This window comes from Gemmobacter caeni, assembly GCF_003054195.1.
Taxonomy (GTDB): domain Bacteria; phylum Pseudomonadota; class Alphaproteobacteria; order Rhodobacterales; family Rhodobacteraceae; genus Gemmobacter; species Gemmobacter caeni.
On record NZ_QBKP01000014.1, the window covers coordinates 1 to 54610 of the forward strand.

Below are 54610 nucleotides of genomic sequence, written 5' to 3' on the forward strand. Positions count from 1 at the left end.
CTGGAAAGCTACGCCGCCACGGGCCTGCTCAACCGCGAGCCAAAGGGGTCACTTTTGGGCGCCGATCGGGGGGCCCGTTTGGATGCCGATTGACACCGCGATGATGAACACCCAGAACCCGGACGTCGGGGCGGGGGCGTCGTCTGGCGAGGAGAGCGACGTTCTTGCCGCTTACCGTGCGGCGCAGGTCTAACAGGAGCACCGAGATGGCCAACTACACCCCCGGAATCGCGTCCGTCATCCTCGGTGATACCGAGATCAATGAGCCGCTGTTTTTGAACTACGATATCCGCCCCGGCGCGTATGAGGGCCACGCTCTCGCCTCCGGGCAGACCATCGCGCTGCAAGCGCCGGTTACTCTGAATGAGGACGGCGAAGTCATCGAGGCAGAGGCCGGAACGCCTGCCATCGGCTTGTGCATGTCGCCGATCAACGCCGAGACGACCAGCGTCCAGGTGCTGAAAACCGGAGTCCTGAACTCCCGGGCTATCGCTTGGCCCGCGTCCTACGACACCGCCGAAAAGCGCGCCGCCGCCTTCCGTGGCGCACCCGCGCCGACCAACATCATCGTCAAAACCGCCGTCTAAGCGTCTGAACGGGAGAAAATAAAATGAACATGAGACCCATGAACTTCCAGGAGATGCGCTTCGCGGTCGAGGACACGAAGCCGCAGGTCCGGCTGTTCTCCGACAGGATCTTCAAGCACTCTTATCAGGCGGACAACGACCTGATCCACATCGAGAAGATCCCGATGGCGAGCAACATCGTCGCACCGACGGTGAACCCGCGTCTTTCCGGCCCGGCGGTCGGGAATCAAGGCACGAAAACGATGGTCCTGACGCCCAGCTACTTCCGCCTGACCTCGCCGGTCGAGCCGTCCGGAATCTATACCGGGACGGACAAGAACAAGCTGTCCTACATGTATGACGCCAACCCCATGAACCGTCTCGCCAAGGAACGGAAGCGCGTCAACAACGAGCACATCAGCCGCATCGAGGAGGGCTGGGAGCTGCAAGCCGCTCAGGCCGCCATCACCGGCAAGGTGAACGTCTATTACGAGGGGTCCACGGTCAGTGAGGTGGATTATCATCGTGACCCGGCCCTCACTGTCGTGAAGACGTCCGGCACGTTCTGGGACGAGGACGAAGATCTGATTCTGGAAGACATCCAAAGCATGATCGACCGGATCTACGACCTGACCGGAGAGACCGCCGTGCACGCCCTGATGGGACGGAACGTTGCGAGCCGCGTCCGCAAATCCGCGCGCAAGGGTGCGCTAAAAGACCTCTTGGACAAGCGCTATCAGCCGGACGGGACCAGCTTGGTCACCGGGCTGACGAAACCGGGCGAACTGGTGGAAATCGGGAATATCGGCGGGCTGATCGACGCCTACGAATACAAGGTGAAGTTCCGCGTCCCGCGTGACGGCGGGCTGGAAGTGGTTCAGCCGCTCGGGGACAACCAGATCTGTCTTCTGACGGACGACATCCTGGGCATCAACGCTCACGGTGCCATCAAGAACCGCGCCGCGAACTATGTGGCGGCGAAGATTTTCGCCCAGAACTACGTTGAGGGCAATGCTCCTCAATACGAGTTCATGTCACACGAAAGCGCGCCTCTCGCGATTGTCGCGGACGCAAACCGCACCGCCCTCATGACGGTGCTGGGTGCCTGATAAGCGAACTCGGGCGGCCCACGGGCCGCCCATCAACTTTTTGGAGAATGTGATGGTTGAACTGATTGCGATCCACACCGTGCAATACCTGCGCAATGGGAAACAGGCGGTGGCGTTCCCAGGTTCTCGCTTCGAGATGCTGGATGCTGATGCGGAGTCGGTTATCCGTCAGAAGGCGGCGTTTTATGCAAACCCGCACGACGTGGTGCCCGTTCAGGCACCTGTTGCTACACCGGCCACTGACGCCCCAGCGGTGACCGAATCCGACTCTGAACCGGCCCCCGTCGAGCCTGAGACGCCGACCGAGCCTGAGACGGACGCGGACGCCAAGCCGAAGCGGGCCCGGAAGGCCAAGACCGAAGCCGCGGAGTGATCGCATGGACTGGAGGGAACGCGCCCAGGCCATGGCCGAGGCCCGCGCCCAGGTCCATGAGATCTACAAGATACCCGTCATGCTGACGACCGACAACGGCGTCAGCTGGCGGGTCGTTTTTTGTCGTTTGCACGAGTCGGTGAACCCGGACGGTCAGACGGTTGGGAGCCAGAATTCCCGCATCACGGTCGATACGGACACCCCGGTGGCGATCTTCAGACACGCCGAGGCCCCCGACCTGAAAGCAAATGACATCGTGTCGGTGTCGGAAGGCGTCGCCTACAAGGTGGCGTCCGCCGCCCCGCCTGACCGTTACGGGTATCGGAACGTCCGCTTAAAGCACGACCATTCCGGCGTGGCGCGGCCCGTCCCCGATTGGGAGACCCTGTGATGGCCGTCGCATACGTCGCCTTGGAGAACGTCGTGGACGTCGCGCAGCTGCGCGAGGTCTTGGAGAACCACGGCCCCGTCCTGCTGAGGGCGGTGAACGACGCGGGCAGGTTCGCGCACAACGAGGCGCGGAAGCGTATCACGGAAGGCGGCACGAACTGGCCCGCCGGATACATCAACAATAAGACATTGAGTCTGCGGCCCGCGACGTCCCTGATGCGCGGAAACACCGGTTCCGCCGTCATCACCGCCCGGTCCAGACCGTCCACCCTGACCAGGTTCAACGCGACGGTCGTGAATGACGATAAACGCAAGGGCGTCCGGGTTGAGGTGAACCGGGGGCGGCCGAAGATCCTGTGGAAGGCGTTCATGACGAACATGGGCGGGAACGCATTGGTCATGATGCGCGAGGGTGATTACCGGCAGCTCCCGAACATAAACGCACACAAATACGCCTGGAACGGTCTGGTGTCCCTGTATGGCCCGTCCGTCGACCAGGTTTTCAAGACGCACCGGGACGGACCCGACGGCATCGCCACGATGGCGCTGGACCGCTTGGAGGACGTGTTCGCGGAACTGATGGGGTTTAAGCATGCCTGAGCCGATCCGACTGACCGTGATGAAAAAGCTGTGCTCCGAGATCGAGCAGCGCGCTGGCTTGGCCGGTGCGGTATTCCGTGGCCGCTCCTACTTTGGGCCCGCGACGGGAGGGCCGTTGAAGATGGTCTCGGTTTTTGAGGACGGGGCCCACGCCGAGGATTACCCCCAGCAGACCGGGGACGGTCGCGCGAACGTGGTCCGACTCCCGCTAATCCTGATGGGGTATGACGTCGAGGGGGTCGAGCACCCCACGGACCCCGCGATGGTCATGATGCACGACGTTCTGGCGGCCCTGAGGGGCGTCAAGCGCGACGGAGCGCCGGACGGGAACCGGAGCCGCAACTATCTGGGGATGGGCCGCATCGTGGACGACATCCAGATCGGGAACGGCCACGTCTATCCGGCCTTCGCGAACGAGAACACCTCCGTGGCGTTCTTCCTGGTGCCGGTGACCGTCACCTACGTGGACTTGGCCGCCTGATCCGCCTGAGACGCCTGAACCGTATTTGCCCTGTGTGACACTGGCCCGTCGCGGCCGAAACCAACATACAGGAGCGCCACGATGGCACAAACCCAGAACTACACCGTGGGCCGCGGTAAGGTCTTTTATGCACCGTTCCGCCCGGGCACCACGCGCCCCGCCGGATGGGAATACATCGGACACACCACGGAGCTGGGGATCTCCGCCACGACCGAGAAGCTGGACCACTGGAACATGGACAGCAAGCGCAAGCGCAAGGACAAGACCGTCACTCTTAGCGCCGAGTTCGCCATGACGTTCAGCACGGACCACATCAGCCCCAACAACGTCGCCCGCTTCTTCCTGAGCGACGGCGCGCAGACCGTCAGCCAAGCCGCTGCGGCCAGCGTGAACCAGACCATCACCGGCATCGAGATCGACCGCTATTACACGCTGGGCGATTCCGACGGCGCGCCGATGGGCGTCAAGGAGCTGGAATCCGTGACCGTGACGGTCGGCGGGACGGCTCTGGAAGAGGAGATCGACTATATTGCGGACCTGGTGAACGGCACCGTTTACTTCGTCGAGGGCGGTGCGGCTACCGCGGGTGCGGACGCCGTGATCACCTACGGGGTTCGCGCGTCCACGTTCGACCGCGTGCTGTCCGGGGACGCAGAGGTTCGCGGCGCTCTGAAGTTCGTGTCCGACAACGCCACCGGTGATAACGTCACGATACTGGCACCCTGCGTCGAGATCTCCCCGAACGGGGACTATGCGCTGAAGGGCGACGAGTGGCAGGTCCTGTCGTTCAACGTCTCGGTTCTGGAACTCGATGACCGGGCCGCGCTGTATCGCGACGGACGCCCGGAGACGGTCTGACATCCACAACTACCCGGCCGCCGAGTTTCGGCGGCCGTTAACGATTGGAGCCACGCATGGCGTTCGCCGATTTCCGCCCTCACTATTTGAAGGTCACCGACCGCGCCGGCAACGAGCTGGGACAGGTCCGTGCGCTGAACGAGTCCGACCTGAGCTTGCTGTGGCAGAAGCACGAGGACGCGATGGAGCTGGTTTTCCAGTCCGTCACGTCCGAGGGCGTCTCACCCGACCTGATGGTGGGTGCCGCGGCCGTCGCCGCCATCAAGGTGGCTCCGGACATGGTCACGGACCTGATTTGTCTGGCGTCCGGGGAGCCGGACTGGGACGCGACGTTCCGGGCGGTGTCCACGATGCCGGTCGGGATGCGCCTTGAGATCTTGGGCGCGGTCCTCAGGTTGACGGCGGAGTCCGAGGGCGGGCTGGAAAAACTGTTGGGTCTGTTCAGGCTGCTGCGTCCAAGAACCGACCCGTAAAGGACGCCCGGACACAGCCCGGAACGCCCGTCTCGCGGTTCATGATGACCGTCAGGCGGACGGTCTCGTTTCTATTGGCGAACGGCCACCACAACGCCGCCCTATACCCCGTCGCCCGTATTTTCCTCGAAGCGGAGCTGGTTCGCGAGCGGCTCGACGCGGAGCGCGCCGACGCCGCCGTCCTGATGCAGCTGACGGTCGGAAGTCTCATGGACAAGCAGACTGCCAAGGACTTCACGAAGCGTATCGGGGAGATGACGGGGAATGGCCGTTAACCAGCACGAAACCAGTCTAAGGATCACCGCCAATAACGACGCGTCTAAGCCCCTGAAGCAGGCGGCGGACGACCTGGGTCGGTTCGAGGACGCCGTCAAGGCGGGCGGGACCGCGCTGGACAACCACACCGGCAACATCCGCGACTTCGGCAAGGCCGCGCAGAACGTGTTCAAGCCCTTGGGGGACTTGGGCAAGCAGGCGGTGGGCAAGCTGACGGCTGCGGTGGAACAGCTGGACGCTGCGCTGGAAGACACCAACGCCAACATCGGCGTCACCAAGAACCAGATACAGTCATACAAGGACGCGGCAGCGGCGGTGGACGCCCAGATCGACGCGGTCCAGAAGCTGCGGGACGCCGAGGACGCACGCCGGACGTCCGAATCCTCGAACCTTGCTCACCTGAAAGACGCGGAGGCGGAACATCTGGCCGCAGTCCGCAAGTCGGCCGATGCCCAGATCGCGGGCATCAACGAGGCCACCCAGGCCCGCCGCGACGAGCTCGCGGCCATCGACGCCCAGATCTCCGCCGAGCAGAAGCTGGCGAACGCCCGCGACAAGAAGCTGGCTAAGGCATCCAAGGACATCGACGAGAGCGTCGCCAAACAGCGTGAGCTGGAAGAGGCCCGTTCCAAGGCGGCTCCGGACCTGGCTCCGTTCGACGCCCAGATCGCGAAGCAGCGTCAGCTCAAAGAGGCGGCGGACGCCGAGCTGAAAGCGCGGCAGTCGGCTCACTCCCAGTCTGTCGCAGAACGCCGAGAGATATTGGCCCAGCGAAAAGTCCTGTTGGACAACGCGAGGGTTGAGAAGACGAGTTATGAGCAGCGTAAACAGCGTTTCGCTGATACCAGGGCCAGCATAAGGGCCGCAATGAAGGCCCCGGGTGCTAACCTTATGACTCTGGTCACGCAGGATGCCGCGAACACCCGTGGATCCGGAGCGAACGAAGCTGCGTTCAAGGCGTTCTCCGCCGAGAATCTCGGACAACGCAAAGCTCTCACCGCACATTTGGCGGACCTCGGTAAGCGCATCGAGGCCGAGAAAGCCGCTGCGGACGCCGTCAAGACCACGGTCGATGCACACGCCTCAGAGATCGCGAGGCTGAACGAACTCCGGAAACCCACGGCGGACCGCGTCGCTGACATCGACAAGCAGATCGCCGCCGAGGAGAAGGCCCAGGCACGCCGCCGGACCATAATTGACGAGCAGATCGCGGCTCAGGCCCAGTCCGCTAAGGTTGTCAAAGATCTCGCCAAGGCCCGCGACGCCATTGTGCCGGACGTCACCAAGTCGGATGCTGACATCGAAACCGTCAATAAGACTGTCGCCGCAGAGAAAGCCGCGTCCGACGCTCGCATCAAGGCCCAGAAGGACCTGACGGACTGCGTAACGACGGAGTCCAAAGAGCGTATCGCGGCCGCCAACAAGGAGCTGGCGGAGCTGCGCAAGGCCCGCACCGCGGAGAACGCCCGCGTCAGGGCGGGCATCAAGGCCCAAGGCACGCTGGACGAGCGTCGCGAGCGCATCACCTCCGAGCGCGACCAAGCCGCCGCGATGCGTGACCGCGCCATCTTCCTAAACAGACAGATCACGGACCCCACCGCCCTGAGGCGCGTGGCCCGGACCATCGGGAGCGGCCCGGAGACCCAGTCCCGCGGCATGGCCGCCCTGACGGAGCAGACCCGCAAGGCGGCGGACGCCCAGCGCCTGCTGAACGGCGAGGTGAAGCGCGGGAACTCCGGTTTCAACTCCGCAAGGTCCTATATTATGGGCTTGGTGTCCGCATACGCCCTGTATGCGACGACCGTGACCCAAGCGTCCCAGGCGATCGAGGCGTTCAAGACCAAGCAGGCCTTCGAGATCACCGTGTCCAACACGCTGGGCGGGGACATGGCCAAGGCACGCGGAGAGTTCGAATATCTGACGGACGCCGCGAACGAGTTCGGGTTCTCCGTCGCGACGATCAGCCAGGAATACGCGAAGCTGGCGGCGACGGCCCGCGGTATCGGCCGTTCCGACAAGGACATCCGGTCCATGTTCGAGGGCGTGCTTTCTGTCGGCCGGGTGAACAATCTGAGCGACGAGAAGATGCAGGACGCGTTCCGGGCGGTCACGCAGATCCTGTCCAAGAACCAGGTCATGTCCGAGGAGCTCAAAGGTCAGCTGGCCGAGGCGCTGCCGGGCGCCGTCGTCCGATTCGCCCAGTCCCAGGGGTATGACCCTGACCAGATGAAGCAGTTCTCCAAGGACCTGGAGGACGGCAAGTTCGCCGCCCGCGACATCATCGAATACGCCCAGCGTGAGCTGGAGGACAACGCGGCCGCGGTCCTTCGCGCCCAGAACACGTTCCAAGCCACGATGGCCCGGTTCCAGAACACCCTGTTCAAGAGCCGCACGGACTTCGCGGAGAACGGGTTCATGGACGGCCTGACCGAGACGATCCGGGAGCTGGACGAGTTCTTCAAGTCCGAGGACGGCAAGGCCTATCTGATACGGCTGGGTGAGGGCGCCAAGGTCGCGGTTGACGCGCTGGCTCTGCTGGCCAGGAACCTGGACACAATCATCGCTCTGGCCGGGACGCTGGGGGCGGTCTGGGGCGCTAAAAAGATCGGCGGCGCGGCCACCGGCATCGCGTCGTTCTTCGCGGACGCCAAGGTCTCGGCGGCCGCGGCCAGCGGGGCCATCGGCACGGCGGGCAAGTCGGCGGCTGGCGCGGCCCGGTCCTTCGGGATGCTGGCGGCTGTCGGTCGGGGTCTGCTGGGGGTGTTCGGGGGGCCGGTCGGTCTGGTGGCCATGCTGGCGTCTCTGGGTGCCGGGGCCCTGTGGTCATGGACCTCGTCCCAGAACGCCGAGCAGGCCGCGCAGGCGCAGTCCCGCATGGAGCGGATCCGGGACGTCATCGGGGAAATCCGGTCCGCAGCGGTGGACGCGGACGGGGACGTCTCGAAGTTCGTGAAGAACCTGGGCGCGATCCGGGGGATGACCGACACCCAGCAGATGGAACTTCGGCGTGACGTCGTCCAAGCCAAGGCCGACGTTCGGGACGCCGTGTCCGAGGTTATAAGCGGCGCGTTCGCCAAGGAGAACGGATCGCGTGAACGGGGCAGGCAACTGCTGAGGGACGGCGTCATCACGGTGAACTCCGGAGACACCTTGAAGCTGGCCCGCATCGGGTCCCAGATCCAGAAGGGCGGGTTCGACCCGAAGGTCCTGAACGCGGAACTTGACGCCATCGCTAAGGCTAACCCCGCGATGACGGGGTATGTCGTCACCATGCAGCGTCTGGTGGAGCAGATGGTCGAGCTGGAAGCGGCCCAGACCGACGTCACCCAAGCGATCGAAAACGCCAACAACGCGGGCGAGACTGCCGAAGAGCAGATGAAGCGGCACACGACCGAGAACCGGAACTCCGCGGAGGCGGCGTCTCTGGCGGCGTCCGCCCAGCAGGACTTCGAGGACGCACTGACCAAGGCGTCGGACGCCGCGGGCGACACCGAGGGTTATGACGCATACGCCAAGGCCATGAAGGAGGCCGAGGACCTTAGAGAGTCCGCCACCAAGGCCTTGGACAAGTGGATCGAGCAGCAGAAGCTTGCGGGCAAGGCCCTGAGCGCCGACGACGTAGCCCGGCAGACCGCGCGCATCAGCGAGGCGGTCGGGAAGATGACGTCCCAAGCGGTCCGTGATCTGAACCAGTTCCAGATGGCCGCACGCGGCCTGAGCGTGGAGCTTGACGCGGTGTCCTCCGGGATGCTGGACGCCTACCGTCAGCGCGAGCAGTTTGGTCAGACACAACTCGATCCTTTGGGGACCGTAACGGGTGCGGCAACGGGACCCGGCCGGAAATACGGGGCCGACAAGAGGTCCATCGCCCAAGGCATTGTTGAATCGGCGAATGCCTTGGGCATATCTCCGGAAGACCTCGCGACGGCGATCTCTTACGAGACGGTCGGGACTTTTGATCCTTTGAAAAAAGGACCCACAACCGATGCTTGGGGACTGCATCGCGGGCTGATTCAGTTTGGCACGCCGCAAGCCCGTGAGAACGGTGTTGACTTTAGCAGTGCCGACGCTGCCGCAGCGTCCCAGCTTGGTGCCAACGGGGCAATCGTCAAATATCTCCGAGGTCGAGGCGTCAAGCCAGGCATGGGATTGCTCCAAATCTATTCCGCCATCAATGCCGGTGGTATCGGCGAGAAATACTACAACCGGAAGGACGCACATAACGGCGGTGCTCCCGGAACAGTCCGCGACAAGGTGAACTACCAGATGGGAGGACACCGTGCTAACGCGCGTTCTCTGCTGGGTGATTACGCGTCAGGGTCATCCGTATCGGTCGAAGAGAGAGAGCTGGCGGCTCACGTCACCCAGAACATCAGCACCGCGCTCTCGGACCAGGCCAAGCTGGCGGTCCAGCACGCGGCGATCGACAATCCGTCCCTGTGGAAGAACCCGGAGTTTGTAGCCGCATACCGCAGCGGCGACGCGCGCGGCGTTGCCGATCAGCTGCGGGCCTCGGGGGACGCGTCCAGGGCCGACGAGGTCATCAGGACGTCCGCCGGAACGGAGATGGTCCGCCAGATCGAGGCGAACGCGGACGCGGTCAAAACGTTCGCGACCGCCGTCGAGAAGATATCCTTCGACAAGGACGACATGAAGGCCGGGAATCGGGCCGCGGCCGTGGACCGCGAGACGGCGGCCCTCATCAAGGACCTGACGGCTGACGGCGCGGATCTGGCTGCGGCGACCAAGACCGCCACGGAGGACGAGGCCCGCGCACTGGTTCGCAGCCGCGTCGAGCGGCAGATGCAGCTGGACATCGACAAGCAGCGCAAGGACCTCATGACGGACCGTGCGGAGTCCGACGCACAGGCCAACAGGGACGCACAACAGCGGATCCGGTTTCAGGAGATCGAGAACGCACAGGGAGAGCGTGCGGCTGAGCTTGCAAGAATCGAGGCGGAGCTCAGGAACCAAGAGCAGGACGAGGGCCTGTCCAGGACCGACTCCCAACGCAGCGAGATCATAGCTCTTCGCATCAAGGCGTGGGACGCGGAGAACGCGGAGCGCCTGGCAAAGGAGGCCAAGGACAATGCGGACAAGGCCAAGGACGACGCCGAGAAGGTCCACACCGACAAGATAGCGACCCTGCAATCGAAGCTGGCATACCTGAATGACCAGCTGGCGGTGGCGATCGAGAACCGGGACGCGACGACCCAGAACCGATTGAAGGACGAGATCCGGGGCGTGTCCGACGAGCTGATCACCGCGACCCAGGCGGCCGAGCAGTTCTACGGGACGCTGTCTGGGCCGGAGAGCGAGCAGGGCGTCCTGGCCATGCAGCGCCTTCGTCTTGAGGCGCAGCGCGGCAAGCAGGATCTCGGGAAGATGTCTCCCGAGGTCGAGGAGCTGTCCGGCGTCATCCAGAACAGCCTGAACGGGGCCGTGGACACGTTCGCCCAGCGCATCGCCAAGGGCGACAACGCGTGGGACGCCCTGAAAGCCAGTGTGGGACAGGCCGTCGGGCAGATACTGATCGACATCGGAAAGATGATCACGCAGGCGGTGATCGCGGACGCCACCATGAAGATGCTGGGCCAGTCCACGCAGAACATCCAGATGGGGGGAGGAAACGGCGTTCCGACGGGTCAGTCCGGCGGCAGCAAGGCTGGCGGGATCATCAGCAGCATCCTGAACATCGGCATGTCCCTGTTCTCGGGCGGGATGGGCGGAGGAACGGCCGGCATGGGGGGCGGTGCCGGAGGCATGACCGGCGGGATATTCCACGACGGCGGCATCATCGGGGACCCGTCCAAGAACATCGACTTTCTGGCGAGTCTGATCAACCTGAAACCGGGTGAGCGTCCGATCATCGCGATGGACGGCGAGGAGATGCTGACGCGCCGTGACCCGCGACACCGGGATAATCTGGGCGCGGCCTTCGACAGAATGAACAGATTCCACATCGGCGGGATCATTGGTCGTCAGCCGAAAGCGATCCAAGACCGTATCGGCGGTTCGGGAGGGTTGCTGGGCGGGCTGATATCGCAGGTCATGGGCGACAAGGGCGTGGCTGGTGCCACCCTGAACCCGATCCAGATCATCAACGCGATCGACGACGGCGACCTAAGGGACCGGTTCTTCTCGGGGCCGGACTCGGATCGGGCTTTCGTCAACATGTTCACGCGTAACGCGTCCAAACTGAGGCACGTGCTCAAATGATTGACCTGAACAACCCCGTGGCCACCCCGTTCCGCGTCAACTGGGGAACGGACCCGGTGACGGAGTATCATTACAAGACCGACGTGTTCACCGCGTCGGACGGCTCCGAGCAGCGCCGCCCCATGAACAGGTATCCGGAGGTCCGGGTCAGATACGAGACGTGCGCTATGACCGCCGCCCACGCCGAGCGGATCGACGGGATGTTGCCGATGCTGATGACGTCAGCAGTGGCCGTCCGGGACTTCCGGATGAACGGGGCCGGCCGGGTGTCGGATGACGGGTCGTCATTCATCATCAGGACGTGGTCAGCGTCTTGGGCCGTCGGGGTCCGCGTCGTCATAGAGGATGATGACGGCCTGCAAGAGCACACCGCGCTGGTCACCGGCGCGGACCCGGCGTCGCGCACCGTTTCCATGAGTGACCCGTGCCCCGAAGCGATGCGGGGTAAGGCGGCCAAGATCGGATCCGCCGTCGTGGCGTCCCTGGACGACGAGATGGGGTCCGTCCGCCACACCGCGGACGTCGAGGTGTGGGACGTTTCCGCTACGTCCTTCCGGGGGCTGGACCCCATCGGCGGCGCGCCGCTGACGGCGTTTCCGTTCTCCCACGGCTCCGAGGACGGTGTCCGGATCACGGCGCGCCGAAGCGTGCACGGTCTGGACTACGGGGTGGGCCGCAGGTCCGAGGTTCTCGGCTACGCGTCGATGACGTCCGGATTCCGCACATACCAGGTCGAGACCTACCAGCTCAGCCAGACGTCCAAGGAGGCGCTGGTCTCGTTCTGGTGCGGGTGCCGGGGCCGCCACAAGTCGTTCACCGCGCCGAGGTTGGACCCGTCCGCCAGGTTCCGTTTCGCGTCGGACATCCTGGTCGTGACGCACCGTAGCGGGGACGTGTCGTCCGCCACGGTCAACCTGGCCCAGGTCATCGCATAACGGGCAGGCCCGTATTTCCCGCATAACAGATGCGGGGTCCGGCGTGGGTATTTTTGACGACAACGAGAGCCAGATCGAGACGGGTTTCGTCTCGTTCACCGTGACGGTGTCCGGGGACGGCGAGACGTGGCGATACACGAACTCGGACGCCGTCTTGGTCGACGAAGACGGGAACGAATACCAGCCGGTCCCGGTGATGACCAGCAACATCCAGGCGGACGGCGCGATGTCCGGCGGTGAGCTGGACGTCACCTTGGACAGGTCGGTTTCTCTGGCCGACAGGTTCTTCCCGGAAGCTCACCCGGCCATCTACAAGATCGTCATCCGTCAGGCCTTCCACGAGGAGGGCGTCATCATCGAGGCGCCTCTGGCGTTCACCGGGGTCATCACGTCCGTGTCGTCCTCGGGGGACGGGGCCGAGTTCAAGCTGAAATGCACGACCCAGCAGGGCTTGCTGAACAGGTCAGGGCTCAGACGCCGCTACCAGCACCAGTGTCCGTTCTTGCTGTTTGGCACCGACTGCCGCGCCAACCGGGCATCATCCCAGTTCTCCGCCACCATCTCCGCCCCAGCGGGCACGGCAGTGTCGGACGTCAACCTCAGTTTTTACGGCGAGGACGCGGACAACCCGGAGATATGGCGGGGACGCGACCTGTCGGACCTCCAGAACCGGGTGTTCATGGTCGGGGCGACGATCGAGTTCCAGGGCGTGAAATACGTCGTCTGGGACTTGGAGACTTGGGACGCGGCGAACTCGCCTAACGTGTTCCGGATCCGCCTGAACTCGCGCGACGTCACCCCTCTCAGGGACGCGGTGTCCGCTGCGGAACCCGCTGACCGCGTCTGCGTGATCACCCCTGCGTGCGACCACACGATGGCGTGCTGCCAGCAGGTCTTCTCGAACGGCCGCAACTACGGCGGGATGCCGTGGATCCCGTTCGAGAACCCCGTGAAGACGATGTTCGTGGGGGCGTGACATGGACCCAATCACACAGATGGTCGTCGGCATCAGCATGCAGTTCATCGGTCTGCTGTTCCAGCCCAAGCCGGAGGAGCCGAAGCCTCCCAGCCTGGACGACTGGGACGAGCCGACGTCCGACTCTTCCAGACCGATCCCGGTCGTCTTCGGCACGGTCGAATTAAAGGGACTGAACGCTTTGTGGTGGGGCGAGAAGGCCATCAAGCGTCGGGACGTCAAGATTCCCACGGAGAAGAAGTGATGCTGGTCCGTAAGGCGGACGTCCTGGCCGCGGGGTTCTGCGGCCCCGGCATGAAGGCGTGGTGCCGCCAGCACGGCATAGACTCACGACAGATAAACGACGGCGTCCCGGCCGAGCTTCTGCTGGCCACGGGGTGCGCTCTGGCCGAGGCGGTCGTCGCCAAGGCGCGGGAACGACAGGTTTTGGAGGCTGATGATGTCCACCGGTAAGAAGATGACCACCCCGGTATGGGACATGAAGATGTCCACGCACTTCGGCGTCGCCCTCGGGGCCGAGGCGCTGTTTGGGATCAAGATCAAGGACAAGCTGTGCTGGCCCCCGGAGCAGGTCGACGGCGACGACACCGTCGAGAAGTGCCCCACACTCAGCTACCGTCGCATCAATGCGGATGTGGATCTGAATGACATCCGGACGATCGGGGCAGCGGACCCGGCCCCCTGCATAGACCCGAACAACCCCCAGATAATGACGGGGCCGAGAGACGAATACATCAGCGAGCCAGAGCTTTTCGGCGGTGACACGAACGGAACGGGCGGGGTCCGTGGCCTGTTCAGCTGGCTCCCGGGGAAGATTAACCAGGTCCTCCCGACGTTCATAACGTCTCGCCTGAAAGAGGATAACGACCAGTGCCCGTCGTATCGAGGTCTGGCGTCCGTGTTCTTTTCGGGGTCCCGGAAACCGACTCTGGGGACTGACCAGAACGGTCTGGTCATCGGCGGCAAGGTGGTCGGCAAGGTTAACTCCTCGAACAACCAAGGATTCGTGTGGGGGGTCAATGACCCCTATGTGCCGAACGCCTCCCTGAGGGTCTGGCGCAGGCCGAAGGCTGAGCCGCTGCGTAAGTTCGCGGAGTTCTTTTTGAACCCGTATAACGTCGGGATATATCCCGGGAAACAATATCAGGTTCTGGCAGTCCAGACCCCCCTAAGTCCGGCCCGCAGGAAGCCGGACGGCGACGACGGGGAGATGTTGCCCAGGGGCGGGGGATTCCCGGGCGCGAACCCGGCTGCGGTCCTGTATGAGCTGGTCTCATCCGGGGCATACGAGATCAGCGCCACCGAGGACGCCATCGACAAGGACTCGTTCCTGATCTGTGCCCGTAGGCTTGCATATGAGGACATGGGCATATCGTTCGCGTGGGTGGACCAGGACACCGTCCGTGAGGTCGTGAACGAGGTCTGCAAGCACGTCGGCGCGGCGGTGTTCATCCATCCGAAGACCGGACTTTATACCATGCGTCTGTTGCGTCCTGAGACGGACTTTGACGCCATCCAATCTCGCCAAGGGGAGCGGATTCCCAGACCTTGGGTCACGGGCTTCGTGCTGGACCCCAGCAACGCGGAGCTTGATGGTGATTTTGAGCGGAAGACGTGGACGGACGTCGTCAACAGCCTGACGGTCAAATACACGGACGACGAGACGTCCGAGGAGAACGCCATCACGGTCCAGAACCAAGTGGCCATCGCGGCGGCGGGCGGGCGAATCAACGACGGCACGATGAACGGATACATGTTCCGTTCCGAGGAGACGGCGCACGCGGCGGGCGTCCGGGAGCTGGGCAACATATCCAGGCCCATCCTGAGGGCGTCCTGGAATCTTAGCCGGAAGGCTTGGTCTCTCGCCCCGTTCGACGTCATCACCGTCAACTGGCCGTCCGAGGGGCTTGTCGGCGTGAAGTTCCGGATCATGTCCGTGGACTACGGCACCCCCAGAGACAGGACCGTCAAGATCGACGCCGTCCAGGACGTCTTCGGGGACGTGAAGCCGCGGGTCGCGTATGTCCCGCAGGCCCCGCTTTGGCGTCCGGACTCCCGGCCCACGATGCGTCAGCCTTGGTTCAGCCCGGCGTCGGCCCCGATGTTAATCAGAAACGGCGTGACCATCGAAGAGGTCGAGCAGCTGGACGAGGACCAGGACGCCGCGGTCATCCACATGATTTCCAGCGACGGCCCCTTGGACTCGGCGGACGCGTTCGTCCACCTCGCGGGTGAGTCGTATTCCCAGAACGGCGTCCCGATCGAGGCTTTGCCGCGCGCGGTCTTGGGGTATCCGCTTCCGGCGCAGACCACGACGGTCTTGAACTTTTACGAGCTGGACTTCGGTCGGCAGGAGCGGGACCCGGACGTCGGGGACGTCTTGGTGTTCGTGCGCCCCCGCCCCGACAAGACCTCGCTGAACGGATACTGGCAGACCATCGGCGGCGGAAGGCAGTCGTCTCTGACCTGGGACGCGGGATACGGCACCGCTTTCAGCCCCATCAAGCTGCACTGGGGAGTCGGGACCGCGGCGATGGCCTTGGACCCGGCGTCCCAGCGCAGCGACACGATGGTCGGTCTGGCCCCGGCCTTCCACGAGGAGGTCTGCGTCATCACGGCCCTGAACCGGGACACCGGCGACGTCACCGTCAGACGCGGGTGCTGGGATACGGTCCCGGCCCCGATCCCGTCCGACGCGTGGGTTTTCCACATGAAGAACCGCCCGCCCGTGCCCAGGTCCGCATCGCCCGACGGCGAGTTCGTGTATTCGGTGTATCGCCCCAAGAACGCGTCCGCCGTGTCCCGCGGAACCACGCAGCAATACTCTCACGTCGCGACGGCCCGGCAGGCCATGCCCGCGCGTCCGGGCAACGTCAGGCTGGTCATCGGCGGTGAGACGCACCACATCGGTTCCAAGCCGGTTCTGGACGACGCAGCCGACGTGACGGTCAGGTGGGCGTCCCGGAACAGGATGCTTGACGACGCCAGCCCGGCCGCTTGGACCGCGGGGAACATCACCCCTGAGAGCGGGCAGTCCCACTACGTCAGGGTCTGGCGCAGGGTCAGGCGCGACGCCGCGGGGGACGCCCCCGCTGTCCTGGTGGCCCAGTTCTATAATCTGGGCGGCGATAGCTACGTCGTGCCTGCGACGGTGTTTACTAACAGTATGACGGACCCGGACTGGAACCCCGGTCAGGTCGAGTCCGACATCGAAGTCGGGGCGGCGTTCGTAATCGAGGTCGGTGCGATGCGCATGACGTCCGGGACCACGCTGGGTGAGCCCGGAGCGTCGGCGCAGATGTCCGCTCAGGCGGCACTGATGTTGCTCGACGTCGGGACCGCTCCGGGAGGTTGGGGCAACAGATACGGAGAGGATTACGGCGGGGCGGCGTGATACGCCCCGTCCGCCTTAATTAGCGGTAACCACGCCGTAAAATCCGCAAGACTGACCAGAGTAGTTCTGGCAGTCCGTCGCGTAATCCGGCTCCATCTCGAATCCGTTCGACGTTGACCGGATGTTCACGGTGCACAGCCCGCTCTCAGTCATCGTCACGCGCCACTGACCTTCCGCGACGGTCGATAAACGTCCTGTTCCGTGGCCGGAGCACTGACCACGGACCGTGCTGCGGACCTCGGCCGTTTCGCCTCTGACAGTCAGGCTGACCTTCGTGCCGTCACCGGTTCCGCTGTATTCTCCGTCCGGTAAGCCCTGAGCCTGCGCGGCAGTCCCAATAGTTGCCAGTGCGGCAGCGGCAATCACGACCCGGATCACCACGCGCACACGCGCGCAGTCTGGTTGACCCAGCACGCACCCTCACGGCTCAGCATGCCCAGATCCCAATGCGCCTTGCTATCGCGGTCCGGCCCATTCCAAGAGCCCTTCATCTGATCGCCATCCCGATTGGCATAGGCGAAATACCCGTTGCTGCCGGTGATGATGAAGGAACCGTCGCCGTCACCGATGGCGGTGAACTCGCATTGGCTGTCGATGTATTTCTGCCCCTCGACCGTCAGCTCGCACTTAGCCGTTTTTGCGTGCACAGCACTTGTCGAGAGGGCCACAGCCAGCATCGCGATGAGAATCTTCATGAAAATCTCCCAGTAACACGCGAAGACAATCTCACGAATCCGTTAAGCCGGCAACGTCCCCGACGCTCTCGGCCCGTATTTCCCGATGGAACAGACGCGGAGTGACGGACATGCCCTCAACGACGATCCCGGGTATCGGCATCGAGGCCAGGTGGGCCGAGGGCGAGAACGGCTGGAAGCCCGGAATGGACGAGAACCTGGTCCGCTTGTCGGCCCTGACGCAGATGTCCGTCCCGTCCGTAACCGCGGCCCTGTCGACCGCCAACGGCGTCCAGATAGCTCCGCCGTCCCACGCGAACGCCGGACAGGTCGCCCTGAGTGTTGGCGGCGCGTGGTGGTATTACGCCCCGTTCCAAGGGATGCGGGTCTGGGTCCGTGACGTCCAGTCGTGGTTCGTCTTCGATGGCTCCGCGTGGGTCCGGGAATCCGGTGCCGCGCACGTCATCAGCCCCGTCGTCTCGGCGTCCCGTCTGGTGACCGAAAGCGAGTTCGCCGTCGGCGCGACCATCGAGGTGTCCTCTGAGACCGACGTCGTCCTGACCGTTCCCGGACCGGGCACGACCGCCCCGCAGCTCGGGGCGTCCGTCGCGCGCCGCCCCATAACGGTCATCCGGACAGGGGCCGGGAACGTCTCCGTAGCCGCGGCCGCAGGCTCCACCCTGATGTCTGCGGGGAACGCGTTCCGCGCACGCGAACAGGGCTCGGCCTTCGTCATAATCCCCCTGACAGGGGACCGGTATTCCGTCCAAGGTGACGTCACATGATTCTGGGACCGATATTCCGCAGGCGCGGCGCAACCCAACAGACGCCCGTGATGGTGTCCAGGATGGCCGTCGCCGTCGTGCACGCCGCGTCCCGGACGTTCTCGAACGCGGACGTCTCGCTGGCGGCCCTGGTAGCCGCCCGCCGGATGATCCGTCAGCCGGGCCGGTCTGACGTCTCGCTGGCTTCACTGACGGCGGCCCGAAGGATGACACCGCAGACCGGCGCCGCCGCGCCGTCGTTGGCGACACTGACTGTGGCCAGAAAGATGGACGAACCCGACACGGACCCGCACGTCAGCAGGATGTTCGTGGCCGTGGTGCACACCTAAGAGGATATGTGATGGCAATTCTGATGATGGACGACTTCCGCAGTTACCCCACGCCCGAAGACTTGCTGTCGTATAACGGGCGCGGCGGGCCTTGGACCACGTTCGGTGAGGTCTCGTCGGTCAGTTTCCGACTGATCAATAACCCGACGTGGCGGGGTGACGGTTCCGAGCTTAGGGCTCTGGAATATCGCCATAACAGCGATCGGAACGCGCCCCAGAGAGACTTCACGACGGCGGCTGTCCCCGCAGTGTGTGCCCAGTTCATCTGCGGCGTCGGCAACTCGACCGTCTCTTACACAGAGACGTGCAACTTCGTGTTGTTCCAAGAACCCGTGATCGACAAGAACACCGCCACGCTCGGCATGAGCACGTTTTATGGCGTATCCGTCCGTGCGGAACAAGGGATGCCGGGGGACGTGAATAAGGTCGGGGTCTATTACACGATCCTGACCTCGACGACGTCCTCCCCGTCGATCAGCCAAGTTCTTGTAGGTTACCTCAGGCCTTGGACCAAGGGCAGGCATTATCACGTCGAGCTGAAGGTCGATCACTCGAACCCGACCGCGCGCATCATCGTTTACGTCAACGGCGTGCTTGAGATGGACGCCACCTACGACCGTGACCGCGTGGACAACGGCTTGCAGACGAAGTCCTTCAAGCGCGTTCTACTGAGTGGCACGTCCCCGACCTCGAGCAGCATCTACAGCATGGCCACGTATTCGAACCTGGTGATCTACACGGACGCTGACGACACTGTTTTCCCGATGGGCCCCATCGACCTGACGGCCATCTCTCCAACAGCCGGACAGGGATACGACGGGCTGCGTGCCGCGCCGAACGCCGACGACAGCACCTATGCGACCGTTCTGCCCGGTTCCACGCTGAACGGGACATTCGACGACCTGACCGCGAATCCTAATCCAGTTTTGGCGGTGGACGCGACGGTCCGGCACCAGTCCGTGGCGGGCATCGAGCCGTCCCAGATCACAACCCGCATCCGCAAGGCTGACGACACCGTGTCCGGTTCCGTGACGACGACGGCCGCACCGGGCGTCCCCGCGACGCACCGTCGGTTCAGGCTGCCTGCTGGGCTCACTGCGGCGGACGTGAACGGCCTAAAGTTCCAGATACAAGCGGCGGGGTGAGTCATGGCGGTCATTCTGCAAGAGGGATGGAAGACCTATGCGGACAGGACGGAGGTCGGCTTCGGCTGGCCGCTGCGGGCGACGTCTGTGGCCAGTAGCGTGTTTACTGATATATCCGGACGCCGCACATACGACATGTATGGCGCGAAAGTCGCTAAGACCATCGCCCCGACGCGCCGGGTCTGCGCGCACTTCGTGCTTGACCTGACGGCTGGCACGATCGGCTCAACGACGACGCTGTTTCAGTTGGGCCTCAATCCCGCGAACATCGCCGCTTCCGCCTATGAGACGACCGCCGGCGACCGTTTCATCGTCGAGGGCCGAGGCACCACCATCCGCGTCGTCAGGAACGCTTTCGGCGCGGACGGCTCCGTCCAGAGCGGATCGCAGACCGTCGCGACGGCCACCCACACCATGTCGGCGGGGGCATCTTATCGCATCGAGGTTCTGGCGGACGTCACGGCGGAGACCGGGACGGCTGAGGTGCTGATAAACGGCGTTTCCGTCCTGTCAGCCGAGTTCTCCCGGACGATCGGCACATACCCCTGCGACGCGCCGTTCGGCATCGCGTCCCTGTATGCTCAGGGCGTGACCGGCGCTCGCGGCAGGCTGTCGAACCTGGTCCTTTACACGGACGACGCGACGACGACCTGGCCTGTCGGGCCGCTGAACATCTCGTATCTGCCAGCTGCCCCGAACGCCGGGGAGACCATCAACTTCCCGCCGTTGCTGACGGACCCAGAGATTCCCATAACGGACGCCACCGGCAAAACGTGGTCACTGGGCGACATCAGCGGCGTCAGCGCCGCCTCAATCAAGGCCGTCATCGGCTCCGTGCGGATGTCCTCACCGGACGCCGTCGTGCCCGCATCGGCGGACGTCGTGTTCCGTAACGGCGCCGCCGTTCTGGCGTCCTCAACTCACGTCGTTCAGCCCGGGACGCCCGTGTATGACCGCCACACCACCATCCCGGTCACGGACCCCGGCGTCCTGAACGCGATGACGATGACCGTAAGGAAGACGCCATGATAACCACCATCCAGTTCGTGTGCCCCCGGACCGTGTCAGCCGGTGAGCTGGTGATGGACCCGAACACCGGGGCGTGGGGATACGCAAAAACCCACTACGCAGGCGGCCAAATCGGCACGTTCTCGGCCGGTGCCGGATACGTCGTCACCGTCCCGGGCAACGTCTCAGCGGGTTCGGATTTGTGGTGCCGGAACGGGGTCATCACGTCGGCCCCGTCTGCACCGGACGAGACGCCTTGTGCCTCCGTCGTCAGCGTGATGTCGCAGGCGGACGGGGAGACCACGGCCCTGGTGCGGCTTTATTGATCGTCTTTTGATCACCGGTCGAGAAACGGCGTGAATGCCCAGCGTTTGCTGGGCTTTTTTATTTGATGGTCTTTTGATTGCGGATCCTCGTTGCGGACGTTCCGGCCCGTATTTCCCCACGATAAGCGGGGAAACTTCATGGGGCCCCGAAGCACGGGGACCCACATGAAAATGTTTATGGACGAGTATGTCATCGTCATCACCGCCCTGATCGGCACCTTCATCAAGCTTCTTCTCACGCCCGCCAAGACGCTCAGGGAAACGATGGGAATCGCGTTCTCCTCTGCGTTCATGGCGATCGTGTTCACCGAGTCCATCGTCTGGTATTTCGAGATGGATCCGATCCTCAGGACGCCTGTCGCCGTAATCCTGACGTGGACCGGAGACGGTATCGCGCGGAAGATTATCAGGATCGGGGAGAACCCGTCCGAAGCAAAAAGCGTCGTCGGTGGTTTTGTCGAAATCCTGAACATCTGGAACTCTAAAACACCTCCGAAGCGGGATGACGATGCTGATCGAAATCCCCGGTAAGCCGCAACCCAAACAGAGGCCCCGGATGACGCGATACGGCGCGGTTTACACGCCCGCCGAGACCCAGGCCTTTGAGAGGCTGGTCGCCCGACACGCGAAGGCGTCGGGGGCGAAGCCGGTTTTAGGGCCGGTCCAAGTCGAAATCACCTCGGTGTTCCCCATCCCAAAATCTTGGACGAAAAAGCGGAAGGCGGAATCGGACGGTCAGCCCCACGTCCAGCGGCCGGATCTGGATAACTTGGTCAAGTGCGTTCTGGACGGGCTGAACGGCGTCGCGTTCGCGGACGACTCCCAAGTCCACAGCGTGACGTCCCGAAAGATCTGGTCATCGGAGTGCGGCGAAGGAAAGACCGTCGTCCGGGTCATTCACTGATTCCGGAGGAACGTCAGTCCCAGCGCGAGCGGCCCGACATACAGGGGCGGGCACAGCACCACGGCCAGCGCGCCGTCCGACCCGACACCCACCAGCATGCAGGACGCCAGAACCCACAGCGGCAGCATGATGGCCCCGGCCACGTAAGCGACGCCCCCGATAATCCCCAGAAGCACGCGGATGACCCCGCAGACGACGGTGAAGTTCTGCCCCGCTCCCCACGCCATCGTCATGAACCCGAAGGCCCAAAGTGCGGCTGCGGTGACCGTGAACGGATTACCAGACTCGACGGACATGAGAACGGAAGCGGAGATCGCAGACGCCGCCACCACCAGCGTCAGGACCTCCGCCCCAGCATCGCGGAAAACACAAAACATGGAACCATGAACCTCCGCGATAACCACATGTAGTATATCGGATTTTGGCGGGTCTTTATAGAATGACACTGCGGGTCATTGCGGGCCAATCAGCCCATCAGGCCGCGTTCATCGGCGATCCGGCGGACCGCGGCTTCAAGCAAATCTGATGCCCGCTGACGGGCCTCGGCGGCGGTCAGCTTGCAGCCGTGGCGTTTCAGTATTGCGGACACAGACTGCGGCTTCTCGGCTAACAGCGACGTGCGGACGATCTCCGCGTCCATCTCGCTCAGCTCGGCCAAAGCGTCCCCCAGAGCGGTCATACGCTTGTCGTTCTCGTCGCGGATCTCGAACAGCTCCGCTGCGTCCGCCTCGTCGACCAGGTCGTCCGAGCCCACGCAGAACGCCGCTTCACCGGTCTCCAGAGCCGCCCTGACGTCGTGGACCTTGACGCCGATTTCGTCGGCCACCGCCTGTGCCTGGCAGTCAGTCAGGGTGTTCGTGGGGTCGATGCCCAGCATGCCGCAGACCCGCAGAGCGTTCTGGTGCGCGGAACGGCGTTGTTTCGAGTTCCCCAGATTGACGCGCGAGGCCGCCTTCATACCCGCGTCATCCAGATCCCGCTTGATCCGGAACTTCGCGTAAGCCGACAGCCTGCGTCCGTGCGCCGGGTCGAACCTGGTCGCAGCTTGCCAAAGTGCGGCCATGGCTATTTGGAACCTGTCCTCGTATTCGAGCTGGGATTTGTGTTGGTGCGCCATGCCGCGCGCGAACGGCTCATACGCACTGACCAGCCTGTCCATTGCCCTCCGGTCTCCGGTTCTTGCCAAGCGGGCCAGCCTGAACTCTTCCGCCTCCGTCAGGAAGCCGGAGCGGGTGAACGCGGCCTTCGCCGCCGCTCTGTTAGTCATTTGTGCCTCCGGTGATCGCGGTGAAGGCCTGCTGGGTGGTGATGCCCAGCTTGTCCGCCAGCTCATGGCTCAGCCGTCCGATCTGGTATGAGGTCCCGCCGCCCACCGCCGCCGCCTTGGCGCGGTTCAGGGCGTCGATGGTCGAGACGCACCGGTTCTCGACGTATTCGGCCAGGTCGTGAGCATCTGCAATGGTCTGCGCCGCGCCGTCGAAATCCCCGGCCGCCGCTTGTTCGTGCGCCGTGTTGAAGCCTGACCATATAGCGCCCAAAGGCTCCAACATGTCCGGCACTCTGATTAGCCTGTTCTGTGATTTCATTCCGCCCCGCCCCGTGCGTTTGTCGCTATTATCGTTTGATTTCGTGTGAGCGGACGCCCGGGGTCAGACTTGGGAACTGCCCCGGGACGCCGGACGCCGGTAAAAAGGAGGAAAACCCGGCTCCAAGCGGTTCTATTATGCTCCCCGCTCCCTGCTATTCAGATATGATCCGCACGCGATATCCGCAAACATTTTGTGCGTTCCTGCCAAAAATTGTTTTCCTTGCCTGTAAGGAAATTTTAGAGGCGTTTTGATTTTGAGCGAAAAAAGATCATCGTAGCCCGAGGAGATTGCGAAAGACACGCGAATCACCCATACTGCGCGGATGGCAAAACGACAGACGAAGGCGTAGCGGATGGCATCTGAACCCGAAGACCCGATGGACGAAGACGCGATCCGCGAGGACTTCGACAAGCTATTTGATGAGACGATGCGGTCCGAGCGGATAAAGATTATGCAAGAGCTAAACCAGCATCCGGTCGGCTACGTGGTCGATAACGGCGGCCTGCAAAGCTGCGTCGTGGCGCGAGGAGATGTCCCTGACGGCGGCCGCAAGGATGACGCGGACCGGCGGGATCTCGGCGTGAGGCTGAACAAGCCGATGATTCTGATCGGGCCTCAAACCGAGCACGAGATCCACGAATGGATCGACTATGTGCACGGAGAGAGCCCGTGGATGGCTGAGGTGTCCGCATATGTGATGCGGCAGGTGGAACAGCGATTTCGTCAGGGTGACCGATTCGTCCACTTTGAGCCGGTCTTGGTCCACGGCGCTCCGGGCGTCGGGAAGTCCCATTACGCCAACTTTCTGGCGGAGTCCGCCGGCGTCCCGGTCCTGACGCTGGACGGGTCTTCGATGATTTCCGTGTTTCAGATCTCTGGCGTCGAGCGCGGCTGGCACGGCGCTTGCGCCAGCCCGGTCGTCCGGTTTCTCGCAGAGAAGGCGTGCGCCAACCCCGTCGTGATCATTGATGAAGTCGACAAGGTCGGAATCACTGGGAACGCGCGCGGCGGCAGCCCGCACAGTGCGCTGCTGGGGATGATCGAGAGGTTGTCGGCATCCCAGTGGCGGTGCCCGTATACCGAGTTGGTGATCGACTTGTCGAAGGTATCTTGGTTTTTCACCGCGAACGACATCTCCGGCGTCCCCCAGCCGCTGATTGACCGCTGCAAGGTCATCCGGGCCGGGTCGCCGACGCCCCAACAGATGATGGAGCTTGTGCGTGCGAAGATGCCCGACGAGGATCCGCTGGTGGTCCAGCGCACCGCTGAGGCCGCTGTGGGGATGTCCCTGCGCCGGGTGCAGCGGATGATCGACGCGGTGCTGTCGGCGGGCAACGGCCCGATGCTGAACTGACGGGACCGGACGGGGTCTTTCATTTTCGGGCGTCGTCCAGAACCGGATGGGGTTTTCCATTCTGCCCCGTCGTCAGTCCGGGTAGGGCAGGTCGTTCTCGTCGGTCGCGGGCATCAGGGCCATTCGTGCGACCGCCCCCAGCTTTTGCTCCACGATGGCGGGATTATCCCGCAGGACCTGGGTGGCGTCATCACCAGCAATCAGATCGCTGATTGCCGCGCTCATGCCGCCCTCGTATTCGCTGCGGGCCTCGATGAAAAACCCGCCGTCCTTAGGGAAGGCCCGCAGCGTGATGTTCAGCTCTCGTTCGATCATGTTCGTCTCCCTTCAAGCGGCCGCGCGGGCCATGTTCAGCAGTCTGGAAACCACCGTCGCCGGGCTGGCGGACGATGACATCCGGACCCATCCCGGCTGACCGGGAACGGCCTCGAAGCCGAACTTATGACAGTTCCCCGCGTGGACAAGCCCCTCACTTAGGTGACTGACCTCTGTGACCGAATAACGCCACGCCTGACCCCCGGCGTTGGTGCGGTCCGGCTTGATGTGGCCCTCGGCCCGAAGGTGCTTCGCGGTCATCGCCGCGATTTCGGCGTCTCTGTTAATCCAAGATACGTTGCTCATGATGGTCTCCTCCCGTTCTGAGCTGGCCGAAAACCGGCCGGTGTTTTTTGTTCTGCGTCGATGCGGCTCAGTCAGTGCTCATGCCGCACACCTATGTTTAGCCTTCATCATTTCGCTGAACGGTAATAAAACCCCGTTAGCCCAATCAACAATGTCATTACGTCGAAGCATTGCTTCCTCGGATATGTCCTCGTCATCCCAGATTTTGTCTGCTTCCAGGATTCGGAAGATAAATATCCATGTCAGATACCCACCCTTAGCCCAGACCTCGCTGCGGAAAGATGTGGATTCTATTTTTCCGGACGCTGTGTTGACCGAAAAGCCGCCTTCGACGTCCGTGTGTGCTTCGATCTGCTCACAGATCTGTTTAACCCTCTTAATGACCTGATTTCTCGCTATTGAGATGTCTGGCCACCACCAGCCATAAGGACGCTTGGGAGCCCGCTTTTTCCGAACCGCGGGTTCGGGATCAGGCTTCCTGATCGTGAAGTTGTCTTCGAAGCTCTCCGCGATGGCGGTGATTTGGTCTTCGGTCAATCTGGTTACGTTGCTCATGATGGTCTCCTCCCGTTTTGAGCTGGCCGAGAACCGGCCGTGGTTTTTCGTTTTCGCGAATCGTCCGGGACCGGACGGCGTTTTTCATTCTGCGGAGTCGTCAGCGGACCGGGGACACCCCGAACAGGTTGACGTGCCCGCGGGCGTGGACATACGCGATGCCGCGGACCACGACGGCGCGGCAGCCGGACCACAGTGCCTGACCGGCCTGCGACACGATGACCGGGACGGCTTCTGGTCGGCCCGCGATGCCCATCAGCGCCTCGACTTGGGGCCTGCTGATGTCGCTTCCCATCCCGTATCCCGAGTCCGAGATGACGACCCGCGCCGCTTCCGCGTCCCCGGTCGCCAGAGCCCGCATGAGCCGCTTTCCGGGTTCAGGCGTCATGATGTCCGCGAACTCCGGGTCGTCAGGAACCGCCGTCCCCGCGTCAGCGCTGACGGCGCCGATGAACTCGGCCCTGAGCTCGGAACCGTCGGACGCGTTCGTGATGGTGAAGGCTTCGGGGCGAGAGCCGTTCTCGGCCCTGGCCGCAATCTGTTTGTTGCTCATGATGGTCTCCTCCCGTTTTGAGCCGGCCGAGAACCGGCCGTTGTTTTTCGTTTTCGGACCTCGCCCGGGACCGGACGGGGTTTTTCATTTCACCGCGTCGCCCGGACCTTCAGCTTGGAGCGGTCGCAGTCCGCTGCCGTCGCTCCCGGGCGTTCGGCCTTCCAGACCGGCTGCGTGATGACGCCGTCCGGGGACGCATACAGATAGCGGACGTCCGCGAACGACCCGACCTGCGGCATGCGGGCTGACGGCGGCACGGAAACCCGGCCCGCGTGAACCCACCCCGCCCCGTCCCACGTCTCGATGGACACCACTCGGCGGCCCTGGTCGTCGTGACCGGCGATGCGGAAGGTCGCGTCCTCGACGAATTTCACTTTCAGCATCCAAGCGGACGCGGTTGACCGGGACCGGCCGGGCCTATGCGGGGCGTCGGCCCGTTTCAGAACGTAGCCCTCGGCCCCGATCTTTCTCAGGCGTTCGGGGCCGTTCATGGCGTCGAAGTCCGCTTTTGGAATCGCTTGGCAGACCCGAAGCGTCCCAAGTCCGGCGCAGGCCATCTCGACTGAACCCAGAGTGTCGTTGCGCTGGCGGAACGTTGAGTCGCGGGTGACGTCCAGACCCTGGATGATGTCGAAGATCTCCAGACGCGTGCCCATGTCCTCTGAAAACAGGACCGCGGGGCCGATGCGTCGGAACAGCTCGAACAGGTCGGCTTCATAGTGAGCCGGAACCGGGACCGGGTTAGCGTCCCGATTGTAAAACTGGGCTCCGTCGGACGTGAGGCGGATGGGGCGGTTGACGCCGTCGTGCTTGCGCTGGACCAGCCAGTCCGCGCCGGAAAAATCATAGTGCTCCGGGACATGGAGTGGCGTCAGCAGGGACGGCAGCATGTCCGAGTGCACCTCGCGCTCCGCAACCTGACGGGACGGGTCAGTCCATCCCGCCCGGACCTTCTCGCGAACCAGCTTTTCAGCGATGCCGGTCGCCTCCTGATGCGGGACGCCCAACGCGATCGCTGACGGGAAGATGACCCGACCCGGTCTGCCCGAGTATGCCATCACATCTACCAGCCCGTGGGCCGCCTCGCGGAGACGGATCTGGAAGACGACGTGCCGGTTCTTTGCGGGGCACGCGTCGTGCAGTTCTGCGATCGTGTTCTCTGTCATGTCGTTCCTCCTTGGCTTGGTCCGAGAACCGGACAGGGTTTGTGATTCTGGTGCGTCGGCCGGGACCGGCCGGGCTCTGTCATTTCGTGATGCCGTCCAGAGCGGCCTGGGCGGCGTCTCTCGCGTCGCGGGCGGCGATGACGGCCCGGAGCCGGGCGGTCTGGCACTCCAGCAACGCGGTCTCCGCCCGAAGCCGGTCGGCCCCGGAACCGGACGCGTCGAACCGTTTTACCGCTACGCGGGCGCGTGCGCGGTCCGCGATGAACCGGATGAATGCCCGGCGTGCGGCGGCGTCCAGCTGTCGGACGTCAGGTCCCGGCGCGGCCGCTTGGTCTGTTCCGACGTTGATGCGGAAAAGCGGCGGAACGCGGGTGTCTGTGATGATGTCGATGTCCAGCATGCCTCCTCCTCGAGTCATGATCTTCGTGAGCTTGCCATGACCCGCCGCCCCCAGCGACGGGTCAGAACCGGATCACGAGATGTCGGCTTCGTATTCCCGGGCATATTCGATCTCCGCTTGCTCACGGTAGTCCTCACGCGTCAGGATCGCGTCGTGCGTCGTTTCCCGGATTTTCAGGAAGTCCTCGAGAAGTTCAGCGAACCGGTCGATCAGCAGGTCCCGAAGTTCCTGGCCCTTGAAGACCGGCGTCTTCTTGAAGCTGACAGCGATCACCCCGGAGTGCGGGATTTCAGCGATGCTGATGAGCGTAATGAACTGCTCGTCCTCGCCGCCGGTGCTCGCGATCAGCTTTTTCAGGTCGCAAGGCAGGTCGTGCGTGCCGAGGATGTCCCGGTTGCCGCCCGCGATCATCAGGGTCCGGTTTTGAGCGTTAAACCAGCCCGCCGCATAGTCCTGCCGGACGCTGGCGACTTCGCCGATGGAGAACGCATAGTCTTCAGGTGCCGCCAGGCTCAGGCCGAGCTGGTTGACGAACTGAAGGGCGATCCCGCCGCTGTCGGTCCCGCGGGTCTTCTCGACAGCCTTCGCGATCGCGGCGTAGTCGAACCGGTTGACGTTCTTCTCGGAGACGAGCATCGCGTGGGGGGTATCAAAGACGCCGTCCTCGTCGAATGCCGCGACCTCGAAGGCGGGCATGTCGGCGAACTCGCTGTTCGCGTCAACGATGCTCTGTGCTTCGGCGACCTGTGCTTCGAGAGCGGCGGCGGTGGTGTTTTTCAGGTTGGTCATGGCGTTTCTCCTGTTTTTTGCCAATTTTTTCGGGCCCCAAGTTTCCCCCGCGATTGCCCGATATTCGCGAGGCCCAGGTCGGCGGTTTTTGTTTATCCCGTCTCTCTGTGAAATCGTGATATGATCTTAATGCGTTGAAATCAAATAAAAAAACACCATCAACATTCAGGTAATGTTGATGGGATTTGAGTGAGCTGGGAATAAAATCCAATCACACAAGGAGATTTTCAGTCGTTATTTTTTAAATTAAAAAGACCCGCAAAAAAAAGTTTTGCGGGGTTCAGGTATTTTGAGATTTTAAAGAGAATCGTTGGCGAATCAGGCTGCGTGATTCGAATCACTGCGCGGCTCATTTTCTCTGTCTAAGATGCTGTCGAGACTCAGAAAAATTCGGTTACAGGGTGACAAGACTGCAGGACACGCTGTATCGCGATCTTACAACCAGATCGCGAGAGGGACATGGATCAGGTCGAGTTTGAGCAGATTCTGGCGGTTGCGACGGAGCGGCTGACGGACGACGTGCGGCAGTCAGCGGATCATCACAAGCCGTCGGTTTTTGAGGATTTCGTCAGAGAAACGGTTCAGCAGGTGCTGCTGGAGAGGGGGCACGGGGCAGCGATGGACCCGCGCGTTCAGGGTTTTCCGGACATCGCCGTCGGAAATTTCGGCATTGAGGTGAAGTGCACCGAAAGCGATTCTTGGCGCTGCATCGCTAACTCTGTTTCTGAGGGCAACGCAGTCGTCGATGTGGATCGAATATACGTCATCTACGGCAAGATCGGCGGGATACCTGAGGTCCGATGGGCCGATTACGGCAGGTCCATCATGCACGTCCGCACAAGTCACGTCCCGCGTTTTGAGATCGAGATCGGGACGCAGCGACCGCTGTTCGAGCAGCTCGGGACGACATACGAGGACTTCCGCGGTCTGTCGATGCACGACAAGATGCCATACATCCGCGAATACGCGAGAGGCAGGCTCGGGCCAGGCGAGCGGCTGTGGTGGCTGGAGGACAAGGAGGACGACGATCAGCACACGATGTCTTTGTCCGTGAAAATTTACATGGACCTTCCTCAAGACGAGAAGCGGAAGCTCAGGGCGGAAGCGGCGCTCATGTCCCCTATGATCTGCGCGAGCTCACGGTCACGCAGGAAATACAACGACGCCGTTTTGTATATGATGACGTATCGGGGCGTGCTGTGCCCGCAAGCCAGAGACCTGTTTTCGGCGGGCAGCGTGGCCGGTCCGGAGCGCGGCGGCAACTATCTGCTGAGGGCTTTGCAGGACATACAAGACGAGATGCGGACGGCGGCGCAGGAGCTGGAGGACGCGCTGTTTCAGGAGTATTGGGGGCACGTCCCGGCGCCGGAGAACAGGATCCTGGAGTGGCTGAGAATGGCCGACCAGTTCGCAAGTGACTGGATTCCCTCGGAAAACCTATTTTTTGACGAACAGAATCGGATCGGTTAGAATCGGCAAAAAGCGAAGCAGCCGCCCTGGCTGCCCCTCAATTTCAGGAGCAGCATATGTCCAAATATTCCGTCGTATCTATGTTTTCGGGCTGCGGCGGGATGGACTTGGGGTTGCTGGGGGGGTTCGATTATCTGGGTAAGCGCTTCAAGAAGAACCCGTTCGACATCGTGTGGTCGAACGACTTGAACAAATACGCTTGCGACACTTACGAGCACAACCTTAAGCACAAGATTCACGTCGGCAGTATCTGGGACCACATCGACACGATGCCGGGCTCCTGCGATCTGCTGATCGGGGGGTTCCCTTGCCAGGACATCTCGATCAACGGAAAGCGGCGCGGCATCGCGGGTGAGCGGTCGGGACTGTATCGCGCGATGGTCGAAGCCGTTAAGCGCATGCGGCCGAAAATGTTCGTTGCGGAGAACGTCCGCGGGCTTTTGTATGCGTATAATCGCGAGAGTCTGGAAACGGTGATCAGCGATTTCTCGGAGCTCGGCTATGACGTTACATACAAGCTGTATCTGACGGCGGATTACGGCGTCCCGCAGAGTCGGGAACGCGTTCTGATCGTCGGTGTCCTGGGTGGAGCCGCACCGTTCGTTGAGCCGGAGCCGGTCACGCCGAAGGGGGCGTGGATCGGTTCGCGTAAAGCGATCCAAGATCTGGAAGACGTGTCGCAGGACAAGGAATTCAGTCACGTCTGGTCGCTGGCGAAGCGGACCGGAGATCAGGGCGGACGTGTGCTGAATCCCGAGAGGCCCTCGCCGACAATCCGCGCTGAGTGTCACGGGAATAACTCGTTCCACTATTCGCTGCCACGCCGCATCTCCATGCGTGAGGCCGCGCGGTTCCAGTCGTTTCCGGATAACTTCATTTTCAAGGCGCGGCTGCGCGAGACGGAGCGGATGATCGGCAATGCGGTGCCGCCCGTTTTTGCGTGGCACGTGGCACAGTCAATCCGCGCGACTCTGGATGCGTTCGAGACGGTTACGCAGATCGACAAGGTTCTGGTCGCAGCGGAGTAATCGAGCGGCTCGACACGTCCCCCGGATTCGCGCCCCTGGTCGCCGACCTCCGTAGGGGAGCGGGTCCTTCCGGGGGATCCCCGTCAACCGGGGGGGCGTGGAACCCCGGTAAAACAGCGTATTTGGGCCCCAGGGGGGTGCGCCACCACAAATAAATCCAAAACGGTCTTTTGCCGTTTAATGTCAATGGCTTGCGCGATCCAGTAAATCGAATTGTTTGTGCATTTGGCGTGTTTTGGTGCGCCGAAAATAAGACTTGGGCGATATGCCAAGATTATCGTTCGTCGGCTTTCGTCGGCATGCCGTATTTATCGCGTGTCACGGCCGGGTCGTCGGAACCCAAGATTCATTTTGGGATAGTTGCCCAGAGCTCGCTCTGGGCCAGTTACCCGGGACGGCCGTGATTTTCTCTGTTGATGGACATGCAGTTAGTTGCGATCACGTTCGGGTCAGCCGCAACGGATTACAATCATGTCAGTCTATATCGCGAACTTCGGCGTCCAGAACTACGAGTGGCCGGAGTGCCTGAAACGCGGCACCATCGCGACGGTCAACGAGGTGAAGGCGTTCGAGCTCTGGAAGGCGGGCGACCGCGAGGGCTACATCCGGACGCGCATGGCCGGTCTGACCGTCGCAGGGAAACAGCCGACCAGGGCGGTCGCGGCCCGCTGGTATAACCTGATGAGCATCATCACGCAGTCCGTCGGCGACGTCTGGATCCACAAGGAGGGCCCCAGGATCTGGTGGACGCGGACGACGGACGAGCCGGCCAGCTATTACGAGAAGGTGGAGCCGGTGCACCCGCGTCGGCACGTGGTGGTCTGCCACAAGCCGTGCGAGCCGTGGCGAAACGCCGACGAGACCGGCGCGCCGCTGCTGTGGGACGCGCTGCATCCCAAGGCCAAAGACTTTCTGGCTACCGAGGCAACGCTGCAAAAACTGACGCCGGACAACGCGGCTTACGCGATGGCCCTGATACACGGGGAGCCGCGCGAACAATGGCACGCTCTGCCGGTGTGGGCCGCGAAGGTCCAATCGTCAAAAAACAAAAACACCGGTGCGCGGATTTACGGCGGTCTGGACAAGTGCATCTGGAGGATGGCCAACACCGCGTTTCACACCACGGCACACGCGAACGGCCAGACGGTCGAGAAGACCGTAAAAAACAAGGACTGCCTGTTCACCAGTCAGGTGGCGCTGGAGGCCTACATCCGCGAACTGATCGAGATGCAGGAGGGGCAGTGCGCCATTACGGGGATGAAACTGAACTTCGACGACCCTGACGAGGACGTCGAGATGTGCGCGTCTCTGGACCGGATCGACAGCTCAGGACATTACGAGCAGGGCAACCTGCAAGTCGTTTGCCGGTTCGTGAACCGCTGGAAGGGCGCGGACGACAACGCGGAGTTCAAGCGCCTCATAGACATACTGATGACCTGAAACGCGGGGCCGGAAGTTTATGTCACGCTTTTTGTCCCGGAAATGTCACGCTTTTTTGTCACGCTTTTGTCCCTCAATCAGCCGTGCGATTGAAAGCTGCCGACAAAGATTATGGACAACCTACGCATATCGACGCGGTTTGATATTAAGGACACTTATGTATGGTTTCGACGCAAAACGGAGCGATTAGCCGCTTAAGCTCTGACGCCGTCTGTGGATACGGCTCCCATGTCCACCAGACGTCCCGACCATTCATGTGCCGCTTATATGCGTAAAACAGTGCACTCATGTCGATAACGATATTCGCGTCATGTAGCATCCTGTGTGCTGCTTTGAGTGAATTGTCATCATGATGTGCGCCGACGCAGCTCGGCATGTCCCAGACGAAGTCGGACATAATATCAGGACGTATCGACAGGTGAGTCATTATTTCGGGAGCTTCGACATACTCCCAGACCGCACCGTTTTCGGCGTCCACGGGCTCGCCGTTAACAACGGACCTGTCCACGGGAGCGTTCAACTTCGCCATGCTACGCATCAGCCGCACGGCGGTTTCACCTCTCATCAGAAAATCTGTCGTGTCTATATCCTCCGTTCCCTCGTCAGGGATTCGGTCTTCGTCTCGCTTCGTCATTTTCCCCTCACAGATACCGACGGATCACGCTGAGCGCGTCCCTCGGCTTATCGTCAATATTCGGTTCCGGCGGCGTCCTGACCGCAACCACGTTCATGCCGTCCTCGACCCGCAGCACGTGGTCGTGCGGGGGCGACAGCGGGTCAGCGGCCTCATAGCGAACCAGAACGCCGGTGTCCGGGTCCAAGAACGCCCGTCCGGATTTCGACAGGCTCATGACCCTCTCCTGAAATCAGATTGCGACCGGATGGCATCAGTGATGATGGCGTCAATCGCCTCTCTCGCTCTGGTTGCGGTCTTCAAAACGCAGGACGGATCGCGCGTATGGATTAAGTCGTCATTCAGCTCGACGATATGATCCAACATGGGCCTTATACCGTCCGCAAGTCTGCCATATCTCAAAAAGCCGTCGACAAGGGATTCGTCGTCTGTCATGGCTTCACCTCAAATGTCTCATAGAAAAAATCGTCGGGATCACCTCTGCCGAAACGCGAGTGCCAATCGAGGTGCTCGGCTTCCTGACGCTCAACCTCGGACTTCGCGGAATCTTCGGACAGGAAGACGTCGATGATGGTGAGATCTCCGCCCATGTTGACTCTCTGGACGAGATATACGCGGCTAAAATCGGTCACGGCCGCCCTCCGAACACCGGCTTCCGCCTGACCGACCGTTCCGCAAGCGAAACCGGCACCACCACCATCTGCCTGATGGACTGACGTTCCAGCCGCTCGGCGTTGCGCAGCAAGGTGCTGAACTCTCGCTGCGTCCGCGCCGTCCTGATCATGCGGTCATTATGGCGCATCGCGTCCGTCACGCGGATCGTCTCGCCAAGGATGTCGTCTGGGGTGTTCATCATGCTCGCCTCCCTGGAGATTATGGTTGTTGTGTGGTGTCGGTGCCCGGAGCCCCCCGCTCCGGACGCCGGTCAGCGATCGGGGACGTCTGCGGGGAAATCGAAGATCCGGACGACGGTTTTCCCGCCGCCGAGGTGCTTGACGGTCATCGGTCCGCGACACGTAACCCGCGCGCCGAGTTTCACGTCCTCGGCAGTCCGCTCGTCGTCTCCGTGGACGCGGATCCAGATGCCGTTCCGGTCGTCCAAGAAGGCGTGGACCTCGCCGCGTTCGAACAGTTCGTCGACGTTGTATTCATTTTCGGCATCGGACCCAGAGAAGTCAGGGAACGCATCCTGATATCTTACCGACATGTCTTCATAGGCGCGGATCTGCTCTTTGATGGTATTCATCATTATCCTCTTGTCGTTGATGGTTGATCGCGGACCGCCCTCAGGCGGCCTCGCGGCTTTGGATGTCGATGACGATGCTTCGGATGACCGACGGTGCGATTTTGCCGACCTGCTTGGTATCCAGGTTACCCGCCTCGATTTCGTTAGCCCCCTCATTCAGGACGTCCCTGATGACTGACGGGATCAGTTTGCCCAACTGAGACACGTTGATGACGCCGCCGGTGTTCTCTGCCGCCATCTGACGGACCCGATTCTCCGTAACGAACGCGTGGACGAATTCAGCCACATCCTTGGACAGGACTGTCTCGTGCTTGACGTGCGTGCGTCGGACCGGGTCGTGGTGCGCAGCCTTCACCTTGAAGAACATCGGCATCCGGCCGTCCAAATAGTCGCCCGGCACCTGGGTAAAAACCAGACCCTCTCCTCGTCCGCAGACGCCGAAATGATCCTTGACGTATGGGTCTTCCACACCGATCGCATCCACCTGGGCCAAAATGTCCTCGTGAAGTTCCCGGTTATGCTCGTGGTCGTATGCTCTGATCTCGACCTCTGGTCCGGCCCACGGCAGGACGCAGATGTTCTCCGGGATTTGGGTGTAAATTTCGCTGAGGAACGCGGATATGGCGTCCGGGTCAGTCGTAAAGGACCGCTTAGAGTGTCCGACGGAGTTGTGGTCGAACTTTTTGTCTTCGGTGAGGGCGATCGCCAGAGCGAACGGGAAGAACGTCCGCTTAGGGATGTCCGACACGGCGTCCGCCTCCTCAGCGCACCCCGGACCCGCCCACTCGCCGTAGATGGCGTAAGACCGGTCGAAGCGGCGGTCAGGAAGCCGCAGCTCGGACAGGACGCTGAACATATCGAATTCAACCAAGACGTGGTTACGGCTCTGCAAATAGACCTGGTCGCCGTTCTGGATGATACCCACGTTGGCCCCGTGGAGTTTGATCTTCGGACGAACCCGGATGGACTGGACGCTACCCTTGATCATCTGGGTAACGACGTCTGCGAAACGGTGGGTGCTTGGGTAGCGGATGTGCTCCATGATGGTTTCCTGCCTGTTGGTCGTTTATAGTTTTTGTGGTGTTTTGGGTGCCCGGAGCCCCCCGCTCCGGACGTCTTCGGTCAGAAACAGATGACCAGCTCCTCGTCGTCCCCGGTCCCCGCCTCGGTCACGACGACCCCGTCCGGCGTGGCGGTGATGACCCCGCCGAAGTGCCAGCCGTCGTCTTCCGTCAGGTCGTCTTCGTCCTGCTCGTCGTCCGTCAGAAACACGGACAGCAGATCGGCCAGGTTTGTCCGCAGCTCGTCAATCAACTGCCCTGCAGCATCGGCTTGAAACGTCGCCAAGGCGGTGTTCAACGTCGCTGTTTCGTCCGCGTGCAACAGCTGCCTGACGGCTTGGATGCTGCTCGTCAGGTCTTCCGTCAGCTCGTGGGCGGCGTCCAGCGCGGCCGAGGTGTGCGTCGGGTTCAGCGGCACGCCCAGGTGCCCGTATCGCTCGTAATCCGTGTTCATGGCGTCCTCCTCAGTGAAGCTTGCGGGTCTTGCTGGCGATCTGCCCCAGCGTCTCGCTGTATCGGCGCACTGCGTCCCGATACTTCGCGATGTCCGTGTCCGACGGGGTCTTCCCGACCCCGAACGCGGAAATCCCGGCGATGGCCAGGCCGATCCGGTCGGCGTTCAGGCGTCCTTGGTCCTGGACGTCGTCGGTGCTCTTTTCGCAGAGGCCGATGAGAGACCCGAAGTCGAACGCGGGCTCCGGGCCGGTTTCGTGCTGGGATTGGCGCTGGCGCGCGGCATCAGCGTAAGCTGCGGCGGTCTTTTTTAAATCGACGGGGGCGTCATCCAGAATGTCTTGAACGCTGACATTCAGGTTTGATACGATTTCCTCGATCCACCCGAGCCCGTCAGCGATCTTCTCCAAGATTTCGTCGGGGATCTTAATGGATCCCGAAACTTTCAGCTTTACGGTGATTTCGTTTTTGTCAGTCATGGTCCACTCCGTTTCTAAAATGACAGCCTAAAATTGGCGGTCACACTGAATATCGAAGCGTTATGACGGTGTAAATAAAAATCAGTGGCGTGTTTTTCCTTGGACGCAAGGAAATAATATGGGCGATTAAAAATAAATTCGCCGATTTTTACCGGGATCGCGCTTTTGGCATTTCAGGTGATTCGCCCACAGGGCATTCGTCAGCGGATAATGCCCACATGACCGCAAATACCGGCGCGCTGGCCGCCATCGCCAACACGGTGATGACGGCCCAGACGACGCGGCGGGACGCCCGCATATACGACTCCTCGCCGCGCGTCGGGAAAAGCACCCTTAGGGGGATCATGACAACACCATCCCGGTTGCGGCGTTGCGGATGCCGTGCTTGTTGACGAACGCCACGCCCGCCGGGGTGTATTCGTGCTGGCTGACCTGCTGGGTCAGGGTGTTGCCGCACACCGCGCGCGCCGCGACGCCCCGCAAGGACAGCTGGACGAACAGCATGTGATACGTGGACGGCACCAGCTCCACGCCCTCGACGAACACGTCCCTCAGGTCGACGCCGACGGACTCGCAGTGGTCGGCCAAGGCCACCAGCAAGCCGCCGGAACCCGCTGCCGGGTCCGCGCCCCGGAAGTGCCCCTGATCACGGACGATGGCGGCGATGTCCGGAGCGGTCATCCGCACAAGCATCTGTGAGACCTCGAACGGCGTGAAAAACTGTCCGACGCCGCCGTCCAGCGCCCCCATGAGCCCGCACGCCTCGCCGAGAAAGTCACGGCCGCCCTTGGATAACGCTGCCTGCGCGACGCCCAGCATCGCCTCCATGGTCCGGATGTCTTCCGTGGTGTATTTCGCGGACGCCTCGGCCTGCTGCTGCATGAGTTGACGGGACCGGTCTGGGGTCCGGGCCGTCACTGCGGCGATCGCGCAGAACATGATCTCGCACCAGTCGTCGAAGACGCGGAACGGCTTGTGGCCCTTGATGCTGCGGGCCAAGGCGACGAACTGCTTGACGGGGGCGGTTTCGGGCTCCGGGGCCGCGCGGGTGACCGGGCTAAATGGGAACCCCATCAGCGCGGACGCGGACTGAACGCCTTCGTGTATGTGTTGGTATCTCATGTTTCCTCTCCTGTTTTGGGTGGCCCGGCCCCTGGATGGGCCGGGCGCATCGTTCACTTGCGGGGCGCAATACAGATGACGTTGCTGACGGTGCCGGATGCCACGTTCATAGGGACGGACAGCCCATCCAGGCTGACGGCAGTATCAGTGGGCGCGGACTTCGGTGCGCCCGACAGGGCAGACTCGACCATGTCCCACTCATCTGTAATCGAGGAAGCGGGTCTCGCCGCCAGATCTTCCCGTTGTTCGTCCTCAACAACGTCGCGGTCACCGGTTTCTGCCTCGCTGACCTGAGATGACAGCCAGTCCGAATCGACCGCATACGATTGCTGCGATCCGTAGCGCTCGAACCTCGCCGTGGTGCTTTTGGTGACGAACGGAAGCATGTCGATGGCACCGCGAACCAAAGCAGTCGCCTTCGAATCGTAATCAGGGAAACGATCCATGCCTGCATCCCGATGGTAAGCCTCGAAGGCCTCGCGCATGCAGAACCGCTCACGGTATGTGAGGCCGTCGATTGCGACGCGCGCGAACTTGCCGGATGACGGCTCGGACAGCCATCCTGTCAGCCAGCCCGCGAACGCGTGCTCCGGCGTCTCGATGGTCGCCTCTCCTTGAAGGCGTTTCGCGATTTCGTCCGCTTCACCAGTCAGGAACAGCGGAAGGTCCCCCTCGTGCTGGTCGCAGCGCATCTGCCGATAGGCCTCCAAGGCCTCCGCATAAACCTGCTGGATCTCGGCGCGGACGGAGGCCAGGTCGACCGGGTTCTGTTCAGTGGCACCGACCAGTAACGGCCAGAAGCGGCGGTTCCCGGTCGGGTCGATCAGATAGCCCTTGTCGTTTGACGTGCCGACCGTGATGAAACCGCGCTTCCGCTCCTCGGTGTATTTCGAATATGCGGCTCGGGCCCGGTCCGCCTTTGAGGACAGCTTGGACTTCACGGTCCGGCTGTTGACCCCCAGCAGCGCGGCCAGCTCCGGCAGCTCGATGAACCACTTACCGGCGGTCATCTCGTTCATGACCTTGGAGTCCGTGAACTGGCGCGGCTCGCTGATCTCGCCGAAATACCCCAGCGACCACACCTCGATCAGCGAGGACTTCGCCGATCCCTGGATGCCTTGAAGGACCGGCATGAAGTCGAACTTGTGCCCGGGTTCCAGCAGCCGCGTCACGGCGGCCACGAACGTCAGTCGGGAGACCGCGTGGTTATATGCCTGGTTGCGCTCGTCCAGTCTTAACCAGCGCGTCAGCGCGGTGTCCAGACGCGGCTTGCCGTCCCACTTGGCGGACGTGATCTGCTCGTAGATGGGGTGGGAGGCGTTCTGGTAGGCCGCGTTCCGGACGGCGTTCGCCATCGAACCAGCCCCGACCACCAGACCCCATCCGCCCGCCTCGACCGGCGAACCCAGCCAAGTGTTCAGCGCGCCCTCGTGGTCGTCCCAGAAGTTGTCCCCGCCCGGCTCGCAGCTGATGTTCGCCAGACCGACCGTCCTGAACTGGACCGGCTTCTCCACGCGGATGTTGCCCGTGAACAGGTCCAGCGACAGCGCCCCGTGGGTGCGCGGGTCGTTCTGCAAGATCAGCGTGGCGTTGTAAGCCGTCGCCTTGTATCCGTCCGGACGGCCCCTGAGGTCCATCTTCTCGTCCAGCAACCCGACCAGCTTCTCGTGCGGCATCGGCTTTGAGTTGGCGCGCTTCGTTATGCGTGATTTCAGGCGGTGCTCCGCGCGGCTGAGCGGCGTATGCCAAGATGCGGGAACCTTGGGTTCCGATTCAGTCGCCAACTCCTGACACAGCTCGTCCAGGTCCCCCTCGATCTGCTCCGCGTCAGCCTCGCAGGTCTCGTCCATGCCCGCGTTCAATGCGTCCAGCAGCGCGTCAAAGTCTTCGTCTCGTGCGTCAGACGCACGTAATGTTGCGATATTCGTAGCTCGTGCCATGTCAAACCTCCTATTTCGTTGGCAATCTCCCAAGATGTCGCCGGTCCCCCCAGACCGGCCTGAACTACATGTCTCCAGCTTCCGAATGTTGCAACATCTTTTTGATAAAAAACAAAAACATGACATTTTTTCAGCCCGCGAAAGTCTTTGACTCTAAAGACTATTGAGGCAAAAAATGGGTGAAAAAATATTTTTGTTGTGTGCCATTCGGCGTGTCTTTCGGTGTGTCAGCGTGCCTGAATGGTGAATTTTAAGCGAATCACCCCGCGAATCGGCGCCGACAGGCCGTCCCGTCAGCGCCATCCCGGCGGACAAAAAGCATGTCCGGGCAGAAGTATTTTGCGCCGCCCTTAACGATTATCCTTCTGTGTAAGGATTTTTCATTTACGGTCAACATGCTGATATTAACTGTTATTTTGTTGATTCGTTCACCTTCTCATGTTCTAAGCGTCCATCCAAAAAACGTCGGGGGGCGTGAACGACTTAGGAGGAGCAGATGTCGGGTGGAGCGAGGAATAACGTGAGCGTTTCGGCGCGGGAGCAGGTGCTGATGTCCGAGGGCCGCAGGGTCGGCAGGCTGGTCGTCAGGGGTCTGAACCGGAACGGGGACGTGGTGTGCGACTGCGAATGTGGCGAGACGGAGGCTGTGAGCCGCGGCGTCTGGCTGTCAGGCAAGCGCTATCAGTGCGGGTCGTGCGACGAGTGGTCCAACGCGTCGCCGGTCCAGCAGATCATCGGCTGCCGCGACACCTATGACACGCTGATGTCCAGAGCCCGCGGGGCGAAGGACCGCTGCAACAACCCCAACAACCCGAACTACGACAATTACGGCGGCAGAGGCGTCCGGTTCCTGTTCGCGGACGAGGAGGCCTACGCCCTGTGCCTGTTCATGCACGGCTGGCGCTACGGCGACGAGCGGACGACGGACAGAATCGACGTGAACGGGCACTACGAGTTTAACAACGTCAGGCTGGCGGACGCGTCCGAACAGGTCCGCAACCGGCGCGTTTCGGTCGTCGTGGACACGGGGGACGACGTCGTGCCGCTGGCCACGCTGGCGGAGCGGAACGGGATCTCACCGAACTCCCCGGAATACGCGCGCCTGTCCGGATACGTCAAAAACTCGAAGCAGCGCGTATTCGAGGACATCATGGGCAAGATCGACGAGCTGACCGGCGCGGAGGCGGCGTGATGGACACCAGGGTCGTGAGCACAATCAGGAATACGCTGGATAAGCCTGACACCAAGGCCGTCCTCACGGAGCCCGGAACCCGGCACGGGCGGTTAACGGTGTCCGGCAGGAACGCCCTGGGCAACGTCGTCCTGAGGTGCGATTGCGGCGAGACCATCCGCCTGAGTTCTGGGCAAGTCATGTCCGGGAAGCATTATCAGTGCGAATCTTGCGACAAGTGGGACCGGAAAACCCCCGCTCACCGTTTAGTCGGAACGCAGGCATATAAAAGCTTGGCGTCGCGGGGTTATGGCGCGAGAGACAGGTGCTTAAATGCGTCGCACCAATCGTATCCCTCTTATGGTGGTCGCGACATTCGTTTTAACTTTGACGATATTGAGCATTACATCCAGTATATGGCCCCTGCGGTTATGACCTGCGGGACGGACGGACAGGTGGACCGCATAGATAACGAAGGAAACTATGAGCCGGGTAATCTCCGCATCATTTCCGCGAAGCATAACGGTAGGAATCGCCGAAGCACTATATTAATAGACGGCGTTCCGCTTGGGGAGGTCTGCGAAAAATTCGGATTTAACCCGACGGATGACCTGAGCATATACAGGAGAATATCAGAGAGGGTCAGATACAGGATTGGTTCTGGGGGACTGGTTGATGTTGCGTTTCTCGAAGAGACTATTAAATCCGCAAGAATAACCCCGGTCACGGCCGTTTCGAAACCGAGAGCGAAAAGACAGCCTGTGGTCGTCTGCGGACGAACCCTGCGGGATATTCTCGATGAGGTGGGATTTGGCGGCAATAAGGCTGTTTACAACAGCACGAGGATGCGAATCTCGTATCATCTCAATCAGGGCGTCACGGGCATTTCGGTCGAGATGGTGAGGTCATGGGCTGTGAACTACGCGAATACGAGGGGTTTGCAGCCGGGCGCGCCAGTTTCGGGGGATTCGTGAGCGATATGATGGCGTCACGCCGTTGACCATAACCGCGAAAAGCACGATAATGACGGGAAACCACGAGGTATCCCATGTTTTTCATGCACGGACTGGACGAGGGCGTGGCTGAGTTCCACGAGCGCCTGGAAAAAGCATACAAGACGTCTTCCCTGACCCCTGACCGGGACCACGGGCGATACGTTTGGATTGCGAACAAACTGAAAGAGCACGGCGGCACGGCCTCACCGGAATCCGTGCGAAAGTGGTTCGCGGGCATGACGAAGCCCCGCGGGTCCACGATGGGGGCTCTGGCGGCCGTTCTTGGCGTGACCGAGGGGTGGCTGGAGCACGGCATAATGCCGGACGCCTCACAGCTGGATGATGCGATACCGGACCATCTCGCCCCCAAATCTGGTGAGAACGACTTCATAATCGACTTCGAGGACCCGGAGTTCGACGTCCTCACGGTCGGCGACAGGTCACAGGAAGCGCGGGAGAACGCGACGGCGGCGGGGCTGGTGTCCGCCCGCCTGATGTTCGCCGGCATCCAGCACCGGCACGCGAAGTCCCGCATCCTGGTCGAGGACGGCAGCAAGGCGCGTGAGATCGCGGTGGTGCTGATGCACAAGGTCGCCGACAGGGGCGGCGTCTGGGTGGCCCGGATGCCGGAGGCCCGCAGCGGGTTTGAGCCCTACACGACGTCGTTCGACATGCTGATGTTCGTGATGCCGCGCGGGGGGCGTGAGCCCGCGCTGTTTATCGTCAAAGGTAAGGCCGCTCCGCGCCTCGGGGTCCCGGACCAAGTTATTGAGATCCGCGAGACCGGCGAGCCCAATAAGCCGCAAATAACCTTGCGTGCGGACGGTAAAACTGACGTGCCGGTTGATCCAATCAGGGACTTGTCCCTGTTGGAAAGACTGTTGGGTTGATTTGATGCGCGCGGCGCGTATTTAATAATCCGCACCGCCCCTACTTAATAATCCGCACCGCCCGTATTTAATAATCGGGAGCGGGGCGCTCCGCCGCGCATCGCTGTAACCGCCCCATAATGCGCCAGTTCCGATATCCGGGGCTGGCGTTTTTATTGCGTTTCTGCGGGGGGCTGTTTCTAAGGCGGGAATCCGGCATTTGGGGCTCCGCGACGAGGGCGGAACGGTGTCACAGGCGGCCCGTTGCCCGGCCCGCAGGCGTGCTGTATGGTCGCGCTGGTGACGGAACCTCGCGACAATTGGGCATGAACACGCCACAGCGCTGCGGGGGCCGTCCAAGCAAATTGTTGGCATTTTTGTTGGCATCGGTAGAATCATGGTGTATGCTACATCAGCATTTGCTGGGTTTTTGAGGTCTTGTTCGAGTCCTCTTCTGGGCACCAAGACTTGCGAAAAGCCGTGCAACCCGATCAGGTTGCGCGGCTTTCGTCTTTTCCGGCCTGTTTGTTACCGGACTGCGGCATGGCTTCGCGCCCTGCCCTGCGACATTCCGCCACTTACCGCGCCCCCCCCCGCCAAACGGGAATTAGGTGTCCCGGCGGGCGACCATGGTCGCATGGGGTAACGGCCGATTCGGCGTTATGCTGTCCTACCGGGATGAGGAAACTGCCATGATCAATCGCGCCGTGCTTTGCCTGGCCCTGTCCACGCTGCCCGCCCTTGCCGAGGCACCGGAGCAGGGCACGCTGAACCCCGAGGAGTTGTCGCTGAATCGCGCACTGACCGACGCGATGGAAGGCGAAACCTCGATGACCACCTGCGCCTCCGGCTATCTGATGACCAAATCGGGCCAGCACGAAATGGCGCGGCGGCTGTTCGAAGCCTGCGTTGCCGACGGCTACACCGGCGCGATGACATGGATGTCCTATCTTGAGGACAATGGCTTTGGCGCGCCGGAGGACCCCGATGCGGCAGCGGATTATGACCGCATGGCCGCCGAGGCGGGCGATCCGGTCGGCATGTTCAACTACGGGCTGGACCAGATGCGCGGTCGGGGCACGCGGCGGGACGAGGAAGCGGGGCGCGCACTGGTGGATCGGGCGGCGGATATGGGCCTTTCCGTGGCCCAGCGGCTGCGCGCGGCGGATTACGACCTTGATGAGGTCACGCCGGATGCCGACAACTGGAAATACGCGCCAATGTTCTAGACTAGGCGCGCGGGGCTGCCCTCCAGGCGCAGCAGGCGGTCGGCCAGCCGCGCCGCCTCTGCCGGGGCATGGGTCACGAGGATTGTGGCCATGGGGCGCCGTGCACGTTCCGCTTCCAGCAGGGCCATCATCTCGTCGGTCAGCGCCGGGTCCAGCGACACGAAAGGTTCATCCATCAGCAGCACATCGGGCTGCGCGGCAAAGGCACGCGCCAGCGCCAGCCGCCGTTGCTGGCCCAGCGACAGCGCGCCTGGCAGTGCCCTGGCCTTGTCAGCCAGACCCACACGCACCAGCGCTGCCCGCGCCACCCCGACATCGCAGCCGGTGGCAAGGGTGAGATTGTCCTGCGCATTGCGCCAGGGCAACAGAACGGGTTCCTGAAACACCATCGCCAGCCGACCGGGAAGCGTCAGCCTACCCTGCCAGTCACGATGCAGCCCCGCGAGGATGCGCAAAAGCGTGGTCTTTCCCACCCCTGATGGTCCACAGATCGCCACGGTTTCCCCAGCGGCCAGCCGAAGATCCAGCGGCCCCAGCACCTGCACCATCCCGTGCCCGGCACGGGCAAGCCGCAGTGCCAGCGCTTCGGCCGCCGGAGCCTCAGCCGCCGGGAGCAAGGAACACACCGCCTGGCAGGCTGTCCATCTTGCCGACCAGATCAGCGCCGCCGAGGTCCGCCATGATCGCCAGCATCCGCGCTGCCGCCGCCTCGTCCACCGGGCCGGGCGCGGGAATGCCTGCGCGGAAGCCCGCCTTCAGCGCCTCGAACTGAGCATCGGTTTTCGCATTCATCAGCGGCCGCAGCGCCTGCCATGCCGCATCATCAGTTGCCAGAACCTCCTTGGTGGCGCGGCTGGCCGCGGCAAATCCCTGCACCAGCGCGGGCTTGTCCCGCAGAAGATCGCCGCGCACCACATAGCCCAGCAGCGGCGTATCCGGGTCCAGCCCCAGCGCCGCACCCGCCTCGGCCACGGAGATCAGCGGGCGCATTCCCGCCGCCTCCATCTTGGCGCCGAAATGCCAGAAGTTCACCGCGCCATCCAACTCGCCCGCAAGCGCGGTTTCAAAGATCAGCGGCGGCGCACCGAACACCTGTTCTGTCGCCTCCTGAAGATCGAAACCCAGCTGCTTGCGGCTGTAAGCGCGCAGGATCAGCCAGCTTTTGTCGACCGGCCCACCCGCTATGCCGATCTTGCCGCCCTTCAGATCGGCAAGCCCCTGCGCCTTGCTGTCCTTCGGCACATGCAGCGCCCCAACCGCGCGACTGTAGGGGATGAAGACATAATCCTCGCCCTCCGCCCGCTTGCGCGCGACCCAGAGCCAGTCCGACACGATGGCATCCACCTCGCCTGCCTGAAACGCCACCTGCGCGGCGGGGCCGGCGGCGACATCCTGCACCTCCAGCCGGAAGCCGTTGGCGGTGTCGAAGCCGCGTTCGTGCAGCGTGGTCAGTTCCCAGTTCACCGTGCCTGAAAGCTGTGTCGCAATGCGCAACACCGCGTCTTCGGCCCATGCGCCGGCGGAGGACAGCGCCAGAACGGCGGCGGCAATCATGTGGCGCGTGAAACTCATCGGCTCCTCCCAAAGCTTGCCTTGCAGGATAGCAGGCAATGACCGGATGCCTATTCGACCAAAGCGTCGGGGCGGGTCCGCGCGAACTACGACCAAAGCACGAGGCGGGGCTTGACCTGCATCAACGCCCCCACCCTGACGCGGCGCGATACCGGGACCAGGAAACGCGCTTCCCGAAAGACAGGAGACGGGCATGACCCTCCGCATCTCTCTCATCACGCTGTTGCTGGCCGCGGCACCGGCACTGGCCGAAAGCCCCAATGTCGGCGCCATCAAGGCCGAGGCCGGGCAAAAGTTCTTTGACGCCGAATGCCGCCGCTGCCATGCCATTGACAGTAAAGACAAAAGCTATGGCCCGCCGCTGGAGGGTATCATTGGCCGCAAGGCCGGATCGGTGGAAGGATACCCCTATTCCGCGGCGCTGAAAGCGGCGGGCATCACCTGGACCGAAGGCGCGATCCGGGCCTGGATGGAGGATAATCAGGGCCTGATCCCCGGCACCCGGATGCGTCATGTCGGGATCACCGACCCGGTGGAGCAGGAATTCATCCTGACCTGGCTGCGCCAGAGCGCGGCGCATTAAACGCCCCCGGCGCAAGCCCGGAACGGCCCGGCGCAGGAGGGTGCGCCGGGCCGTTTTGCTGCCTGCCCTGCCCCCTTACGACCATGGTGCAATTTTCACGCCCCCGTGACCGGGACGATGATACCCCCCGAGAACCGTGTCTCCGCAGGAGGGAGCGAGGCGCTGAGGTCTCCGACGGATCATCCAAGGGAGGAAACAGATGAACCGCTTTATCGTGGCCGTGACGGCCGCAGTGCTGGCCGCCGCCCCGGCGTTTTCGGGCGTGACGGAGGAAGATCTCGCCAAGGACGCCGAATCGACGGGTGACGTGCTGACCAACGGCATGGGCCGCGACCTCCAGCGCTTCAGCCCGCTGACGACGCTGAACAAGGACAATGTGAAGAACCTTGTGCCAGCCTGGGCCTTCTCGTTCGGGGGGGAAAAACAGCGCGGGCAGGAAACGCAGCCGCTCGTCTATGACGGGATGATGTATGTGACCGCCTCCTATTCGCGGATTTATGCCGTGGATCTGGCGACCGGCAAGGAAGTCTGGCAATACGACGCCCGCCTGCCCGAGGGCATCCTGCCCTGCTGCGACGTCATCAACCGTGGCGCCGCCATCTATGGCGACAATATCTATTTCGGCACGCTGGATGCACGGATCGTCGCACTGAACGCCAAGACCGGCGACGTGGTCTGGAACAAGAAGATCGCCGACTACAAGGAAGGCTACAGCTATACCGCCGCGCCGCTGGTGGTGAACGGGCTGGTCATCACCGGCAACTCGGGTGGCGAATTCGGGATCATTGGCGAGGTGCAGGCCCGGGATGCCAATACCGGCGAGCTGGTCTGGACCCGTCCGACCATCGAAGGCAACATGGGCACCTACATGGGCAAGGAAAGCACCATGACCGGGACGCTCAACGCGACCTGGCCGGGCGACATGTGGAAAACCGGCGGCGGTGCGACCTGGCTTGGCGGCTCGTATGATATCGAAACCGACACGCTGATCTTCGGGGCAGGCAACCCCGCCCCCTGGAACAGCCACCTGCGCAACGCGGGCACCCCGGTCGAGGGTAACAAGGGTGACAATCTCTATGCCGCCTCGCGCATCGGGATGGACCCGAAGACCGGCGAGATCAAATGGCACTTCCAGACCACCCCGCGCGAAGGCTGGGATTATGACGGCGTGAACGAGGTCGTGGCCTTCACCGACAAGGATGGCGCGAAGAAATTCGCCACCGCCGACCGGAACGGCTTCTTCTACGTCCTGAACCGCGAGGACGGGAAGTTCCTGAACGCCTGGCCTTTCGTGAAGGACATCACCTGGGCCAAGGGCATCGACGAGACCGGCCGCCCGATCTTCAACGAAGAGAACCGCCCCGGCGATCCGTCCAAGGCCGCCGATGGCGCCAAAGGTGAAATGGTCTTTGCCTCGCCTTCGTTCCTTGGCGGCAAGAACTGGATGCCGATGGCCTACAGCCAGCATACCGGCCTGTTCTACGTTCCCTCGAACGAATGGGGCATGGATATCTGGAACGAGCCGGTCAGCTACAAGAAGGGCGCCGCCTATCTGGGATCGGGCTTCACCATCAAGCCGAACTACGAAGATCATATCGGCAGCCTGAAGGCCATCGACCCGGCCACCGGCGAATGGAAGTGGGAATACAAGAACGAGGCCCCGCTTTGGGGTGGCGTGATGACCACGGCCGGCGGTCTGGTGTTCTTCGGGACACCTGAAGGCGAGTTCATCGCGCTGGATGACACCACCGGCGAAAAGCTGTGGTCGTTCCAGACCGGCTCGGGCATCGTCGGTCAGCCGGTCACCTGGGAAGCCGATGGCGAGCAATATGTCTCGGTCGTGTCGGGCTGGGGTGGCGCCGTTCCGCTGTGGGGTGGTGAGGTCGCCAAGAAGGTGAACTACCTTAATCAGGGCGGCACGGTCTGGACCTTCCGCCTGCCGAAACAGCTTGCCATGGCGAACTGACCCCCTCCGGTCGGTCGCTGAAAGGCAAGGCGCGCCGCCCCCGTGGGCGGCGCGTTTTGCATTACTGCGACGCTTGACCGAATCCGTAACTTAAATTACGGATTATCCGAAATATCAATTACGGTTATTTCGGAGCCGCCATGCGCAACCTTCCCCTTCTCTGCCTCACCCTCCTTAGCCTTCTGGGCTGCGGCGCCATCTTTGGCTTCTTCTATGCCTGGAGCGTATCGACCCTGCGCGGGCTGGACCGGATCGAGCCGGAAACCGCCATCGCCGCAATGCAGGCCATGAATGCCTCGGTACGCAATATAGCCTTCGGCCTTGGCTATTTCGGCACGCCTGTAGCGCTGCTGATCACCCTCGCCACAGCCATGCTGACGCAGGTAAGGGGCGCGGCCATGGCACTTGCCATCGCGCTGGCCTGCTATGGTCTGGGCGTGACGCTGTTCACCGCACAGGTGAATATCCCGATGAATCAGGCTCTGGCGCAGGTCAGCCTGCCACTCACCCCGGACCAGGCCGCGCGGATCTGGGCTGATTATTCCGGCCCATGGCAACAGGCCAACCTGCTGCGCTGCATCGCCTCAGGACTTGCGCTTTTCGCCACGGCGGTATCGCTTGTGCTGGTTACCCGCCGAAGCTGAACCGGAGACACCCATGCGCGAAGAGGCCCGCCTGCGCCGCCAGACCCAGATCGAGGATGCCGCCTATGCCTTGCTGGAGGAGAAGGGCTACGCCGGGGCCACGATGCAGGCGCTGGCCCGGCGCGCGGGCGCGTCGATGGAAACGCTCTACAGCTGGTACGGCGACAAGCCCGGCCTGTTCCGGGCACTGATCGCCCGGAATGCGGAAACGGTGCAGCAGGTGCTGGACGGACAGGCAGGCACCGCCGGAGCCGCGACGCTGATTGCCGTAGGCGAAAGCCTGCTGGCGCTGCTGACCGGGCCGCGGGCGGTCGCGCTCAATCGCGCAGCGGCAGCCGATGCCACTGGCGCGCTGGGGGCCGAACTTGCCGCAGGCGGCCGCGCCACGGTCATGCCGCGCATCGCCGATCTGATCGCCCGCATGGCGGCTGCGTGCCAGATCGCCCCCGGCGACGAAACACCCGAGGCGCTCGCCGACCTCTGGCTGGCCCTGCTGGCAGGGGACCTTCAACTGCGCCGCGTTATCGGCGCCATTCCGGCGCTGAACGATACTGAGTGCAAGGTCCGCGCAGAACGGGCCACCCGGCATCTTCTGCGGCTGTTTCCCCCGGCCCCGTAAAGCTCAGGGCTTGAAGAAGTTTCCGGCACCGCCGCCCGACAGCACCCGCACCTTCCCCGGTCGCCCTTCGGCAGAGATCGCCTGCCGCAGATCCTCCAGCGGCTTGGCCAGCGATGTGCCCAGCGCAACCTTGCGCCCCTCAACTTCAGCCTTGGCCGAAACGACCGAAACAACACGCGCGATACCGCCCAGCATCGAAAACACCGGCGCGCCGGACGAGCCGAAATCGACATCGCAGCTCAGCACCAGCATTTCAGGCTTCTGGCCCAGCACCTCGCAGGCATCCTGCATCGACGGCGCTTCAGCCCGGTCCTTCGCATAGGATACGACACCGACAGTATCCCCCCGCAGCGGTTGATCCCCGATCCCAAACGGCTCGATCGAAGGCATGCGGATCGGGCGGTCCAGCTGGATCAACGCAAGATCGTGACTGACGCGGTCCAGCCGCTCGTCCCCGCCATAGACGAAATCGGGATGCGCAATCGCACGGCGCACACCACGATAGGCTTCGGCCCGGCCATTGCGCCAGCCCGCGAGAAATTCAATGGTGGTCGGGTCGATGCGGGCGCCGGTCTCCTTGTCGAACAGGCAATGCCCGGCAGTCAGCACCAGATCCGGCGCGATCAGCGTCCCGGTGCAGAAGCCCCGCCGGCCAAGGTTCAGACGTCCCACCGCATTCCAGCCCCGGCTGTCATCGCCCGTCTGCAAGCTGCGCAAATGGCTGTCCTGCGCCCCGGCAGGCAGGGCGCACAGCAGCAATAACAGAAGGGCGCGTCGGATCATCATTCCCCCGGCCTAGCGGCCCCGCAGGGCAATCCTGTGGCCGTATCGCGGCACACCCCTCAGGATTGTGACAAAAGCCCGCCGCTGGCAAGGGCGCGCGGCACCGGACCGCCGGTCGCCCAATCCAGCAATTCGACCGTATGAACCACCGGCACCCCGGTTCCCGACCCGATCTGCATCATGCAGCCGATATTGCCCGCCGCGATGATCTGCGGCGCCTTCGCCTCCAGCGTTGCCACCTTGCGGCGCTTCAACTCAGCCGAAAGTTCGGGCTGCAACAGGTTGTAGGTGCCGGCCGAACCGCAGCACAGATGACTGTCGGCAGGTTCCACCACCTCGAACCCCACGCGTTTCAGCAGGTCTTTTGGCGCGGTCTTCACCTGTTGCCCGTGTTGCAGCGAACAGGCAGCATGATAGGCCACACGCAGCCCCTTCGGCGCACCCTCGGGCAGTCCAAGCCTTGCGAGAAGTTCGCTGATGTCCAGCGCCATGGCAGACACCGCCGCCGCATCCCCCGCCAAGGGATCGTTGCGGAACATATGGCCGTAATCCTTGACCGTGGTGCCGCAGCCCGAGGTATTGATGACAACCGCATCCAGCCCCGCACCACGCTTTTCCACCATCCAGGCCGCGATATTGGCTCCGGCCTGCGCATGGCTTTCGCCGCTGCGCCCCATGTGATGCGTCAGCGCCCCGCAGCAACCCATGCCTTTGGCCACAACCACCTCGCACCCCAGCCGGCGCAACAGCCGGATGGTGGCCTCGTTGATGTCGGTGTTCAGCGCCTTTTGCGCACAGCCCGTCAGCAGCGCCACCCGCATCCGCGCCGCGCCCTGCGCCGCAAACACCTGCGGATCGTCATTGCGACTGACCGGAGGCACCTGCTTCGGTGCCATGGCGATCATGGCCCGCAATCGCCGGTCCGGCAGCAGCCGCGCGAAGGGCCGCGCCATCTTGGCGCCCAGCAGCGCCAGCCGGAACCGCCCCGGATAGGGGATGATCCGGGACAGGAGCCAGCGCAGCGCCCGGTCGTGCCAGGGACGGCGATAGGTCTGCTCGATATACTCCCGCGCGTGATCCACCAGATGCATGTAATGCACCCCGCTCGGGCAGGTGGTCATGCAGGCCAGGCAGCTCAGGCAACGGTCGATATGCTTCACCGTCTGCGCATCGGCAGGCCGCCCGCTTTCCAGCATATCCTTGATCAGGTAGATGCGCCCGCGCGGGCTGTCCAGCTCGTCCCCCAACACCTGATAGGTCGGGCAGGTCGCGGTGCAGAAGCCGCAATGCACACAGGTCCGCAGGATCTGGTTCGCCCGTGCAATGCCGGGATCTTTCAGTTGCTCGGGGGTAAAGCTCGTCTGCATTTCAGATCAGTCCCGTCAGATAAAGCCCGGCGCCGGGGATGGCCAGCAGCCCGATCACCACCAGCGGATAAAACCGGGCAGGCAGAACCTGCCGCAGCGTCTGTGCCAGCCCGGCCAGCGCGATGGCCACACCAAGCGCCATGGCCTGAACCTGCCCCGGCAGGTTTTCCGCCCCCAGAGCCCGCAGATACAGCACCCCCATTGCCAGCAACGCCAGAAAGCAGCCACCCCAGAAGGGCCAGCCGCGCGGCAGAAGGCACAACAACAGATAGACCACGACCGGCGGCCCGGCCTGCATTGCCCAGAATGGCAGCGTCATGCGAAAACCCCGCGCGGATCGAACTGCAGACGCAGGCGATTGGTCAATGTGGCAATCGTCGGCGGCTCCTCCGGGCCTGCCACTCCCCCCCGCAGACAGGTTGCATGGCCGGAAAAGGCGCCGAGCCGCCCGACAACATCGCTGCCCGGCGCCATCAGCGCCCAGACCAGCCCGCCGCCCCAGTCATAGACGACCGCCTCGGCCCCCAGACGCGCCACCACGCCCGGCGCCTCGGAGGGTCGCAGGGACAGCCGCCAAAGATCTCCGGGGCGCCCTGCAAGCGCCGTGACATCGCGGATCGCCGCCCAGGGCGAGGCCACCTCCGCCCCCGCACCGTAAGATGCCAGCACCGCGCGCAGCCGCTCCAGCCTGTAGCGCACCGATCCCTCGAACCCTTCGATCCGCAGGTAAGTCCCCTGCCCCGGCAGATGCGCCGCCCCCGTGACCTCGTAGGGCGATCCCAGTGCGGCAGACAGCGCCTCCACAGCCTGCGCATCCGACAGCCCGGACAGGCACAGCGTCGCCTCCGTCTCGGGGCGGGGCAGCACCTTCAGGGCCACTTCGGTCAAGACCCCCAGCCGCCCCCGGCTGCCCGCCAGCAGCTTCACCAGATCATATCCGGTTACGTTCTTCATCACCCGGCCGCCATTGCGGATCACCTCGCCGCGCCCGTCGACAAAACGCACGCCCAGGCAGAAGTCGCGACAGGCCCCCACCGAAACCCGGCGCGGACCCGAGGCATTTTCGGCCACGACACCCCCCAGGGTCGAAGTCCCCTCGCGCCCCAGCAGTCCGCGCAGATCCGGCACCTCGAAGGCCAGTCGCTGCCCCTCGGTGGCCAGCAGCGCCTCCAGTTCCGCGACCGGCGTCCCCGCCCCGGCCACCAGCGTGAGCGCGCCCGGCTCATACAGCGTGACCCCGTTCAACCCGCCGGTTTCCAGGACCGCTCCCGCAGGCAAAGCCCCACGCGTGCCGCCGCCACGCACGACCAGCGGCCCCGAGGCCGCCCGGATGATCTCGCAAAGTTCCGCTTCGCTTGCTGGACGCATCTCGTTCATCTGTTCAAAAATATCCTCGGGGGGGGGGAGGCCGAAGGCCGTGGGGGAGCAGACAGCCCCCCAGCCTTTCAACCCGCGCGACGACTGGCCGTCACCGGCAACGGAAACACCTTGGCGGGATTGAGCAGCCATTTCGGGTCGAACACATCTTTCACCCGCAACTGCGCCTCCAGATCGGCGGGGCCATACTGCACCGCCATCAGGTCGCGCTTCTCGATCCCCACGCCATGTTCGCCGGTCAGGCAGCCGCCCACCTCAACACAGAGCTTCAGAATCTCAGCGCCAAGCGCCTCGCATTTCTCCTGATCGCCCGGCAGATTGGCATTATAGAGGATCAGCGGATGCATGTTGCCGTCCCCGGCATGGAAGACATTGGCCACATCCAGCCCGAAATCACGGCTCAGCTCGCCAATGCGTTTCAGCACGAAAGGCAGGCTCGACACCGGGATCGTGCCATCAAGGCACATGTAATCATTGATCTGCCCCATGGCGCCAAAAGCCGATTTGCGGCCAAGCCAGATGCGTTTCGCCTGGTCGGCATCCGCCGCCTCGCGCAGTTCCACAGGATTGTGCCGCCGGGCGATCTGCATGATCAGGTCAAGCTGGTGCCGGATCTCGGCCTCCGATCCCTCCACCTCGACAATCAGCAGTGCCTCGCACATCGGATAGCCCGCCCTGGCGAAAGCCTCGCAGGCCTCGATGCAGGGCCGGTCCATGAATTCGATGGCGACAGGCAGCACGCCCGCCTTGATGATGTCCGACACGCAGGCACCCGCCACTTCGGACGAATCGAATCCCATCAGCACCGGCAGCGCGCCCTCGGGCTTGGGCAGGATGCGCAGCGTGGCCTCTGTCACCACACCCAACTGCCCTTCCGAGCCACAGACAACGCCCAGCAAATCCAGCCCCGGCGCATCCATCCACGGCCCGCCGATCTCGACCACCGTGCCATCCATCAGCACCATGGTCACACCCAGCAGATTATTGGTCGTCACGCCGTATTTCAGGCAATGCGCCCCGCCCGAGTTCATGGCGATATTGCCCGCAATGGCACAGGCGAGCTGGCTGGAGGGATCGGGGGCGTAGAAGAACCCCGCTTCCTCCACTGCGCCCGAAACGCTCAGATTGGTGCGGCCCGACTGCACGCGGATGAAACGGTCCGTGTAGCTGACCTCCAGCACCGCATTCATCCGCGCAACGCCCAGAATCACGCTGTCCGCAGTGGGCAGCGCCCCGCCCGCCAGCGAGGTGCCCGCACCACGCGGCACCACCGGCACACCTTCGTCATGGCAGATTTTCAGCGCGGCGGCGACTTCAGTGGTACTGCGCGGCAGGATGGCCGCCAGCGGCGGGCAGCGATAGGCCGACAGCGCATCGCATTCATAGGCGCGCAGTTCATGCAGGTCATCCACCACCGCATCGGCGGGCAGAACCTCGCGCAGACGCGCGACAATCCGCGCCTTGCGCGACAGGATCGCGGCATCGGGCCTTGGCATATCCATGGCAGACCTCCCTGATTGGTAAAAAAGTATAACCAATTTTTGCTTTTGGCAAGCCAAGGCTTTGGTCTATCAACGCCTGATGGACCTGCCGACACTTCTTCTTCAGTTCTCGACCGCCGACATGCTTGCCGTGGCCTATACGCTGGCCGGGGTGATTGTGCTGCAACTGACCATAGAACGCCCGAATGGGCGGCACCCTTCGGTCTCGGTCA

General features: G+C 62.8%; 64 protein-coding genes (1 of these 64 cut by a window edge). 34 read left to right on the plus strand and 30 right to left on the minus strand.

What is annotated here, in order from left to right:
• Positions 1 to 206 precede the first annotated feature (206 nt).
• From C8N34_RS18335 to C8N34_RS18395, 13 genes are all read left to right on the plus strand, one after another.
• The gene (locus C8N34_RS18335) at positions 207 to 587 is read left to right on the plus strand and encodes a head decoration protein (RefSeq protein WP_108129995.1); all 381 of its coding nucleotides are present in this window, start codon (positions 207 to 209) and stop codon (positions 585 to 587) included.
• Between the two features lie 23 nt (positions 588 to 610).
• The gene (locus C8N34_RS18340) at positions 611 to 1675 is read left to right on the plus strand and encodes a major capsid protein (protein WP_108129996.1); all 1065 of its coding nucleotides are present in this window, start codon (positions 611 to 613) and stop codon (positions 1673 to 1675) included.
• A gap of 52 nt (positions 1676 to 1727) precedes the next feature.
• Positions 1728 to 2048: a hypothetical protein gene (locus C8N34_RS18345; protein WP_108129997.1), complete on the plus strand. Its 321-nt coding sequence runs from the start codon at positions 1728 to 1730 to the stop codon at positions 2046 to 2048.
• Positions 2049 to 2052: 4 nt separating this feature from the next.
• Positions 2053 to 2439 (plus strand): head-tail joining protein, encoded by a 387-nt coding sequence (locus C8N34_RS18350; RefSeq protein ID WP_108129998.1) that lies wholly within the window; start codon positions 2053 to 2055, stop codon positions 2437 to 2439.
• Positions 2439 to 3038, plus strand: coding sequence for a hypothetical protein (locus C8N34_RS18355; protein ID WP_108129999.1), 600 nt, complete (start codon positions 2439 to 2441; stop codon positions 3036 to 3038). Before C8N34_RS18350 ends, C8N34_RS18355 begins: the two co-directional genes overlap by 1 nt.
• Positions 3031 to 3519 (plus strand): hypothetical protein, encoded by a 489-nt coding sequence (locus C8N34_RS18360; RefSeq protein WP_108130000.1) that lies wholly within the window; start codon positions 3031 to 3033, stop codon positions 3517 to 3519. Before C8N34_RS18355 ends, C8N34_RS18360 begins: the two co-directional genes overlap by 8 nt.
• 81 nt (positions 3520 to 3600) lie before the next feature.
• Positions 3601 to 4377 (plus strand): phage tail tube protein, encoded by a 777-nt coding sequence (locus C8N34_RS18365; RefSeq protein ID WP_108130001.1) that lies wholly within the window; start codon positions 3601 to 3603, stop codon positions 4375 to 4377.
• A gap of 56 nt (positions 4378 to 4433) precedes the next feature.
• Positions 4434 to 4850: a phage pre-tape measure protein gene (locus C8N34_RS18370; protein ID WP_108130002.1), complete on the plus strand. Its 417-nt coding sequence runs from the start codon at positions 4434 to 4436 to the stop codon at positions 4848 to 4850.
• 44 nt (positions 4851 to 4894) lie between these two features.
• The gene (locus tag C8N34_RS18375) at positions 4895 to 5125 is read left to right on the plus strand and encodes a hypothetical protein (RefSeq protein WP_114535057.1); all 231 of its coding nucleotides are present in this window, start codon (positions 4895 to 4897) and stop codon (positions 5123 to 5125) included.
• A complete protein-coding gene (locus tag C8N34_RS18380) occupies positions 5115 to 11345 on the plus strand; it encodes a tape measure protein (protein WP_108130004.1) in 6231 nt (2076 codons plus the stop codon). The genes C8N34_RS18375 and C8N34_RS18380 overlap by 11 nt, the downstream gene beginning before the upstream one ends.
• The gene (locus tag C8N34_RS18385) at positions 11342 to 12280 is read left to right on the plus strand and encodes a hypothetical protein (RefSeq protein ID WP_108130005.1); all 939 of its coding nucleotides are present in this window, start codon (positions 11342 to 11344) and stop codon (positions 12278 to 12280) included. Before C8N34_RS18380 ends, C8N34_RS18385 begins: the two co-directional genes overlap by 4 nt.
• Before the next feature lie 43 nt (positions 12281 to 12323).
• Complete coding sequence (locus tag C8N34_RS18390; protein WP_108130006.1) at positions 12324 to 13256, plus strand: phage BR0599 family protein; 933 nt, start codon at positions 12324 to 12326, stop codon at positions 13254 to 13256.
• Between the two features lies 1 nt (position 13257).
• Positions 13258 to 13500 (plus strand): hypothetical protein, encoded by a 243-nt coding sequence (locus tag C8N34_RS18395; RefSeq protein WP_242013847.1) that lies wholly within the window; start codon positions 13258 to 13260, stop codon positions 13498 to 13500.
• An 83-nt stretch (positions 13501 to 13583) separates the two neighbouring features.
• On the opposite strand, the gene C8N34_RS26680 is transcribed toward C8N34_RS18395, so the two are convergent.
• Entirely contained in the window at positions 13584 to 13736 is a 153-nt protein-coding gene (locus tag C8N34_RS26680) for a hypothetical protein (RefSeq protein ID WP_211317738.1), read from the minus strand.
• 4 nt (positions 13737 to 13740) lie between these two features.
• Between C8N34_RS26680 and C8N34_RS18405 the strand changes: the two genes are divergently transcribed.
• The gene (locus tag C8N34_RS18405) at positions 13741 to 16650 is read left to right on the plus strand and encodes a phage tail protein (RefSeq protein ID WP_211317739.1); all 2910 of its coding nucleotides are present in this window, start codon (positions 13741 to 13743) and stop codon (positions 16648 to 16650) included.
• A 15-nt stretch (positions 16651 to 16665) separates the two neighbouring features.
• Here the strand turns inward: C8N34_RS18405 and C8N34_RS18410 are convergent, their stop codons facing one another.
• The gene (locus C8N34_RS18410; RefSeq protein ID WP_108130009.1) at positions 16666 to 17037 is read right to left on the minus strand and encodes a hypothetical protein; all 372 of its coding nucleotides are present in this window, start codon (positions 17035 to 17037) and stop codon (positions 16666 to 16668) included.
• Positions 17025 to 17345, minus strand: coding sequence for a hypothetical protein (locus tag C8N34_RS18415; protein ID WP_108130010.1), 321 nt, complete (start codon positions 17343 to 17345; stop codon positions 17025 to 17027). Before C8N34_RS18415 ends, C8N34_RS18410 begins: the two co-directional genes overlap by 13 nt.
• 110 nt (positions 17346 to 17455) lie before the next feature.
• Between C8N34_RS18415 and C8N34_RS18420 the strand changes: the two genes are divergently transcribed.
• The 7 genes from C8N34_RS18420 to C8N34_RS18450 all read left to right on the plus strand — a co-directional run bounded on the left by C8N34_RS18420 (position 17456) and on the right by C8N34_RS18450 (position 21821).
• A complete protein-coding gene (locus C8N34_RS18420; RefSeq protein ID WP_108130011.1) occupies positions 17456 to 18109 on the plus strand; it encodes a DUF2793 domain-containing protein in 654 nt (217 codons plus the stop codon).
• Positions 18106 to 18438, plus strand: coding sequence for a hypothetical protein (locus C8N34_RS18425; RefSeq protein WP_145693650.1), 333 nt, complete (start codon positions 18106 to 18108; stop codon positions 18436 to 18438). The genes C8N34_RS18420 and C8N34_RS18425 overlap by 4 nt, the downstream gene beginning before the upstream one ends.
• 11 nt (positions 18439 to 18449) lie before the next feature.
• A complete protein-coding gene (locus tag C8N34_RS18430) occupies positions 18450 to 19583 on the plus strand; it encodes a hypothetical protein (protein ID WP_108130013.1) in 1134 nt (377 codons plus the stop codon).
• Between the two features lie 3 nt (positions 19584 to 19586).
• Positions 19587 to 20612: a hypothetical protein gene (locus C8N34_RS18435; protein ID WP_108130014.1), complete on the plus strand. Its 1026-nt coding sequence runs from the start codon at positions 19587 to 19589 to the stop codon at positions 20610 to 20612.
• Complete coding sequence (locus C8N34_RS18440; RefSeq protein ID WP_108130015.1) at positions 20609 to 20917, plus strand: hypothetical protein; 309 nt, start codon at positions 20609 to 20611, stop codon at positions 20915 to 20917. Before C8N34_RS18435 ends, C8N34_RS18440 begins: the two co-directional genes overlap by 4 nt.
• A gap of 165 nt (positions 20918 to 21082) precedes the next feature.
• Positions 21083 to 21448 carry a hypothetical protein gene (locus C8N34_RS18445; RefSeq protein ID WP_108130016.1) on the plus strand — a complete coding sequence of 122 codons (366 nt, stop codon included), beginning with the start codon at positions 21083 to 21085 and terminating at the stop codon, positions 21446 to 21448.
• Entirely contained in the window at positions 21420 to 21821 is a 402-nt protein-coding gene (locus C8N34_RS18450; protein WP_108130017.1) for a RusA family crossover junction endodeoxyribonuclease, read from the plus strand. The genes C8N34_RS18445 and C8N34_RS18450 overlap by 29 nt, the downstream gene beginning before the upstream one ends.
• On the opposite strand, the gene C8N34_RS18455 is transcribed toward C8N34_RS18450, so the two are convergent.
• From C8N34_RS18455 to C8N34_RS18465, 3 genes are all read right to left on the minus strand, one after another.
• On the minus strand, positions 21815 to 22198 hold the full coding sequence (locus tag C8N34_RS18455) for a hypothetical protein (protein ID WP_145693649.1): 384 nt from the start codon (positions 22196 to 22198) through the stop codon (positions 21815 to 21817). The genes C8N34_RS18450 and C8N34_RS18455 overlap by 7 nt on opposite strands.
• 89 nt (positions 22199 to 22287) lie before the next feature.
• Positions 22288 to 23088, minus strand: a complete 801-nt coding sequence (locus C8N34_RS18460; protein WP_158640736.1) for a sigma-70 family RNA polymerase sigma factor — start codon at positions 23086 to 23088, stop codon at positions 22288 to 22290.
• Positions 23081 to 23371, minus strand: a complete 291-nt coding sequence (locus tag C8N34_RS18465) for a hypothetical protein (protein WP_108130020.1) — start codon at positions 23369 to 23371, stop codon at positions 23081 to 23083. The genes C8N34_RS18460 and C8N34_RS18465 overlap by 8 nt, the downstream gene beginning before the upstream one ends.
• A 391-nt stretch (positions 23372 to 23762) precedes the next feature.
• On the opposite strand from C8N34_RS18465, the gene C8N34_RS18470 reads away from it, so the two are divergent.
• A complete protein-coding gene (locus C8N34_RS18470; protein ID WP_108130021.1) occupies positions 23763 to 24764 on the plus strand; it encodes an AAA family ATPase in 1002 nt (333 codons plus the stop codon).
• A 72-nt stretch (positions 24765 to 24836) separates the two neighbouring features.
• Here C8N34_RS18470 and C8N34_RS18475 read toward each other — a convergent pair whose 3' ends face one another.
• The 7 genes from C8N34_RS18475 to C8N34_RS18505 all read right to left on the minus strand — a co-directional run bounded on the left by C8N34_RS18475 (position 24837) and on the right by C8N34_RS18505 (position 28848).
• On the minus strand, positions 24837 to 25079 hold the full coding sequence (locus C8N34_RS18475) for a hypothetical protein (RefSeq protein ID WP_108130022.1): 243 nt from the start codon (positions 25077 to 25079) through the stop codon (positions 24837 to 24839).
• Between the two features lie 12 nt (positions 25080 to 25091).
• Positions 25092 to 25385 (minus strand): Rossmann-fold NAD(P)-binding domain-containing protein, encoded by a 294-nt coding sequence (locus tag C8N34_RS18480; RefSeq protein ID WP_108130023.1) that lies wholly within the window; start codon positions 25383 to 25385, stop codon positions 25092 to 25094.
• A gap of 78 nt (positions 25386 to 25463) precedes the next feature.
• A complete protein-coding gene (locus C8N34_RS18485; RefSeq protein WP_108130024.1) occupies positions 25464 to 25940 on the minus strand; it encodes a hypothetical protein in 477 nt (158 codons plus the stop codon).
• Between the two features lie 100 nt (positions 25941 to 26040).
• The gene (locus tag C8N34_RS18490; RefSeq protein WP_108130025.1) at positions 26041 to 26493 is read right to left on the minus strand and encodes a hypothetical protein; all 453 of its coding nucleotides are present in this window, start codon (positions 26491 to 26493) and stop codon (positions 26041 to 26043) included.
• A gap of 89 nt (positions 26494 to 26582) precedes the next feature.
• Positions 26583 to 27659, minus strand: a complete 1077-nt coding sequence (locus C8N34_RS18495; protein WP_108130026.1) for a hypothetical protein — start codon at positions 27657 to 27659, stop codon at positions 26583 to 26585.
• A gap of 79 nt (positions 27660 to 27738) precedes the next feature.
• Positions 27739 to 28059 (minus strand): hypothetical protein, encoded by a 321-nt coding sequence (locus C8N34_RS18500; RefSeq protein WP_108130027.1) that lies wholly within the window; start codon positions 28057 to 28059, stop codon positions 27739 to 27741.
• A 72-nt stretch (positions 28060 to 28131) separates the two neighbouring features.
• Positions 28132 to 28848, minus strand: a complete 717-nt coding sequence (locus C8N34_RS18505) for a hypothetical protein (RefSeq protein ID WP_108130028.1) — start codon at positions 28846 to 28848, stop codon at positions 28132 to 28134.
• Positions 28849 to 29307: 459 nt separating this feature from the next.
• Here C8N34_RS18505 and C8N34_RS18510 point away from each other — a divergent pair, with 459 nt between their 5' ends.
• The 3 genes from C8N34_RS18510 (at position 29308) to C8N34_RS18520 (ending at position 32786) form a co-directional block, all read left to right on the plus strand.
• A complete protein-coding gene (locus C8N34_RS18510; RefSeq protein WP_108130029.1) occupies positions 29308 to 30318 on the plus strand; it encodes a restriction endonuclease in 1011 nt (336 codons plus the stop codon).
• 56 nt (positions 30319 to 30374) lie between these two features.
• On the plus strand, positions 30375 to 31346 hold the full coding sequence (locus C8N34_RS18515) for a DNA cytosine methyltransferase (RefSeq protein WP_108130030.1): 972 nt from the start codon (positions 30375 to 30377) through the stop codon (positions 31344 to 31346).
• A 471-nt stretch (positions 31347 to 31817) separates the two neighbouring features.
• Positions 31818 to 32786: a hypothetical protein gene (locus C8N34_RS18520; protein ID WP_108130031.1), complete on the plus strand. Its 969-nt coding sequence runs from the start codon at positions 31818 to 31820 to the stop codon at positions 32784 to 32786.
• A gap of 145 nt (positions 32787 to 32931) precedes the next feature.
• Here the strand turns inward: C8N34_RS18520 and C8N34_RS18525 are convergent, their stop codons facing one another.
• From C8N34_RS18525 to C8N34_RS18570, 10 genes are all read right to left on the minus strand, one after another.
• Positions 32932 to 33420 (minus strand): hypothetical protein, encoded by a 489-nt coding sequence (locus C8N34_RS18525; RefSeq protein ID WP_108130032.1) that lies wholly within the window; start codon positions 33418 to 33420, stop codon positions 32932 to 32934.
• A 7-nt stretch (positions 33421 to 33427) separates the two neighbouring features.
• The gene (locus tag C8N34_RS18530) at positions 33428 to 33637 is read right to left on the minus strand and encodes a hypothetical protein (protein WP_108130033.1); all 210 of its coding nucleotides are present in this window, start codon (positions 33635 to 33637) and stop codon (positions 33428 to 33430) included.
• A 214-nt stretch (positions 33638 to 33851) separates the two neighbouring features.
• Entirely contained in the window at positions 33852 to 34052 is a 201-nt protein-coding gene (locus C8N34_RS25980) for a hypothetical protein (RefSeq protein ID WP_145693648.1), read from the minus strand.
• A complete protein-coding gene (locus C8N34_RS18540; protein WP_108130035.1) occupies positions 34049 to 34276 on the minus strand; it encodes a hypothetical protein in 228 nt (75 codons plus the stop codon). The genes C8N34_RS25980 and C8N34_RS18540 overlap by 4 nt, the downstream gene beginning before the upstream one ends.
• Positions 34277 to 34345: 69 nt before the next feature.
• Complete coding sequence (locus C8N34_RS18545; protein ID WP_145693647.1) at positions 34346 to 34666, minus strand: hypothetical protein; 321 nt, start codon at positions 34664 to 34666, stop codon at positions 34346 to 34348.
• 40 nt (positions 34667 to 34706) lie between these two features.
• Positions 34707 to 35708, minus strand: coding sequence for an RNA ligase family protein (locus C8N34_RS18550; RefSeq protein WP_108130037.1), 1002 nt, complete (start codon positions 35706 to 35708; stop codon positions 34707 to 34709).
• An 80-nt stretch (positions 35709 to 35788) separates the two neighbouring features.
• Positions 35789 to 36181 carry a hypothetical protein gene (locus C8N34_RS18555; protein ID WP_108130038.1) on the minus strand — a complete coding sequence of 131 codons (393 nt, stop codon included), beginning with the start codon at positions 36179 to 36181 and terminating at the stop codon, positions 35789 to 35791.
• 10 nt (positions 36182 to 36191) lie between these two features.
• Positions 36192 to 36659, minus strand: coding sequence for a hypothetical protein (locus C8N34_RS18560; RefSeq protein WP_108130039.1), 468 nt, complete (start codon positions 36657 to 36659; stop codon positions 36192 to 36194).
• A 342-nt stretch (positions 36660 to 37001) separates the two neighbouring features.
• Positions 37002 to 37781 (minus strand): N-6 DNA methylase, encoded by a 780-nt coding sequence (locus C8N34_RS18565; RefSeq protein WP_108130040.1) that lies wholly within the window; start codon positions 37779 to 37781, stop codon positions 37002 to 37004.
• Between the two features lie 53 nt (positions 37782 to 37834).
• A complete protein-coding gene (locus C8N34_RS18570) occupies positions 37835 to 39721 on the minus strand; it encodes a VapE domain-containing protein (protein WP_158640735.1) in 1887 nt (628 codons plus the stop codon).
• A 496-nt stretch (positions 39722 to 40217) separates the two neighbouring features.
• Between C8N34_RS18570 and C8N34_RS18575 the strand changes: the two genes are divergently transcribed.
• From C8N34_RS18575 to C8N34_RS18590, 4 genes are all read left to right on the plus strand, one after another.
• On the plus strand, positions 40218 to 40913 hold the full coding sequence (locus C8N34_RS18575) for a hypothetical protein (RefSeq protein WP_108130042.1): 696 nt from the start codon (positions 40218 to 40220) through the stop codon (positions 40911 to 40913).
• Between the two features lie 434 nt (positions 40914 to 41347).
• The gene (locus tag C8N34_RS25985) at positions 41348 to 41866 is read left to right on the plus strand and encodes a hypothetical protein (RefSeq protein ID WP_145693646.1); all 519 of its coding nucleotides are present in this window, start codon (positions 41348 to 41350) and stop codon (positions 41864 to 41866) included.
• 74 nt (positions 41867 to 41940) lie between these two features.
• Positions 41941 to 42777, plus strand: a complete 837-nt coding sequence (locus C8N34_RS18585; protein WP_108130044.1) for a hypothetical protein — start codon at positions 41941 to 41943, stop codon at positions 42775 to 42777.
• Between the two features lie 671 nt (positions 42778 to 43448).
• The gene (locus C8N34_RS18590; protein WP_338419724.1) at positions 43449 to 43985 is read left to right on the plus strand and encodes a tetratricopeptide repeat protein; all 537 of its coding nucleotides are present in this window, start codon (positions 43449 to 43451) and stop codon (positions 43983 to 43985) included.
• Here C8N34_RS18590 and C8N34_RS18595 read toward each other — a convergent pair.
• Complete coding sequence (locus tag C8N34_RS18595) at positions 43982 to 44602, minus strand: ATP-binding cassette domain-containing protein (protein WP_338419723.1); 621 nt, start codon at positions 44600 to 44602, stop codon at positions 43982 to 43984. The genes C8N34_RS18590 and C8N34_RS18595 overlap by 4 nt on opposite strands.
• Positions 44586 to 45557 (minus strand): ABC transporter substrate-binding protein, encoded by a 972-nt coding sequence (locus tag C8N34_RS18600; RefSeq protein ID WP_108130045.1) that lies wholly within the window; start codon positions 45555 to 45557, stop codon positions 44586 to 44588. The genes C8N34_RS18595 and C8N34_RS18600 overlap by 17 nt, the downstream gene beginning before the upstream one ends.
• 193 nt (positions 45558 to 45750) lie before the next feature.
• Here C8N34_RS18600 and C8N34_RS18605 point away from each other — a divergent pair, with 193 nt between their 5' ends.
• The 4 genes from C8N34_RS18605 to C8N34_RS18620 all read left to right on the plus strand — a co-directional run bounded on the left by C8N34_RS18605 (position 45751) and on the right by C8N34_RS18620 (position 49369).
• Positions 45751 to 46140, plus strand: a complete 390-nt coding sequence (locus C8N34_RS18605) for a c-type cytochrome (protein ID WP_108130046.1) — start codon at positions 45751 to 45753, stop codon at positions 46138 to 46140.
• Positions 46141 to 46339: 199 nt separating this feature from the next.
• Positions 46340 to 48106: a PQQ-dependent methanol/ethanol family dehydrogenase gene (locus C8N34_RS18610; protein WP_108130047.1), complete on the plus strand. Its 1767-nt coding sequence runs from the start codon at positions 46340 to 46342 to the stop codon at positions 48104 to 48106.
• 140 nt (positions 48107 to 48246) lie between these two features.
• The gene (locus tag C8N34_RS18615) at positions 48247 to 48750 is read left to right on the plus strand and encodes an anthrone oxygenase family protein (protein ID WP_108130048.1); all 504 of its coding nucleotides are present in this window, start codon (positions 48247 to 48249) and stop codon (positions 48748 to 48750) included.
• A 13-nt stretch (positions 48751 to 48763) separates the two neighbouring features.
• Positions 48764 to 49369, plus strand: a complete 606-nt coding sequence (locus C8N34_RS18620) for a TetR/AcrR family transcriptional regulator (RefSeq protein WP_108130049.1) — start codon at positions 48764 to 48766, stop codon at positions 49367 to 49369.
• Positions 49370 to 49372: 3 nt separating this feature from the next.
• Here C8N34_RS18620 and C8N34_RS18625 read toward each other — a convergent pair whose 3' ends face one another.
• From C8N34_RS18625 to C8N34_RS18645, 5 genes are all read right to left on the minus strand, one after another.
• Entirely contained in the window at positions 49373 to 50155 is a 783-nt protein-coding gene (locus C8N34_RS18625) for a trypsin-like serine peptidase (RefSeq protein WP_369814610.1), read from the minus strand.
• Between the two features lie 56 nt (positions 50156 to 50211).
• Positions 50212 to 51519, minus strand: a complete 1308-nt coding sequence (glcF, locus tag C8N34_RS18630) for a glycolate oxidase subunit GlcF (RefSeq protein ID WP_108130050.1) — start codon at positions 51517 to 51519, stop codon at positions 50212 to 50214.
• A gap of 1 nt (position 51520) precedes the next feature.
• On the minus strand, positions 51521 to 51838 hold the full coding sequence (locus C8N34_RS18635; protein ID WP_145693645.1) for a hypothetical protein: 318 nt from the start codon (positions 51836 to 51838) through the stop codon (positions 51521 to 51523).
• Positions 51835 to 52887 carry an FAD-binding protein gene (locus C8N34_RS18640; protein WP_108130096.1) on the minus strand — a complete coding sequence of 351 codons (1053 nt, stop codon included), beginning with the start codon at positions 52885 to 52887 and terminating at the stop codon, positions 51835 to 51837. The genes C8N34_RS18635 and C8N34_RS18640 overlap by 4 nt, the downstream gene beginning before the upstream one ends.
• A gap of 77 nt (positions 52888 to 52964) precedes the next feature.
• Positions 52965 to 54398: an FAD-linked oxidase C-terminal domain-containing protein gene (locus C8N34_RS18645; protein WP_108130051.1), complete on the minus strand. Its 1434-nt coding sequence runs from the start codon at positions 54396 to 54398 to the stop codon at positions 52965 to 52967.
• 79 nt (positions 54399 to 54477) lie between these two features.
• Here C8N34_RS18645 and C8N34_RS18650 point away from each other — a divergent pair, with 79 nt between their 5' ends.
• Positions 54478 to 54610 carry the 5' portion of a DUF599 domain-containing protein gene (locus C8N34_RS18650; RefSeq protein WP_108130098.1) on the plus strand. The gene runs 587 nt beyond the window's last position, so only the first 133 of its 720 coding nucleotides appear in the window; the start codon lies at positions 54478 to 54480; the stop codon falls past the right edge of the window.

Excerpts from the sequence above, each read along its gene's own strand:
- C8N34_RS18335 (WP_108129995.1), top strand. The coding sequence starts at position 207 with ATGGCCAACTACACCCCCGGAATCGCGTCCGTCATCCTCGGTGATACC.
- C8N34_RS18340 (WP_108129996.1), top strand. The coding sequence starts at position 611 with ATGAACATGAGACCCATGAACTTCCAGGAGATGCGCTTCGCGGTCGAG.
- C8N34_RS18345 (WP_108129997.1), top strand. The coding sequence starts at position 1,728 with ATGGTTGAACTGATTGCGATCCACACCGTGCAATACCTGCGCAATGGG.
- C8N34_RS18350 (WP_108129998.1), top strand. The coding sequence starts at position 2,053 with ATGGACTGGAGGGAACGCGCCCAGGCCATGGCCGAGGCCCGCGCCCAG.
- C8N34_RS18355 (WP_108129999.1), top strand. The coding sequence starts at position 2,439 with ATGGCCGTCGCATACGTCGCCTTGGAGAACGTCGTGGACGTCGCGCAG.
- C8N34_RS18360 (WP_108130000.1), top strand. The coding sequence starts at position 3,031 with ATGCCTGAGCCGATCCGACTGACCGTGATGAAAAAGCTGTGCTCCGAG.
- C8N34_RS18365 (WP_108130001.1), top strand. The coding sequence starts at position 3,601 with ATGGCACAAACCCAGAACTACACCGTGGGCCGCGGTAAGGTCTTTTAT.
- C8N34_RS18370 (WP_108130002.1), top strand. The coding sequence starts at position 4,434 with ATGGCGTTCGCCGATTTCCGCCCTCACTATTTGAAGGTCACCGACCGC.
- C8N34_RS18375 (WP_114535057.1), top strand. The coding sequence starts at position 4,895 with ATGACCGTCAGGCGGACGGTCTCGTTTCTATTGGCGAACGGCCACCAC.
- C8N34_RS18380 (WP_108130004.1), top strand. The coding sequence starts at position 5,115 with ATGGCCGTTAACCAGCACGAAACCAGTCTAAGGATCACCGCCAATAAC.
- C8N34_RS18385 (WP_108130005.1), top strand. The coding sequence starts at position 11,342 with ATGATTGACCTGAACAACCCCGTGGCCACCCCGTTCCGCGTCAACTGG.
- C8N34_RS18395 (WP_242013847.1), top strand. The coding sequence starts at position 13,258 with ATGGACCCAATCACACAGATGGTCGTCGGCATCAGCATGCAGTTCATC.
- C8N34_RS26680 (WP_211317738.1), bottom strand. The coding sequence starts at position 13,736 with ATGTCCCATACCGGGGTGGTCATCTTCTTACCGGTGGACATCATCAGC.
- C8N34_RS18405 (WP_211317739.1), top strand. The coding sequence starts at position 13,741 with ATGTCCACGCACTTCGGCGTCGCCCTCGGGGCCGAGGCGCTGTTTGGG.
- C8N34_RS18415 (WP_108130010.1), bottom strand. The coding sequence starts at position 17,345 with ATGAAGATTCTCATCGCGATGCTGGCTGTGGCCCTCTCGACAAGTGCT.
- C8N34_RS18420 (WP_108130011.1), top strand. The coding sequence starts at position 17,456 with ATGCCCTCAACGACGATCCCGGGTATCGGCATCGAGGCCAGGTGGGCC.
- C8N34_RS18425 (WP_145693650.1), top strand. The coding sequence starts at position 18,106 with ATGATTCTGGGACCGATATTCCGCAGGCGCGGCGCAACCCAACAGACG.
- C8N34_RS18430 (WP_108130013.1), top strand. The coding sequence starts at position 18,450 with ATGGCAATTCTGATGATGGACGACTTCCGCAGTTACCCCACGCCCGAA.
- C8N34_RS18435 (WP_108130014.1), top strand. The coding sequence starts at position 19,587 with ATGGCGGTCATTCTGCAAGAGGGATGGAAGACCTATGCGGACAGGACG.
- C8N34_RS18440 (WP_108130015.1), top strand. The coding sequence starts at position 20,609 with ATGATAACCACCATCCAGTTCGTGTGCCCCCGGACCGTGTCAGCCGGT.
- C8N34_RS18445 (WP_108130016.1), top strand. The coding sequence starts at position 21,083 with ATGAAAATGTTTATGGACGAGTATGTCATCGTCATCACCGCCCTGATC.
- C8N34_RS18450 (WP_108130017.1), top strand. The coding sequence starts at position 21,420 with ATGACGATGCTGATCGAAATCCCCGGTAAGCCGCAACCCAAACAGAGG.
- C8N34_RS18455 (WP_145693649.1), bottom strand. The coding sequence starts at position 22,198 with ATGTTTTGTGTTTTCCGCGATGCTGGGGCGGAGGTCCTGACGCTGGTG.
- C8N34_RS18460 (WP_158640736.1), bottom strand. The coding sequence starts at position 23,088 with ATGACTAACAGAGCGGCGGCGAAGGCCGCGTTCACCCGCTCCGGCTTC.
- C8N34_RS18465 (WP_108130020.1), bottom strand. The coding sequence starts at position 23,371 with ATGTTGGAGCCTTTGGGCGCTATATGGTCAGGCTTCAACACGGCGCAC.
- C8N34_RS18470 (WP_108130021.1), top strand. The coding sequence starts at position 23,763 with ATGGCATCTGAACCCGAAGACCCGATGGACGAAGACGCGATCCGCGAG.
- C8N34_RS18475 (WP_108130022.1), bottom strand. The coding sequence starts at position 25,079 with ATGATCGAACGAGAGCTGAACATCACGCTGCGGGCCTTCCCTAAGGAC.
- C8N34_RS18480 (WP_108130023.1), bottom strand. The coding sequence starts at position 25,385 with ATGAGCAACGTATCTTGGATTAACAGAGACGCCGAAATCGCGGCGATG.
- C8N34_RS18485 (WP_108130024.1), bottom strand. The coding sequence starts at position 25,940 with ATGAGCAACGTAACCAGATTGACCGAAGACCAAATCACCGCCATCGCG.
- C8N34_RS18490 (WP_108130025.1), bottom strand. The coding sequence starts at position 26,493 with ATGAGCAACAAACAGATTGCGGCCAGGGCCGAGAACGGCTCTCGCCCC.
- C8N34_RS18495 (WP_108130026.1), bottom strand. The coding sequence starts at position 27,659 with ATGACAGAGAACACGATCGCAGAACTGCACGACGCGTGCCCCGCAAAG.
- C8N34_RS18500 (WP_108130027.1), bottom strand. The coding sequence starts at position 28,059 with ATGCTGGACATCGACATCATCACAGACACCCGCGTTCCGCCGCTTTTC.
- C8N34_RS18505 (WP_108130028.1), bottom strand. The coding sequence starts at position 28,848 with ATGACCAACCTGAAAAACACCACCGCCGCCGCTCTCGAAGCACAGGTC.
- C8N34_RS18510 (WP_108130029.1), top strand. The coding sequence starts at position 29,308 with ATGGATCAGGTCGAGTTTGAGCAGATTCTGGCGGTTGCGACGGAGCGG.
- C8N34_RS18515 (WP_108130030.1), top strand. The coding sequence starts at position 30,375 with ATGTCCAAATATTCCGTCGTATCTATGTTTTCGGGCTGCGGCGGGATG.
- C8N34_RS18520 (WP_108130031.1), top strand. The coding sequence starts at position 31,818 with ATGTCAGTCTATATCGCGAACTTCGGCGTCCAGAACTACGAGTGGCCG.
- C8N34_RS18525 (WP_108130032.1), bottom strand. The coding sequence starts at position 33,420 with ATGACGAAGCGAGACGAAGACCGAATCCCTGACGAGGGAACGGAGGAT.
- C8N34_RS18530 (WP_108130033.1), bottom strand. The coding sequence starts at position 33,637 with ATGAGCCTGTCGAAATCCGGACGGGCGTTCTTGGACCCGGACACCGGC.
- C8N34_RS18540 (WP_108130035.1), bottom strand. The coding sequence starts at position 34,276 with ATGATGAACACCCCAGACGACATCCTTGGCGAGACGATCCGCGTGACG.
- C8N34_RS18545 (WP_145693647.1), bottom strand. The coding sequence starts at position 34,666 with ATGAATACCATCAAAGAGCAGATCCGCGCCTATGAAGACATGTCGGTA.
- C8N34_RS18550 (WP_108130037.1), bottom strand. The coding sequence starts at position 35,708 with ATGGAGCACATCCGCTACCCAAGCACCCACCGTTTCGCAGACGTCGTT.
- C8N34_RS18555 (WP_108130038.1), bottom strand. The coding sequence starts at position 36,181 with ATGAACACGGATTACGAGCGATACGGGCACCTGGGCGTGCCGCTGAAC.
- C8N34_RS18560 (WP_108130039.1), bottom strand. The coding sequence starts at position 36,659 with ATGACTGACAAAAACGAAATCACCGTAAAGCTGAAAGTTTCGGGATCC.
- C8N34_RS18565 (WP_108130040.1), bottom strand. The coding sequence starts at position 37,781 with ATGAGATACCAACACATACACGAAGGCGTTCAGTCCGCGTCCGCGCTG.
- C8N34_RS18570 (WP_158640735.1), bottom strand. The coding sequence starts at position 39,721 with ATGGCACGAGCTACGAATATCGCAACATTACGTGCGTCTGACGCACGA.
- C8N34_RS18575 (WP_108130042.1), top strand. The coding sequence starts at position 40,218 with ATGTCGGGTGGAGCGAGGAATAACGTGAGCGTTTCGGCGCGGGAGCAG.
- C8N34_RS18585 (WP_108130044.1), top strand. The coding sequence starts at position 41,941 with ATGTTTTTCATGCACGGACTGGACGAGGGCGTGGCTGAGTTCCACGAG.
- C8N34_RS18590 (WP_338419724.1), top strand. The coding sequence starts at position 43,449 with ATGATCAATCGCGCCGTGCTTTGCCTGGCCCTGTCCACGCTGCCCGCC.
- C8N34_RS18600 (WP_108130045.1), bottom strand. The coding sequence starts at position 45,557 with ATGAGTTTCACGCGCCACATGATTGCCGCCGCCGTTCTGGCGCTGTCC.
- C8N34_RS18605 (WP_108130046.1), top strand. The coding sequence starts at position 45,751 with ATGACCCTCCGCATCTCTCTCATCACGCTGTTGCTGGCCGCGGCACCG.
- C8N34_RS18610 (WP_108130047.1), top strand. The coding sequence starts at position 46,340 with ATGAACCGCTTTATCGTGGCCGTGACGGCCGCAGTGCTGGCCGCCGCC.
- C8N34_RS18615 (WP_108130048.1), top strand. The coding sequence starts at position 48,247 with ATGCGCAACCTTCCCCTTCTCTGCCTCACCCTCCTTAGCCTTCTGGGC.
- C8N34_RS18620 (WP_108130049.1), top strand. The coding sequence starts at position 48,764 with ATGCGCGAAGAGGCCCGCCTGCGCCGCCAGACCCAGATCGAGGATGCC.
- C8N34_RS18625 (WP_369814610.1), bottom strand. The coding sequence starts at position 50,155 with ATGATGATCCGACGCGCCCTTCTGTTATTGCTGCTGTGCGCCCTGCCT.
- glcF (WP_108130050.1), bottom strand. The coding sequence starts at position 51,519 with ATGCAGACGAGCTTTACCCCCGAGCAACTGAAAGATCCCGGCATTGCA.
- C8N34_RS18635 (WP_145693645.1), bottom strand. The coding sequence starts at position 51,838 with ATGACGCTGCCATTCTGGGCAATGCAGGCCGGGCCGCCGGTCGTGGTC.
- C8N34_RS18640 (WP_108130096.1), bottom strand. The coding sequence starts at position 52,887 with ATGCGTCCAGCAAGCGAAGCGGAACTTTGCGAGATCATCCGGGCGGCC.
- C8N34_RS18645 (WP_108130051.1), bottom strand. The coding sequence starts at position 54,398 with ATGGATATGCCAAGGCCCGATGCCGCGATCCTGTCGCGCAAGGCGCGG.